This window comes from Mangrovibrevibacter kandeliae, assembly GCF_024519155.1.
GTDB lineage: Bacteria > Pseudomonadota > Alphaproteobacteria > Rhizobiales > Rhizobiaceae > Mangrovibrevibacter > Mangrovibrevibacter kandeliae.
The window spans coordinates 1-52,798 of sequence record NZ_JANIFJ010000011.1; the positions used below are offsets into that span (position 1 = coordinate 1).

Annotated in this window: 49 protein-coding genes, 1 tRNA gene, 1 rRNA gene and 1 pseudogene; 33 read left to right on the forward strand and 19 right to left on the reverse strand. The window is 67.8% G+C overall.

The window, feature by feature from the left end; genetic code table 11:
* Positions 1–967, reverse strand: a 967-nt coding sequence (locus NPA30_RS19045) for a cache domain-containing protein (RefSeq protein ID WP_256804372.1), incomplete at its 3' end; no start/stop codon positions are given.
* 126 nt (positions 968–1,093) lie between these two features.
* Entirely contained in the window at positions 1,094–4,762 is a 3,669-nt protein-coding gene (locus NPA30_RS19050; RefSeq protein WP_256804373.1) for a hydantoinase B/oxoprolinase family protein, read from the reverse strand.
* A 131-nt stretch (positions 4,763–4,893) separates the two neighbouring features.
* On the opposite strand from NPA30_RS19050, the gene NPA30_RS19055 reads away from it, so the two are divergent.
* The 4 genes from NPA30_RS19055 (at position 4,894) to NPA30_RS19070 (ending at position 8,342) form a co-directional block, all read left to right on the forward strand.
* Positions 4,894–5,862: a TRAP transporter substrate-binding protein gene (locus NPA30_RS19055; protein WP_256804374.1), complete on the forward strand. Its 969-nt coding sequence runs from the start codon at positions 4,894–4,896 to the stop codon at positions 5,860–5,862.
* 84 nt (positions 5,863–5,946) lie between these two features.
* On the forward strand, positions 5,947–6,483 hold the full coding sequence (locus tag NPA30_RS19060) for a TRAP transporter small permease (protein WP_256804375.1): 537 nt from the start codon (positions 5,947–5,949) through the stop codon (positions 6,481–6,483).
* On the forward strand, positions 6,483–7,790 hold the full coding sequence (locus NPA30_RS19065; RefSeq protein WP_256804376.1) for a TRAP transporter large permease: 1,308 nt from the start codon (positions 6,483–6,485) through the stop codon (positions 7,788–7,790). Before NPA30_RS19060 ends, NPA30_RS19065 begins: the two co-directional genes overlap by 1 nt.
* A gap of 3 nt (positions 7,791–7,793) precedes the next feature.
* The gene (locus tag NPA30_RS19070) at positions 7,794–8,342 is read left to right on the forward strand and encodes a winged helix DNA-binding protein (protein WP_256804377.1); all 549 of its coding nucleotides are present in this window, start codon (positions 7,794–7,796) and stop codon (positions 8,340–8,342) included.
* A gap of 30 nt (positions 8,343–8,372) precedes the next feature.
* Here the strand turns inward: NPA30_RS19070 and NPA30_RS19075 are convergent, their stop codons facing one another.
* A complete protein-coding gene (locus NPA30_RS19075; RefSeq protein ID WP_256804378.1) occupies positions 8,373–8,768 on the reverse strand; it encodes a type II toxin-antitoxin system death-on-curing family toxin in 396 nt (131 codons plus the stop codon).
* A gap of 3 nt (positions 8,769–8,771) precedes the next feature.
* Positions 8,772–8,942 carry a hypothetical protein gene (locus NPA30_RS19080; protein ID WP_256804379.1) on the reverse strand — a complete coding sequence of 57 codons (171 nt, stop codon included), beginning with the start codon at positions 8,940–8,942 and terminating at the stop codon, positions 8,772–8,774.
* A gap of 204 nt (positions 8,943–9,146) precedes the next feature.
* Between NPA30_RS19080 and folD the strand changes: the two genes are divergently transcribed.
* Positions 9,147–10,049 (forward strand): bifunctional methylenetetrahydrofolate dehydrogenase/methenyltetrahydrofolate cyclohydrolase FolD, encoded by a 903-nt coding sequence (gene folD / locus NPA30_RS19085; protein ID WP_256804380.1) that lies wholly within the window; start codon positions 9,147–9,149, stop codon positions 10,047–10,049.
* Positions 10,050–10,199: 150 nt separating this feature from the next.
* On the opposite strand, the gene NPA30_RS19090 is transcribed toward folD, so the two are convergent.
* Positions 10,200–10,568 (reverse strand): winged helix-turn-helix transcriptional regulator, encoded by a 369-nt coding sequence (locus NPA30_RS19090; protein WP_372338863.1) that lies wholly within the window; start codon positions 10,566–10,568, stop codon positions 10,200–10,202.
* A 97-nt stretch (positions 10,569–10,665) separates the two neighbouring features.
* Between NPA30_RS19090 and NPA30_RS19095 the strand changes: the two genes are divergently transcribed.
* Positions 10,666–11,274, forward strand: a complete 609-nt coding sequence (locus NPA30_RS19095) for an NAD(P)-dependent oxidoreductase (RefSeq protein ID WP_256804421.1) — start codon at positions 10,666–10,668, stop codon at positions 11,272–11,274.
* Between the two features lie 64 nt (positions 11,275–11,338).
* Here NPA30_RS19095 and grpE read toward each other — a convergent pair whose 3' ends face one another.
* Together grpE and hrcA are read right to left on the reverse strand one after the other, a co-directional pair.
* Positions 11,339–12,004: a nucleotide exchange factor GrpE gene (gene grpE, locus NPA30_RS19100; protein WP_256804381.1), complete on the reverse strand. Its 666-nt coding sequence runs from the start codon at positions 12,002–12,004 to the stop codon at positions 11,339–11,341.
* 118 nt (positions 12,005–12,122) lie between these two features.
* A complete protein-coding gene (gene hrcA, locus NPA30_RS19105) occupies positions 12,123–13,220 on the reverse strand; it encodes a heat-inducible transcriptional repressor HrcA (protein ID WP_256804382.1) in 1,098 nt (365 codons plus the stop codon).
* Positions 13,221–13,455: 235 nt separating this feature from the next.
* On the opposite strand from hrcA, the gene rph reads away from it, so the two are divergent.
* The 6 genes from rph (at position 13,456) to NPA30_RS19135 (ending at position 19,560) form a co-directional block, all read left to right on the forward strand.
* The gene (gene rph, locus NPA30_RS19110) at positions 13,456–14,172 is read left to right on the forward strand and encodes a ribonuclease PH (RefSeq protein WP_256804383.1); all 717 of its coding nucleotides are present in this window, start codon (positions 13,456–13,458) and stop codon (positions 14,170–14,172) included.
* Positions 14,173–14,179: 7 nt separating this feature from the next.
* Positions 14,180–14,824, forward strand: coding sequence for an RdgB/HAM1 family non-canonical purine NTP pyrophosphatase (gene rdgB / locus NPA30_RS19115; RefSeq protein WP_256804384.1), 645 nt, complete (start codon positions 14,180–14,182; stop codon positions 14,822–14,824).
* 19 nt (positions 14,825–14,843) lie between these two features.
* Positions 14,844–16,040, forward strand: a complete 1,197-nt coding sequence (hemW, locus tag NPA30_RS19120) for a radical SAM family heme chaperone HemW (protein WP_256804385.1) — start codon at positions 14,844–14,846, stop codon at positions 16,038–16,040.
* A gap of 27 nt (positions 16,041–16,067) precedes the next feature.
* Positions 16,068–16,973, forward strand: coding sequence for a 16S rRNA (cytidine(1402)-2'-O)-methyltransferase (rsmI, locus tag NPA30_RS19125; RefSeq protein ID WP_256804386.1), 906 nt, complete (start codon positions 16,068–16,070; stop codon positions 16,971–16,973).
* Positions 16,970–17,350, forward strand: a complete 381-nt coding sequence (locus tag NPA30_RS19130; RefSeq protein WP_256804387.1) for a YraN family protein — start codon at positions 16,970–16,972, stop codon at positions 17,348–17,350. Before rsmI ends, NPA30_RS19130 begins: the two co-directional genes overlap by 4 nt.
* A 275-nt stretch (positions 17,351–17,625) precedes the next feature.
* The gene (locus NPA30_RS19135) at positions 17,626–19,560 is read left to right on the forward strand and encodes a potassium transporter Kup (RefSeq protein WP_372338864.1); all 1,935 of its coding nucleotides are present in this window, start codon (positions 17,626–17,628) and stop codon (positions 19,558–19,560) included.
* Positions 19,561–19,710: 150 nt separating this feature from the next.
* On the opposite strand, the gene NPA30_RS19140 is transcribed toward NPA30_RS19135, so the two are convergent.
* A complete protein-coding gene (locus NPA30_RS19140) occupies positions 19,711–21,486 on the reverse strand; it encodes an SLC13 family permease (RefSeq protein WP_256804389.1) in 1,776 nt (591 codons plus the stop codon).
* 178 nt (positions 21,487–21,664) lie between these two features.
* Between NPA30_RS19140 and gshB the strand changes: the two genes are divergently transcribed.
* The 3 genes from gshB (at position 21,665) to NPA30_RS19155 (ending at position 25,006) form a co-directional block, all read left to right on the forward strand.
* The gene (gshB, locus tag NPA30_RS19145; protein WP_256804390.1) at positions 21,665–22,618 is read left to right on the forward strand and encodes a glutathione synthase; all 954 of its coding nucleotides are present in this window, start codon (positions 21,665–21,667) and stop codon (positions 22,616–22,618) included.
* Between the two features lie 90 nt (positions 22,619–22,708).
* Positions 22,709–23,197 carry an SH3 domain-containing protein gene (locus NPA30_RS19150; protein ID WP_256804391.1) on the forward strand — a complete coding sequence of 163 codons (489 nt, stop codon included), beginning with the start codon at positions 22,709–22,711 and terminating at the stop codon, positions 23,195–23,197.
* Between the two features lie 276 nt (positions 23,198–23,473).
* Positions 23,474–25,006, forward strand: coding sequence for a YifB family Mg chelatase-like AAA ATPase (locus tag NPA30_RS19155; RefSeq protein WP_256804392.1), 1,533 nt, complete (start codon positions 23,474–23,476; stop codon positions 25,004–25,006).
* A 19-nt stretch (positions 25,007–25,025) separates the two neighbouring features.
* Here NPA30_RS19155 and NPA30_RS19160 read toward each other — a convergent pair whose 3' ends face one another.
* Positions 25,026–26,021: an adenosine kinase gene (locus NPA30_RS19160; RefSeq protein ID WP_256804393.1), complete on the reverse strand. Its 996-nt coding sequence runs from the start codon at positions 26,019–26,021 to the stop codon at positions 25,026–25,028.
* Between the two features lie 127 nt (positions 26,022–26,148).
* Between NPA30_RS19160 and NPA30_RS19165 the strand changes: the two genes are divergently transcribed.
* Positions 26,149–26,961, forward strand: coding sequence for a sulfate transporter family protein (locus tag NPA30_RS19165; protein ID WP_256804394.1), 813 nt, complete (start codon positions 26,149–26,151; stop codon positions 26,959–26,961).
* On the opposite strand, the gene nth is transcribed toward NPA30_RS19165, so the two are convergent.
* Entirely contained in the window at positions 26,867–27,646 is a 780-nt protein-coding gene (gene nth / locus NPA30_RS19170; protein WP_372338865.1) for an endonuclease III, read from the reverse strand. The two genes, NPA30_RS19165 and nth, sit on opposite strands and share 95 nt — an antisense overlap.
* A 70-nt stretch (positions 27,647–27,716) precedes the next feature.
* Between nth and NPA30_RS19175 the strand changes: the two genes are divergently transcribed.
* Both NPA30_RS19175 and NPA30_RS19180 read left to right on the forward strand, forming a co-directional pair.
* Positions 27,717–28,232 (forward strand): DUF2244 domain-containing protein, encoded by a 516-nt coding sequence (locus tag NPA30_RS19175; protein ID WP_256804396.1) that lies wholly within the window; start codon positions 27,717–27,719, stop codon positions 28,230–28,232.
* 153 nt (positions 28,233–28,385) lie between these two features.
* Complete coding sequence (locus NPA30_RS19180; RefSeq protein ID WP_256804397.1) at positions 28,386–29,267, forward strand: bifunctional helix-turn-helix domain-containing protein/methylated-DNA--[protein]-cysteine S-methyltransferase; 882 nt, start codon at positions 28,386–28,388, stop codon at positions 29,265–29,267.
* A 50-nt stretch (positions 29,268–29,317) separates the two neighbouring features.
* Here the strand turns inward: NPA30_RS19180 and NPA30_RS19185 are convergent, their stop codons facing one another.
* From NPA30_RS19185 to NPA30_RS19200, 4 genes are all read right to left on the reverse strand, one after another.
* On the reverse strand, positions 29,318–29,938 hold the full coding sequence (locus tag NPA30_RS19185) for a 2,3-bisphosphoglycerate-dependent phosphoglycerate mutase (RefSeq protein ID WP_256804398.1): 621 nt from the start codon (positions 29,936–29,938) through the stop codon (positions 29,318–29,320).
* Between the two features lie 39 nt (positions 29,939–29,977).
* A complete protein-coding gene (gene dapB, locus NPA30_RS19190; protein ID WP_256804399.1) occupies positions 29,978–30,787 on the reverse strand; it encodes a 4-hydroxy-tetrahydrodipicolinate reductase in 810 nt (269 codons plus the stop codon).
* A gap of 24 nt (positions 30,788–30,811) precedes the next feature.
* Complete coding sequence (locus NPA30_RS19195) at positions 30,812–32,632, reverse strand: ABC transporter ATP-binding protein (protein WP_256804400.1); 1,821 nt, start codon at positions 32,630–32,632, stop codon at positions 30,812–30,814.
* Positions 32,633–32,696: 64 nt separating this feature from the next.
* A complete protein-coding gene (locus NPA30_RS19200; RefSeq protein WP_372338866.1) occupies positions 32,697–33,737 on the reverse strand; it encodes a glucokinase in 1,041 nt (346 codons plus the stop codon).
* A gap of 183 nt (positions 33,738–33,920) precedes the next feature.
* On the opposite strand from NPA30_RS19200, the gene NPA30_RS19205 reads away from it, so the two are divergent.
* The gene (locus tag NPA30_RS19205) at positions 33,921–35,582 is read left to right on the forward strand and encodes an AMP-binding protein (RefSeq protein ID WP_256804402.1); all 1,662 of its coding nucleotides are present in this window, start codon (positions 33,921–33,923) and stop codon (positions 35,580–35,582) included.
* A gap of 167 nt (positions 35,583–35,749) precedes the next feature.
* Positions 35,750–35,826: transfer RNA gene (locus NPA30_RS19210), tRNA-Met, on the forward strand.
* Between the two features lie 160 nt (positions 35,827–35,986).
* Here NPA30_RS19210 and NPA30_RS19215 read toward each other — a convergent pair.
* The 3 genes from NPA30_RS19215 to NPA30_RS19225 form a co-directional block, all read right to left on the reverse strand.
* The gene (locus NPA30_RS19215) at positions 35,987–38,431 is read right to left on the reverse strand and encodes a phospholipase D-like domain-containing protein (RefSeq protein ID WP_256804403.1); all 2,445 of its coding nucleotides are present in this window, start codon (positions 38,429–38,431) and stop codon (positions 35,987–35,989) included.
* The gene (locus NPA30_RS19220) at positions 38,428–40,017 is read right to left on the reverse strand and encodes a hypothetical protein (RefSeq protein WP_256804404.1); all 1,590 of its coding nucleotides are present in this window, start codon (positions 40,015–40,017) and stop codon (positions 38,428–38,430) included. Before NPA30_RS19220 ends, NPA30_RS19215 begins: the two co-directional genes overlap by 4 nt.
* A 90-nt stretch (positions 40,018–40,107) precedes the next feature.
* On the reverse strand, positions 40,108–41,280 hold the full coding sequence (locus tag NPA30_RS19225; RefSeq protein WP_256804405.1) for a Fic family protein: 1,173 nt from the start codon (positions 41,278–41,280) through the stop codon (positions 40,108–40,110).
* 163 nt (positions 41,281–41,443) lie between these two features.
* Here NPA30_RS19225 and NPA30_RS19230 point away from each other — a divergent pair, with 163 nt between their 5' ends.
* From NPA30_RS19230 to NPA30_RS19290, 13 genes and pseudogenes are all read left to right on the forward strand, one after another.
* Positions 41,444–42,229 carry a hypothetical protein gene (locus NPA30_RS19230; RefSeq protein WP_256804406.1) on the forward strand — a complete coding sequence of 262 codons (786 nt, stop codon included), beginning with the start codon at positions 41,444–41,446 and terminating at the stop codon, positions 42,227–42,229.
* 16 nt (positions 42,230–42,245) lie between these two features.
* Positions 42,246–43,253: a 7-cyano-7-deazaguanine synthase gene (locus NPA30_RS19235; protein ID WP_256804407.1), complete on the forward strand. Its 1,008-nt coding sequence runs from the start codon at positions 42,246–42,248 to the stop codon at positions 43,251–43,253.
* A gap of 36 nt (positions 43,254–43,289) precedes the next feature.
* On the forward strand, positions 43,290–44,090 hold the full coding sequence (locus tag NPA30_RS19240) for a hypothetical protein (RefSeq protein WP_256804408.1): 801 nt from the start codon (positions 43,290–43,292) through the stop codon (positions 44,088–44,090).
* A gap of 203 nt (positions 44,091–44,293) precedes the next feature.
* Complete coding sequence (locus NPA30_RS19245; protein ID WP_256804409.1) at positions 44,294–44,446, forward strand: helix-turn-helix transcriptional regulator; 153 nt, start codon at positions 44,294–44,296, stop codon at positions 44,444–44,446.
* Between the two features lie 68 nt (positions 44,447–44,514).
* Positions 44,515–45,000 (forward strand): hypothetical protein, encoded by a 486-nt coding sequence (locus NPA30_RS19250; protein ID WP_256804410.1) that lies wholly within the window; start codon positions 44,515–44,517, stop codon positions 44,998–45,000.
* Positions 45,000–45,745 (forward strand): annotated as a pseudogene (locus NPA30_RS19255) (ATP-binding protein). The gene NPA30_RS19250 and the pseudogene NPA30_RS19255 overlap by 1 nt, the downstream one beginning before the upstream one ends.
* Positions 45,746–45,767: 22 nt before the next feature.
* Positions 45,768–46,274, forward strand: a complete 507-nt coding sequence (locus NPA30_RS19260; RefSeq protein WP_256804411.1) for a DUF669 domain-containing protein — start codon at positions 45,768–45,770, stop codon at positions 46,272–46,274.
* A gap of 68 nt (positions 46,275–46,342) precedes the next feature.
* Complete coding sequence (locus tag NPA30_RS19265) at positions 46,343–46,708, forward strand: hypothetical protein (RefSeq protein ID WP_256804413.1); 366 nt, start codon at positions 46,343–46,345, stop codon at positions 46,706–46,708.
* Positions 46,708–47,649, forward strand: a complete 942-nt coding sequence (locus NPA30_RS19270) for a PD-(D/E)XK nuclease family protein (protein WP_256804414.1) — start codon at positions 46,708–46,710, stop codon at positions 47,647–47,649. The genes NPA30_RS19265 and NPA30_RS19270 overlap by 1 nt, the downstream gene beginning before the upstream one ends.
* Positions 47,643–48,983 carry a DEAD/DEAH box helicase gene (locus NPA30_RS19275; protein ID WP_256804415.1) on the forward strand — a complete coding sequence of 447 codons (1,341 nt, stop codon included), beginning with the start codon at positions 47,643–47,645 and terminating at the stop codon, positions 48,981–48,983. Before NPA30_RS19270 ends, NPA30_RS19275 begins: the two co-directional genes overlap by 7 nt.
* A 393-nt stretch (positions 48,984–49,376) precedes the next feature.
* Positions 49,377–49,601 (forward strand): DUF6511 domain-containing protein, encoded by a 225-nt coding sequence (locus NPA30_RS19280; protein ID WP_256804416.1) that lies wholly within the window; start codon positions 49,377–49,379, stop codon positions 49,599–49,601.
* The gene (locus NPA30_RS19285; RefSeq protein WP_256804417.1) at positions 49,601–49,792 is read left to right on the forward strand and encodes a hypothetical protein; all 192 of its coding nucleotides are present in this window, start codon (positions 49,601–49,603) and stop codon (positions 49,790–49,792) included. The genes NPA30_RS19280 and NPA30_RS19285 overlap by 1 nt, the downstream gene beginning before the upstream one ends.
* Before the next feature lie 12 nt (positions 49,793–49,804).
* Positions 49,805–50,299 (forward strand): bifunctional DNA primase/polymerase, encoded by a 495-nt coding sequence (locus NPA30_RS19290; protein WP_256804418.1) that lies wholly within the window; start codon positions 49,805–49,807, stop codon positions 50,297–50,299.
* Here NPA30_RS19290 and NPA30_RS19295 read toward each other — a convergent pair.
* Together NPA30_RS19295 and rrf are read right to left on the reverse strand one after the other, a co-directional pair.
* Positions 50,289–51,335 carry a dipeptidase gene (locus NPA30_RS19295; protein ID WP_256804419.1) on the reverse strand — a complete coding sequence of 349 codons (1,047 nt, stop codon included), beginning with the start codon at positions 51,333–51,335 and terminating at the stop codon, positions 50,289–50,291. The two genes, NPA30_RS19290 and NPA30_RS19295, sit on opposite strands and share 11 nt — an antisense overlap.
* A 1,377-nt stretch (positions 51,336–52,712) precedes the next feature.
* A 5S ribosomal RNA gene (rrf, locus tag NPA30_RS19300) occupies positions 52,713–52,798 on the reverse strand; the annotation flags it as partial.

Genomic DNA, 52,798 nt, shown 5'->3' on the forward strand with positions numbered 1-52,798 from the left:
ACTCTTCGGCCACCGGCCGCTCCATGCGCACCGTCAGGTCACCCTCCGCCAGCCGCTCGAAGCCGGCCTCGATGTCGTGTACGAACCCCTTCAGCTCCTCGGCCTTGGCCTGCTCGGCCGCCATCTGCCGCTCGCGTTCGGCGACCTGCGCCTCGCGCGCCGCCTTGGCTTCGGCCTCCAGCCGGTCCTGCCGGATCGCCGCCTGCTTGAAGCTCTCCACCGCGCCCGCCATCTCGCCGGTCACGCCGTTCTTGCCGAGATACGGAACGTCGATGCCACGGTCGCCTTCAGCCAGACGGCGCATGCTGTCGGCCAGACGGCGCAGCGGAGTCGTGATGCTGCGCGTCAGCGGCCAGGCGCAGACGCACAGCAGGACCAGCAGCGGAACCGACCAGAGCAGCGAGCGCCACACCTGCGCCCAGAAGATCGCGTCGAGATCGTCGATGTAGACGCCGGTGCCGATCGACCAGCCCCAGTCCGGCACGGCCGCCGAGTAGCTGAGCTTGGGCACCGGGGTCTCGTTGGCATTGCGCGGCCAGAGATAGGACGTGAAGCCACCGCCTTCCTTGGCGCGCGCGATGAGCGCCTGGAACAGCATGAAGCCGTTGGGATCGGCCTTGTTCCAGAGGTTCTGCCCGACCAAGGCCGCCGTCGGATGGACCACCATCGTGCCGGTGAAGTCGGTGACGAAGAAATAGTCCTTGTTGCCGTAACGGATGGAGCGCAGTGCATCGCCGGCACGCTTCTTGGCCTCCGCCTCGGTGACCTCGCCGCTCCTGGCGAGATCGACGAAGCCGTCGACAATGGACACCGCGGCGTCGACCTGCGCCTTGAGGAGGGCTTCGCGCTGCTCGCGCACCAGGCTGCGCTCCGCGAGGAGCTGGACGGCCGACACCGTCATGCAGACGGCGATGGCAAGCGCCACCAAAAGTCCGAGCTTGCCCGAAATCGTCAGTCTTCCCAGCATTGTTTCCTCGTTTCCGCTCTTCGGCGTTTTCGAAGGAAACAAGACCAAAGAAGACTTGCGATTTTCTTTCCGGCCCCTCCCGGCCCGCGTAAGGACTTCGGCAAGCCTAACGATTCGCCAACGCGCTCAGCCGGCGGCGCCGTAGCCGCCTGGCGTCGGCGTGACCACGACCACCGCCTCCCCCGCCTCGAGCACGGTCTGGTCGCAGCCGGCGAGCGTCTCGATCCGCCCGTCCAGCCGGCGGACCTCGGTTCGCCCGAGTTGGCCGTCCGCCCCGCCCGCAACCCCGCGCGGCGGCAGGGTGCGATGGGAGGACAGGATCGCGCAGTCCATCTGCCGCAGGAAGCGGATGGTCCGCCGGGTGCCATCGCCGCCACGCGTTGTGCCTTTGCCGCCCGAGCCGGAGCGGACGTGGAAGTCCTCCAGCATTACCGGATAGCGCATCTCCAGGATCTCCGGGTCGGTGAGCCGGGAGTTGGTCATGTGGACGTGCACGCCGGAGGTGCCGGCGAAGGCGCGCCCGTCGTTCATCCGACCGGCCGGCGACCCCGAGCAGATGGTCTCGTAATACTGGTAGGTCGCGTCGCCGAAGGTGAGGTTGTTCATCGTGCCCTGCGAGTTGGCGAGCGCGCCGAAGGCCCCGAAGAGCGCGTTGGTGACGTGCTGCGAGGTCTCGACATTGCCGGCGACCACCGCTGCCGGGTAGTGCGGCTTCAGCATCGAGCCTTCCGGCACCACGATCCGGACCGGCCGCAGGCACCCGGCATTCATCGGGATCGGCTTCTCGACCATCACCCGGAAGACGTAGAGCACCGCAGCGCGCGTCACCGGCTCGGGCGCGTTGAAGTTGTTCGCCATCATCGCCGAGGTGCCGGTGAAGTCGACGGTCGCTTCCCGCTTGTCGCGATCCACGGTGACCTTCACCCTGATCACCTGGCCGCTGTCGGTCGGATAGTCGTAGGCGCAGTCGTCGAGCCGCCCGATCAGCTCGCGCACCGCCTCCGCGGCGTTGTCCTGCACGAAGCCCATATAGGCTTCGACGGTCGGTAGACCGAAATTCTCCACCATCCGCCGCAGCTCGGCGACACCCTTCTCGTTGGCGGCAATCTGCGCCTTGAGGTCGGCGATGTTCTGCTCCGGGTTGCGCGCGGGATAGGGATGGTCGGTGAGGACGCGGCGCAGTGCCGCCTCCTGGAAGACGCCGCCGTCGACGAGCCGGAGGTTGTCGATGAGGACGCCCTCCTCGTCGACCTTGGTGGCGCGCGGCGTCATCGAGCCCGGCGCAATGCCGCCGACGTCGGCATGGTGCCCGCGCGAGGCGACGAAGAAGAGAAGGCGGGGCGAGGGATCGGTATGCGCGGCGTCCTCGAACACCGGCGTCACCACCGTGATGTCCGGCAGGTGCGTGCCGCCGTTGTAGGGCGCATTCAGCGCGAAGACGTCGCCGGGGCGGATGCGCCCCTCGTTCAGCGCGATCACGGTCTCCACCGACCGGTCCATCGAGCCGAGATGGACGGGCATGTGCGGTGCATTGGCGATCAGCGCGCCGGAGGCGTCGAAGACCGCGCAGGAAAAGTCCAGCCGCTCCTTGATGTTCACCGAGGACGCCGTGTTCTGCAGCGTCACCCCCATCTGCTCGGCGATCGACATGAAGAGGTTGTTGAACACCTCGAGCAGCACCGGATCGGCGCCGCCCGCGCCCTCGCCCTTGCCGGCGGTGCCGAGCGCGGCGTGCCGCTCGAGCTTCTGCGTGCGGCGCAGGAGGATGTCGTCGCCGCCCGTCAGTTCGGCGCCCCAGCCCGGCTCGACCACGATCGTCTGGTTCGGCTCGATGACGAGGGCCGGGCCGGCGATGCGCGCGCCCGGCCGGATGTCCCTCCGGTGGAAGATCCCGGCCTCGCGCCGCGCCCCGCCGGAGAAGAAGGCGCCGCGCTCGCCGGGCGCCGCATCCTGCGAGGCCACGGCAGCACGCGCCGGCCCCTCGTCGATCGACCGGCGCTCGCTCGCCTCGACCGACACCGTCTCGACGACGATCGGGCGGTTCTCGTATGTGAAGCCGAACTGCGCCCTGTGCGCCGCCTCGAAGCGCGTGCGCGCACCGGCGAGATCGCCGTCATGGGCGACGGGAAGCGTCGTGTCCGTGCCGTCGTAGCGCAGCTGCAGGAGGACCGCCGTATCGACGGCCTCGGACGCAAGCCCCTGACCGGCGAGTTCGCTTCGGGCCTGCCCCGAGAGGTCGTCCGCCAGTGCCTCGATCGCGCCGAGCGAGCCAGCCTCGAGCGGGACGACCAGCGCCTGGCTGCGCGCGGCGAAGAGCGAGGACAGGCCGATGCCATAGGCCGACAGCAGGCCGGACATCGGATGGATCAGCACCGTCTCCATGCCGAGCGCGTCGGCGACGAGGCAGGCGTGCTGGCCGCCGGCGCCGCCGAACGAGTTGAGGAGGTAGCGCGTCACGTCGTAGCCGCGCTGGACCGAGATCTTCTTCACCGCATTCGCCATGTTCTCGACGGCGATGGTGAGGAAGCCCTCGGCGGCGGCCTCCGGCGAACGGCCGTCGCCCATCTCGGCGGCCAGCGCTTCAAACTTTTGGCGCACCACCCCAGCGTCGAGCGGCTGGTCCTGGTTCGGGCCGAAGACGGCCGGGAACAGCGCCGGCTGCAACTTGCCGAGCATGACGTTGGCGTCGGTGACGGTGAGCGGGCCGCCCTTGCCGTAGGCGGCCGGACCCGGATGCGCGCCGGCCGAATCCGGACCGACCTGGAAACGGCCCTGGTCCAGGTGGAGGATCGAGCCGCCGCCCGCAGCGACGGTGTGGATGCGCAGCATCGGCGCGCGGATGCGCACGCCCGCGACCTCCGAATCGAGTGCGCGTTCGTAGGCGCCGGCATAGTGCGTGACGTCGGTGGACGTGCCGCCCATGTCGAAGCCGATCACCCTGTCGAAACCGGCGCGCCGCGCCGTCTCGGCCATGCCGACGACGCCGCCGGCCGGACCGGAGAGGATCGCGTCCTTGCCCTGAAAGAGCTCGGCCGCGGTCAGGCCGCCCGACGACATCATGAACTGCAGCGAGGGTGCCGCTTCGTCCTCGGCGCTCGCGCCGAGTGCGGTGGCGACACGGCTGACATAGCGCGACAGGATCGGCGTCAGGTAGGCGTCGACCACCGTCGTGTCGCCGCGCCCGACGAGCTTCACCAGCGGCGAGACCTCGTGGCTGACCGAGATCTGCGAGAAGCCGGCGGCCTCGGCGAGCGCTTTGGCGCGCCGCTCGTGCTCCGGGTAGCGCCAGGCGTGCATGAAGACGATCGCGACGGCATCGATGCCGTCGGCCCGGGCTTCGTCGAGCGCCGCCCGGGCCGCGGCGTCGTCGAAGTCGAGCTCGACCGTGCCGTCGGCGAGCACCCGCTCCGGCACCTCCGCCACGCGCTCGTAGAGCTGCTCGGGCAGGATGATCTCCTTGGCGAAGATGTCCGGCCGCGCCTGGTAGGCGATCCGCAGCGCGTCGCGGAAGCCCCCGGTGATCAGCAGCAGCGTGCGGTCGCCCTTGCGCTCCAGCAGCGCGTTGGTCGCGACCGTGGTGCCCATGCGCACGGTTCCGACGCGTCCCGAGGGAATGGCGGCACTGATGCCGACGCCGAGGAGATCGCGGATGCCCTGCAGGGCCGCGTCGTCATAGACGCCTGGATTTTCCGACAGAAGCTTGCGGGCATGCAGAGCACCCTGCGGATCGCGGCCGATGATGTCGGTGAACGTGCCGCCGCGGTCGATCCAGAAGTCCCAGCGCGCTGCCTGCATTTTCATCTCTCCGCCTACGTCTTGACCAGATCGTCAATGATTTATCGACATCTTATCAGCGTGTTTGACGTATGCAAATTTTCGTGGAAGTCTTTCTTGCGTGATCCCCTTCCGCTCGGAGGCCAACCCGCATGAAGCATCTGTCGACACTTCTCCTCGCCGCCGCCGTCGCACTGCCGACCGCCGCCCTCGCCGAGACCACCTGGGACATGCCGACCCCCTATCCGGAAGGCAATTTCCACACCAAGAACGACATGGCCTTCGTCGACGAAGTGAAGGAGAAGACCGGCGGCGATCTCGTCATCACGCTCCATCCGAACCAGTCGTTGATCAAGCACCCGGACATCAAGAGCTCGGTGCGCGACGGCATCGTGCCGATCGGCGAGCTGCTCGTCTCGCGCCTCGAGAACGAGAACCCGATCTGGGGCGTCGATTCCGTGCCGTTCCTGGCGACGAGCTACGACGCGGCCAAGAAGCTCTACGACGCGCAGAAGCCGGTGATGGAGAAGGTGCTGGCGAAGGAGGGGCTGAAGCTTCTCTACTCCGTGCCGTGGCCACCGCAGGGCCTCTACGCCAAGAAGGACGTCTCGCAGATGTCAGACCTCAAGGGGCTGACCTTCCGTGCCTACAACAAGGGCACCGAAGCGATCGCGTCGAAGGCCGGCATGATCCCCACCCAGATCGAGGCCTCGGACATCCCGACCGCCTTCTCGACCGGCCGCGTCGAGGCGATGATGACCTCGCCCTCCACGGGTGTCGACTCCAAGGCCTGGGACTTCCTGTCGAACTACTACGACCTGCAGGCCTGGCTGCCGCGCAACATGGTGATCGTCAGCCAGGACGCCTTCGACGCGCTGTCCGAGGCCGACCAGAAGGCCGTCATGGACGCCGCAGCCACCGCCGAGACGCGCGGTTGGGAGGCCTCGAAGGAGGAGACCAAGCGCACCACGCAGCTTCTCAAGGACAACGGCATCAAGGTCGAGGAGCCGTCCGACGCGCTGAAGACGGGCTTCACCGACATCGGCGAGGACCTGACCGCCGCCTGGAAGGCCTCCGCCGGCGAAGACGGCGCGGCGATCATCGACGCCTACCAGAAGTAACAGCCCGGCGGCCGGACCCCGCAAGGTCCGGCCGCGCTGCTCTTCTCCACGCCTTCACTCTCACCTCCGCCCGGAGATCTCGGAATGGGCCGTTCGCTCGCGGTGCTCTACAGGCTGACGGCCTGGCTCGCCGCCCTTTGCCTCGTCACGATCCTCGGTCTCGTCGCGCTGCAGATCGGCGCGCGGCTGATCGATTGGGGCCTGCGGTCCGCAGGTCTGCCGGCGACGGGCTTCATCGTGCCTTCGCTCGCCGAGATCTCGGGCTACCTGCTCGCGGCCGCCACCTTTCTCGGCCTCGCCGACACGCTGGCGGCCAACGTCCACATCCGGGTCAACCTCCTCGCCGAACGCCTGCCGATGCGCGCCCGCATGCTGCTCGAGGGCGTGGTCGCGCTCCTCGGCGCCGCGATCGCCGGCTTCGCCGCCTGGGCGCTCGCGGCCTACGGCTGGAAGAGCTTCAGCCACGGCGACGTCTCCTACGGCATGGTGCAGGTGCCGCTCGCTCTGCCGCAGGCCGCCATGGCGGTCGGCCTCCTCGTCTTTGCCATCGCGCTCCTGGAGGAGTCGGTGCTCGGCTTCACCGGGCGGGCGCGCCACCTCGCCGCGGGCAGCACCATCTGATGAGCATCTTCGCCCTCTCGCTCCTCGTCGTCGTCGTCCTGTTCGGCGCCCTCGCCTCCGGCCTCTGGGTGGCGCTCGCCCTCACCGTGACCGCACTTGCCGCCCTCCTCTCGCGCCCGGCGCTGCCCGACGCGCAGATCCTCGCCAACTCCTTCTGGTCGGCCTCCACCTCCTGGGACCTGACGGCGCTGCCGATGTTCATCTGGATGGGCGAGATCCTGTTCCGCTCGCGCCTGTCGGAGGACATGTTCGCCGGCCTCTCGCCGCTGATGCGGCGCCTGCCCGGCCGGCTGGTGCACGTCAACGTCGTCGGCTGCGCGATCTTCGCGGCCGTTTCCGGCTCTTCGGCCGCCACCACGCAGACGATCGGCAAGATCTCGCTGCCCGAGCTGAAGGCCCGCGGCTACGACGAGCGTATCGCCATCGGCTCGCTCGCCGGCTCGGGCACGCTCGGCCTCCTGATCCCGCCCTCGATCATCCTCATCGTCTACGGCGCGGCGGTGGAGGAATCGATCGCCCGGCTGTTCATCGCCGGCATCGTGCCGGGCATCCTGCTGGCCCTCCTGTTCATGGCCTATGTCGCCCTCGCCGCGACGCTGAAGCCCTCGCTGGTGCCGACGGAGGCCGACCGGCTGGACGGCGAAGGCGGGTTCAAGGCGCTGCGCCGGCTGCTGCCGGTGGTGCTCCTCATCGCCGGCGTCATCGGCTCGATCTATGGCGGCCTCGCCTCCCCGACCGAGGCCGCCGTGATCGGCGTCCTGATCAGCCTCGTCATCGCCAAGGCCCAGGGCGGCCTCTCCTTCGCCGAGTTCAAGAGCTCGCTGATCGGCGCCACGCATGCCTCCTGCATGATCGCGCTGATCCTCGCGGGCGCCGCCGTGGTCACCACGGCGATGGGCTTCACCGGCCTGCCGCGGGAGCTCGCCGCCTGGATCGGCTCGCTCGGCCTGTCGCCGCTCGGTCTGCTGGCCGCGCTGACGCTCTTCTTCATGATCCTCGGCTGCTTCCTCGACGGCATCTCGATGGTGGTGCTGACCACCTCCGTCATCATGCCGCTGGTGCAGCAGGCCGGCTTCGACCTCGTCTGGTTCGGCATCTATCTCGTGATCGTCGTGGAGATGGCGCAGATCACGCCGCCCGTTGGGTTCAACCTCTTCGTCATCCAGGGCCTGACCGGCCAGAACATGTTCAGGATCGCGGCCGCCACTGCGCCCTTCTTCCTGATCCTCGTCCTGATGGTGGTGCTGCTCGCGCTCTTCCCGGGCCTCGCGCTCTATCTGCCGCAGACGATGTTCTCGGGCGGCTGAGCCATGGCCCGCAAGCCCGCCGCGCCGACGCAGGTCAGCCGCACCGCGAGCCTCGGCCCGATCGTCTCCTCGGCCCATCTCGCCGATGGCGCCTTTCCGCAGCTTTCCGAGGTCGAGTTCGGGATGATCCTGTCCCAGCACGCCTTCGAGCGCTGGATGGTCCGCTGCATGACGGCCGCCGGCGCGCCCGGCCTGACGCCGACCGAGATCCTCGTCCTCCACAACGTCAACCATCGCGGCCGGGCCAAGCGCCTCGCCGACATCTGCCTCGTCCTCGGCATCGAGGACACCCATCTCGTCTCCTATGCGGTGAAGAAGCTCGAGGCGCGCAAGCTCGTCGCCCGCGAGAAGGCCGGCAAGGAGCGGCTGGTGTCGATCACGTCGGCCGGCGCCACCGCCTGCGGCCGCTACCGCGATCTGCGCGAGGCGGTGCTCGTCGAGGCGGTGCAGGAGCTCGGCCTGTCGCCGGAGGCAATGTCGAACCTCGCCGCGCTGCTGCGCGTCCTCTCCGGCCACTACGACCAGGCGGCGCGCACCGCAGCGAGTTTGTGAGGGGCGTGACGGCCTGCGAGATCGGTCCGTTCAGTCCGCAATCCGCACGATGCGATCGCGCAGCATTGCGGCAAGCTGCCGCTCGCTGATCTGACCTGCCGCCAAGCCCAGCCAGACGGCGACGGCTTCCTCATTGGACAAGTCGAGCTCAAAGCCGTTGATGACGAGGAAGGTTTCGCAGGCCGCGAGTGAGATGCGCTTGTTGCCGTCCATGTAGGCGTGGTTCATCGCGAGCCCGTAGGCGAGTGAAGCGGCAAGGTCGGCGAGATCGCAGCCAGGCGAATACAGTCGCAGATGCTTCGGTCGCGCGAGGGCTGATTGGGCGGCGTTCGTGTCACGCACGCCCGGAGCGCCACCGTGCAATTCGATCAGCGCTCCATGCAAGCGGTCAAGATCCTCGGGTCCGAGCCAGAGCGGTTCGCCCACCGGCTATTTCGCCAGCTCCCGCAGCGCACTCTCACGCTTTCGCATGACGTAGTCGGACGCCCGCGACACATCGAGGGTCTTGGCGCTCGCCGATCCGCCCTTGGGCGGGCCCGACGCGCTGCCGGGCTCCGCCTCATAGGCACCACCGGAGGGCTTCTTTTCGCTTTCTTCCATCGTTCCATCTCCCACTGAGGTCGCGATCGCTGGGCTCTCGTCCGCCGCCCGCCGCGTCGGTCGAGGCGCGGTGTCGCTCTCGTGCAAGCAATCCAGCGCCATCGGCTTTCGCCAGTGCATGACAAAACGCGCTGGCTATCGGTCCCCCGCTGAGGCTAAGGGGCTGAGCAGGCCCATCGGGTCACGTCTGGAGGAGCGCCCATCATGCCCGCCACCCGCATCGACGGCAAGGCCGTCTCGACCGCCGTGTTGGACGAGGTCACGCAGGCGGCCCGCGCGCTGGAGGCCGAGACCGGCGTACGGCCGGGGCTCGCCGTCGTCCTCGTCGGCGAGGATCCGGCGAGCCAGGTCTATGTCGGGAGCAAGGGACGGACGGCCGAGGCCTGCGGCTTCCATTCGGTGACCCACCGCCTGCCGGCCGAAACCCTTGAGGCCGATCTCCTGGCGCTCATCGGCCAGCTCAACGCGGATCCGGCGATCCACGGCATCCTGCAGCAGCTGCCCCTGCCGGGACACCTCGACCCGCAGCGCGTGGTCGCGGCGATCGACCCGGACAAGGACGTCGACGGCCTGACGGTGGTCAATGCCGGGCGACTCGCCTCCGGCGCGCTCGCCGACGCCTTCGTGCCCTGCACGCCGGCCGGCTGCATGGTGCTGCTGCGGCGGGTGATGGGGGACGATCTCTCGGGCAGGACCGCCGTGGTGCTCGGCCGCTCGAACCTCGTCGGCAAGCCGATGGCCCATCTCCTGCTCGCCGCCAACGCGACGGTGACGATGGCCCATTCGCGCACCGCCGACCTTCCGGCGGTCTGCCGCGCGGCGGACATCCTCGTCGCCGCGGTTGGGCGGCCGGAGATGGTTCAAGCTGACTGGATCAAGCCCGGCGCTGTGGTGATCGACGTCGGCATCAACCGGGTCGATGCGCCGGAGCGCGGCAACGGCAAGACGAGGCTCGTCGGCGACGTCGCCTACGCGGCGGCCGCGGAGGTCGCCAGCGCGATCACGCCGGTGCCGGGCGGCGTCGGGCCGATGACCATCGCGATGCTGATGGCAAACACCGTGAAAGCCGCCTGCCGCGCGACCGGACGCCCGGCGCCGCGGTTCTGACGGAACGCCTTGCCAGCAGCGTGCGCTGGCGTCCTCGTCGTCAAGCTGACGGACGGTCTGACCATCGCGCGGCCGGACCGCGAGTGACGCGGCTCGCCTGTGTCGCGCCGCCCGCGGAGCGCGTACCGCGACGGCTACCGGCCCCGGTCATCAAGCCGTCTCGGCCTCGTCATAGGCGGCCTGTGCGGCCCGCACGGCATCGATATGCGTCTCCGCCCAAATGCGAAGCGCGTCCACCGGGTCGATCAGCGTCCGCCCGAGCGGGGTGAGCCGGTACTCCACCGTGACCGGCACCGTCGCCTCGATCCGCCGCGCGACGAGGCCGTCGCGCTGGAGCCCTTTCAGCGTCTGCGACAGCATCTTCTGCGACAGGCCCTCGATCGCACGGCGCAGCTGGTTGAAGCGCAGCGGCCCGCGCGACAGGAGGCCGAGAATCAGCACCGTCCACTTGTCGGCCACGCGATCGAGCACGACCCGCGTCGGACAATCGGAAGCATAGGCGTTCGGAGTGCACAGCATCGGTTCCTCCGCGGTGACCAGGTGGGGTCGTAGTGCCTTCTTTACACCAGGACTGCAAGACGACATCTGGTACCCATCAGAAACCAGGGGTATGAAGATGAAGATCGCTCTCGTCGGTGCCAGCGGCAATGTCGGCAGCCGCATCCTGAAGGAACTGTCCGATCGCCACCACGCGGTCACGGCGATCGCCCGCCGCGTCGAGGCCATCCCCTCCCTGCCGGGCGTGACGGCGGTCGCCGGCGATGCCGCCGATCCTGCGCATCTGGCGGGCCTCATCGCCGGGCACGATGCCGTCGTATCCGCCTTGCGGTTCCTTGACCAGGAACCACAGTCCCTCATCCGGGCCGTGCGCATCTCGGGGGTGCGCCGCTACCTCGTGGTCGGCGGCGCCGGCAGCCTCGAGGTCGCACCGGGCGTGAAGCTGATCGACACGCCCGACTTTCCCGAGGCGTACAAGTCCGAGGCGGCAGCCGGATCGCGCGTCCTCGACGCGCTCCGTCAGCAGGCCGACGTCGAATGGACGTTCCTGTCGCCTTCCGCGGTGCTCTCGGCGGGCGAGCGGACGGGTCGGTTCCGCTTGGGCGGCGACCAGCTTCTGACGCACGCGGGCGGCAGTTCGATTTCCTATGAAGACTATGCGGTGGCGCTGGCGGACGAGATCGAGAGTCCGGCGCACGTGCGCGAGCGCTTCACCGTCGGCTACTGACGACGGCGCAAACGAAAATGGCGGGCACTGCCCGCCATTTGGGTCCGTCGGCAATGCCGCCCGCTCAGCCGGCGTCGCCCGCGGCCTCCGCCGGCTTCGGCTCTGCGGCCTGCTTCGGGCCGCCCTTCGACACGCCCACCAGCGCCGGCCGCAGCACGCGGTCGCCGATGGCATAGCCGGCCTGCACGACCTGGACGACGGTGCCGTTCGGCACGTCCGGGTTCGGCACCTCGAACATCGCCTGGTGGAAGTTCGCGTCAAAGCGCTGGCCTTCCGGCTCGAGCCGCTTCACGCCGAACTTCTCGAGCGAGGCGAGCATGCCGCGCTCGGTCACCTCGACGCCCTCGATCAGCGCCGTCAGGCCGTTCTCGCCGCTCGCCCGGGCCTCGTCCGGCACCGCATCGATCGCCCGGCGCAGGTTGTCGGTCACCGACAGCATCTCGCGCGCGAAACTCGTCACGGCATAGGTGCGCGCGTCCTTGATCTCGCGCTCGGTCCGCCGGCGCAGGTTCTCCATTTCGGCGGCAAGCCTCAGCATGCGGTCCTTGACGTCGGCATTCTCGGCTTCGAGAGCCGCCATCCGCTCGGCATCGGCCGCCGACTGCAAGTCCTCATTGGCCGCGAAGCCGCTCGCGCCCTCCGCCGCGCCATCGGCGTCCGTGAAGGCCTGCTCGGCGTCGAGCGCCTCGTCCGCCTCGGGCTCGATGTGCTTCTCGGTCTCGCTCGTCATCGGTCGGGGAACTCCGTCGCTGCCGGTTCGGGCGGCAACGACCGGCACGCGCCAGCCGCCATCCGCCTCGGGGAAGGAATGATTTCGCAGCGGCATATCGATTGCCGACGCGCAGAAATCAAGCCCGGACGGCCGCCCCGCCGGACCGCAGCAGCCGCGACACCAGCCGGGCGGTGTAGTCCACCATCGGCACGATCCGCCGGTAGTTCAGCCGTGTCGGCCCGATGACGCCGACCGCGCCGATCACCCGCTCCTCGCCGTCCCGATAGGGCGCAATGACGAGCGACGAGCCGGAGAGACTGAACAGCTTGTTCTCCGAGCCGATGAAGATCCGCACGCCCGAGCCGCTCTCCGCGAGATCGAGGAGCTCGATGATGCCGCGCTTCGATTCGAGATCGTCGAAGAGGTGGCGGAGCCGCTCGACGTCGTCGCTGGCGCTGAGGTTCTCGATCAGGTTCGCCCGGCCGCGCACGATCAGGCGCGACGGCTGGTCCTCGCTCGCGCCGGACCAGACGGCAAGCCCCTGCTCGACGAGCTCGCGCGACAGCTGGTCGAGCGCCAGCGTCGTCTCCGCCTGCAGCGCCCGCATGTGCTCGCGCGCCTCGCCGAGCGTGCGGCCGACGACATGGGCGTTGAGGAAGTTGCCTGCTTCGACGAGCTGCGAGGCGGTGACGCCCGCCGGCAGATCGACGACGCGGTTCTCGACGTCGCCGTTCGCGCCGACGAGAATCGCCAGCGCCTTCTGCGGCTCGAGGCGGATGAACTCGATGTGCTTCAGGCGAAGGTCGGACTTCGAGGTCAGCACGAGACCGGCACCCCGAGACAGGCCGGAGAGCATCTGGCTCGCCTCGGTCAGCAGCGAATCGTAGGACCGGTGGTCGCCGAGCGAGCGCACCGTCTCCTCGATCTCCTCGCGCTCCTTCTGCGCGATGTCCCCGACCTCGAGAAAGGCATCGACGAAGAAGCGCAGGCCGAGCTCGGTCGGCACCCGGCCGGCACTGACGTGCGGCGCGTAGATCAGGCCGAGCGCCTCGAGGTCGCTCATCACGTTGCGCACCGAGGCCGGCGACAGCGCCGTCGACAGCATGCGCGAGAGCGAGCGCGAGCCGACCGGCTCGCCGATCTCCAGATAGCTCTCGACGATCAGCCGGAATATCTCCCGCGACCGCTCGTGCAGCGGCCCCGGAAACTCGACCGGCAGCCTGAAGTCGTACATGCCCACGGCGTCCTCGCTTGCCGCTGAAATATATTGAGGATCGCCCGCCGCGCCAAGGTGCCGACGGCGGTTCGGCCGCATTCGGGTGCGCTGGACAGCTTCGGTCAAGTTCGCGAACCGATGCTGGAGCGCGTGGGGTGCAACGCGTTAACGCGTGTTAAGGAAATCCTTTGCGCCGCTTCGCCACGGCGTCTAGAACCGGCCAATCACCGGTCTCGACGAACACAGGATTTTCATGCGCCCCTCCAAACGCGCCAGCGACGAACTTCGCACCGTCAGCCTCGAACGCGGCGTGTCACGCCATGCCGAGGGCTCCTGCCTGGTGAAGTTCGGCGACACGCACGTCCTGTGCACGGCGAGCCTGGAGGAGAAGGTGCCGGGCTGGCTGAAGAACACCGGCCGCGGCTGGGTGACCGCTGAATACGGCATGCTGCCGCGCGCCACCGGCGACCGGATGCGCCGCGAGGCGGCGACCGGCAAGCAGTCGGGTCGCACGCAGGAGATCCAGCGCCTGATCGGCCGCTCGCTGCGCGCGGTCGTCGACCTTCAGACGCTCGGCGAGCGCCAGATCACCCTCGACTGCGACGTCGTGCAGGCCGACGGCGGCACCCGCACCGCCTCGATCACCGGCGCCTGGGTGGCGCTCCATGACTGCCTCGGCTGGATGGCGGAGCGCGGCATGGTCAAGCGCGAGGCGGTGCTGAAGGATCACGTCGCGGCGATCTCCTGCGGCATCGCCAGGGGCGAGCCGGTGCTCGACCTCGACTACATCGAGGACAGTGCGGCGGAGACCGACGCCAATTTCGTGATGACCGGCAGCGGCGCGATCGTCGAGGTGCAGGGCACCGCCGAGGGTGCGCCGTTCAGCGAGGCCGAGTTCCTGGCGCTGATGCAGCTCGCACGGACCGGGATCGCCCGGCTCGTCGAGATGCAGAAGAGCGCGATCGGCTGACATCGCGATGCCCAACCTCCTCGACCCGAAGGACGGCCCGCTCCTCGTCGCCAGCCACAACCGCGGCAAGATCTGGGAGATTCGCGAGCTTCTCGGCCCCTTCGGCTTCGAGGTGACGTCGGCGGACGCGCTGGGCCTGCCCGAGCCGGAGGAAACCGGGTCGAGCTTCGAGGAGAACGCCCGGCTGAAGGCGCTCGCCTCGGCGACGGCGGCGAACCTCGTGGCGCTGTCGGACGATTCGGGTCTGTGCGTCGACGCGCTCGGCGGCGATCCCGGCATCTACTCGGCGCGCTGGGCCGGTCCGAAGAAGGACTTCGCGATGGCCATGCGCAACATCGAGGAGAAGCTGCAGGCGAAGGGCGCCACCCAGCCGGAGGACCGCCGCGGCCGCTTCGTCGCCGTGCTCTGCCTTGCCTGGCCGGACGGGCGCACGCGCGAGTTCCGCGGCGAGGTCGAGGGCGGGATCGTCTGGCCGCCGCGCGGCACGCTCGGCTTCGGCTACGACCCGATCTTCCTGCCGGACGGCATGGAGAAGACCTTCGGCGAGATGATGTCGGCGGACAAGCATGGCTGGACGCCCGGGCAGCCGACCGCGCTGTCGCATCGGGCGCGGGCCTTCAAGCTCTTCGCCGAGGAAGCGCTCGGGGTCTGATGAAGATGAAGGGGCTCGCATGAACATGTACCAGCCGGCGCCCTCGCTGCTCCTGCCCTTCCCGCCGGTCGCACGCGAGCCGGGCTTCGGCGTCTATGTCCACTGGCCGTTCTGCGCGGCCAAGTGCCCCTATTGCGACTTCAACAGCCACGTCCGGCACGAGCCGGTGGACCAGGAGCGCTACGTCGCGGCCTTCCGGCGCGAGCTTGCGGTGATGGCCGCGCGCTCGCGCGGCGAGCGGGTGACCTCGATCTTCCTCGGCGGCGGCACGCCGTCGCTGATGCGGCCGGAGACCGTTGCGGCGATCCTGGAGGCCATCGCGGCCAACTGGACGGTCGCGCCCGACGCCGAAATCACCATGGAGGCCAACCCCTCCAGCGTCGAGGCCGAGCGCTTCCGCGGCTATCGCGCCGCCGGCGTCAACCGGGTCTCGCTCGGCGTGCAGGCACTGGACGACGCGGACCTGAAGCGGCTCGGCCGGCTGCACGACGTCGCCCAGGCGCTCGAGGCCGTCGAGCTCGCTCGCGCCACCTTCCCGCGCCTCTCCTTCGACCTGATCTATGCCCGGCCGGGGCAGACGGTCGAGGCCTGGGAAGACGAGCTGAACCGGGCGATCGATCTCGCCGCGGACCATCTGTCGCTCTACCAGCTGACCATCGAGGAGGGCACGCCCTTCTTTGCGCTCCACAAGGCGGGCAAGCTGCCGGTTCCGGACGGCGAGACCTCGGCCGCGCTCTACGAGGCAACGCAGGCGCTGACCGCCGCCCGCGGCCTGCCGGCCTACGAGATATCCAACCACGCGGTGCCCGGCGCCGAGTCGCGCCACAACCTCACCTACTGGCGCTACGGCCTCTATGCCGGCGTCGGCCCCGGCGCGCACGGCCGGCTGCAGGGCCGCACGGGTCGCCACGCGATCGCCACCGAGCGGCATCCCGAGACCTGGCTGAAGATGGTCGAGGACTGGGACAGCGGCATCGTCGCCGACGAACCGCTGACGGCCGTCGAGGAGGCCGACGAGCTCCTGCTGATGGGCCTGCGCCTTGCCGAGGGCATCGACCTCAAGCGCTGGCGCGAACTGACCGGGCGCGACATCGACGCGCGCAGCGAAGCCGATCTGTGCGCCCACGGCATGGTCGAGCGGCTGGGACCGGACCGGCTCCGCGCCACGCCCGCCGGCATGCTGGTGCTCGATGCGGTGGTCGCCGATCTTGCCTGATCGGCACCGCGGGCCGATCCTTGCCGCATGAGCGACGACGACGCGAATGCCTCAAGTCACTACCGGATCGCGCAGGCGAGCTTCACCGCCCCTCGTCCGGAGCCGGCGCTTTATCTCGTCGCGACCCCGATCGGCAATCTTGGCGACATCACCCTGCGGGCACTCGAGTTGATCGCCGGGGCTGACCGGCTCGCCTGCGAGGACACCCGCGTCACCGCCAAGCTCCTGCAGCGCTTCGGCATCGAGCGGCGGGCGACCGCCTACCACGAGCACAACGCCGAGGAGGCGGGCGACGCGCTGCTTGCCGACCTTGAGGCTGGCCGCAGCGTCGCACTGGTCTCCGATGCCGGCACGCCGCTGGTCTCGGACCCCGGGTTCCGCCTGGTCGGTGCCGCGATCGAGCGCGGCATCCCCGTCGTGCCGGTACCCGGCGCCTCGGCCCTCCTGTCGGCGCTGCAGGTCTCGGGCCTGCCCTCCGACGCCTTCTTCTTCGCCGGCTTCCTGCCGCAGAAGCAGGGCGCGCGGCGCGCGCGCCTGGAGGAGCTGGCGCGCATCCCCGGAACGCTGATCCTCTACGAGGCGCCGCACCGGATTGCCGAGAGTCTCGCCGACATGGCGGCCGTGGTCGGCGGGGATCGAAAGGCGGCGGTGTCGCGGGAACTCACCAAGGCCTACGAGACCACCTACCGGGGCACCCTCGCCGTGCTCGCCACGGAGTTCGCCGAGGCGGAACGGGTGCGCGGCGAGATCGTCGTCTGTGTCGCACCGGCGCCGGCCGCCGAAGCGAGTGCGCCGGCTGATGCGGACGCCATCCTGCGCGGCCTCCTCGCCGAGATGAAGCCGGCGCAGGCCGCCCAGGAGGCGGCCCGTCTCACCGGCCTGCCCCGCCGCGACCTCTATCGCCGCGCCCTCGACTTCAAGTCCGCCGGATGACGCCGCGCGCGTCAGGCGTCGAGGAGCGTCGCCACCGCTTCCGCAAGGGACATCGGGGCGAGCGGCTCGCGGCCCTCGCGCTGCGCCTCAAGCTCTACCGCATCGTCGCACGGCGCTTCCGCACCAGGCTCGGCGAGATCGACCTCATCGCGCGTCGCGGAGACCTTGTCGCCATCGTCGAGGTGAAGGCTCGCCCGACGCTGATGGAGGCGATGGACGCCGTCGGCCCGCTGGCGCAGCGGCGCATCGAGGCGGCCGCCGACCTCTGGCTTGCACGCCAGCCCGACCATGCCCATCTGTCGATCCGCTTCGACCTGATGGCCATCCTTCCCGGCCGTTGGCCGGTGCATGTGAAGGACGCGTGGCAGGCCCGCTGACCGCCCGCGCCGGTTGAATGCGCCGAAACGCCGCATCGTCAGCGCAAAACTTGGACGCTGCTGCAACCCTTGCGCCGCGACCCGGATTACCCTGTGCCGGTTCTCTGCAATGCTTACCAAACCGTGAAGTCCTCCGGCGGAAGCATTGCATGTCACGAGTGGCTGGCGCATAGGAGCGCGCCCTTGGTGCGGCGCGGCAGTGATGGGCCGTCGTCGTCCGGCACCGGATCGAGCGCTATCACAGCGCCGGGACGGGACGCAGCGTATGTAGGATCATGGCGCCCTCGCGTGCGGCGCTCCCGGAGGTGACTTTGGCTGTTCTGGCAGCATCCTCGCAGGCCGAAGCTGGCCACGAGAAAACCTCGACCGGCTTTTGGCCGCTCGTGATCGGCTCCATCGGCGTCGTCTACGGCGACATCGGAACCAGCCCCCTCTATGCCCTTCGCGAAGCGCTGATGCATGCTGCCGGCGACGGGCTGTCGGAATCCGAGATCATCGGCGTCGTGTCCCTGCTCCTGTGGACGCTGACGCTGATCGTCACCCTGAAGTACGTCGTCCTGATCCTGCGTGCCGACAACAACGGCGAAGGCGGCACGCTGTCGCTGCTGGCCTTGGCGCAGAAGGCGCTCGGCCGACGGACGTTCCTGCTCGTCATCGGCGTCGTCGGAGCTTCGCTCTTCTACGGGGACGCGGTGATCACGCCGGCCATCTCGGTGCTTTCGGCCGTCGAGGGTCTAAAGCTCGTCACGCCCGGCCTCGATGCCTGGGTGCTGCCGATCACCACCGTCATCCTGGTCTCGCTGTTCCTCGTCCAGTCGCGCGGCACCGGGCACATCGCCCGCTTCTTCGGGCCGATCACGCTCGTCTGGTTCCTGGTGATGGCGGTGCTCGGCATTTCCCACATCGGCGACCGTCCGGACATCCTGTACGCCTTCAATCCCTGGTCGGCGATCGGCTTCATCTATCGGCACGGGTTCATAGCGCTGATCATCCTCGGCTCGGTCTTCCTGGCCGTCACGGGGGCGGAGGCGCTGTATGCCGACATGGGCCACTTCGGGCGTCTGCCGATCCGCTTCGCCTGGAGCCTCGTCGTCTTTCCCGCGCTGGCGCTGAACTACCTCGGCCAGGGCGCCTTTCTGCTGTCGCGCCCTTCGGCGCTCGAGAACCCGTTCTTCCTGATGGCCCCGACCTGGGCGCTGCTGCCCCTCGTGATCCTGGCCACCGTCGCCACCATCATCGCGAGCCAAGCGGTCATCACCGGCGCCTTCTCCGTCACCCAACAGGCGATCCAGCTCGGTCTGATCCCGCGGCTCGAGATCCGCCACACCTCGGAAGAGCAGTTCGGCCAGATCTTCATTCCGCGCGCCAACCTGATGCTCTTCGTCGGCGTGATGGTGCTGGTCTGGACGTTCGAAAGCTCCGGTCGTCTCGCCAACGCCTACGGCATCGCGGTGACCGGCGACATGGTGGTGACCTCCACCCTCGCCTTCCTCGTCTTCTGGCGGGTCTGGAAGTGGCCGGTGGCCCTCGTCGCTGCGATCATCACCCCGCTGATCGCGCTCGAACTGGTGTTCCTGGCCTCCAACCTCCTGAAGGTGCTGGACGGCGGCTTCGTGCCGCTCGGCATCGCCGCGCTCCTGTCGCTCCTGATGTGGACGTGGATCCAGGGCACGGCCATCGTCTACGGCAAATCCAAGCGCGAGAGCATCGAGCTCGACGCCCTTGCGGCCATGCTCTGCAAGTCGAAGCCGCTGCGCGCCAAGGGCACCGCCGTCTTTCTCACCTCCGACGCGACCATCGCGCCGAGTTCGCTGCTCCACAACCTCAAGCACAACGGCGTTCTGCACGAGCAGAACGTCATCCTGACGATCAGCGTCGCCGACGTGCCACGGGTACCGGACGACGACCGGATCATGATCGAGCAGCTGCCGGACTCCTTCGTGCGGGTGCTGTTGACCTTCGGCTACATGGAAGAGCCGAACGTGCCGAAGGCGCTGGCGCTCGCCAAGAAGAAGGGGCTGAAGTTCGAGATCATGTCGACCTCGTTCTTCCTCAGCCGCCGCTCCTTCCGCGCCTCGAAGCATGCGGGCATGCCGCTCTGGCAGGACTACCTGTACATCGGCATGGCGAAGTCGGCGGCCGATGCCTCGAACTTCTACAGCCTGCCGACCAATCGCGTCGTCGAGTTGGGGCAGCAGTTCACGGTCTGATCCGGCAGATCGGATGTGCCGTTCTGGACAGGGTGAAGCTCCCAGGCCCGAAGTTGCGTCGGGCCGATCCGGTCCGACGCTTGATGCCGGGGCGCCCCCGCTGCGGCGGAAAAGGGCGGCCTGCCGAGGCGGCCCGAAGCAGGCAGCCGGTCAGTGCAACGGCCAGACCAGCATCAGCATCGGCACGCTGACGAGGATCACCAGGATCGACAGCGGCAGTCCGAGCTTCCAGTAGTCGCCGAACCTGTACCCGCCCGGCCCCATCACCAGCGTGTTGCACTGATGGCCAATGGGGGTCAGGAAGTCGCTTCCGGCCCCGATCGCGACCGCCATCAGGAACGCCTCCGGCCGGTAGCCGAGACCACCGGCGAAGCTCGCGGCGATCGGCGCCATCACCAGCACCGTGGCGGCGTTGTTGAGAAACGGCGTCACGGCCATCGCGACGACCAGGATCAGCCCGAGCGCGGCATAGGACGGCAGCACCTGCGCCAGGCCCTCGAGGCCACTGGCGATCAGCTCGGTGCCGCCGGTCGTGCGCAGCGAATCCGACACCGGGATCAGCGCGGCGAGCATCACCAGGATCGGCCCGTCCAGCGCATCGTAGACTTCCCGCAGCGGGATGATCTTGAACAGCACCATCGCGACGGCCGCGGCGAAGAAGGCGATCTGCACCGGCATGAGCCCGAAGGCGGTGGTGCCCATCGCGAGCGCCAGCACCGCGATCGGGATCAGCCCGCGCCGCACGCTGCCGAGGCGCAGCGAGCGCTCGGCGAGCGGCAGGGCGCCGAGCTGGCGCAGGATATCCGGCAGGCGCTTGAGGTCGCCCTGCAGCACGATCACGTCGCCGGGCTGGATCGTCACGTCGCCGAGTCGTTCGGTGAAGCGCTGGCCGCGGCGGCTGATGGCGAGAAGGTTGACGCCCCAGCGGTGGTAGAGGCCGAGCCGCTGCGCCGACAACCCGGTGAGGCTGGAACTCTGCGCGACGACGGCCTCGATGGCTCCGATCTCGGCCGAGGTGTCCTGGCTCGACGGCCGCCGGTCCTTGGAGAGCTGCAGCCCGCCCTGCGCCACCAGCCGGTCGAGGGCCTCCGGATTGCCTTCGATCAAGAGCACGTCACCGGCCTTGATGGTGACGTCGGGGAGCGGGGTCACCCGCCGTGTCTCGCCGCGGATGATGCCGGTCACCATCGCTTCGCCGCTTGCCGTCTTGGCAAGCTCGCGCACGGTCATGTCGGCGGCCTCCGAATCCTCGACCACGCGCGCCTCGGTGAGGTAGTTCTTGATGTCGATCGCCTCGTTCATCGAGGCCGTCTGGCGGTTGCGCTCGGGCAGCAGGCGATAGGCGACGACGAGGAACAGGATCCCGAACAGCGAGAGCGCCGCGCCGACCGGGGTGAAGTCGAACATCGTGAACGGCGTGCCGGTCAGCTCGCCGCGCAGCCGCGAGACGATGATGTTCGGCGAGGTGCCGATCTGCGTCATCAGGCCGCCGAGCAGCGAGCCGAAGGACATCGGCATCAGGAAGCGGGAGGGTGAGACACCCGAGCGGCGGGCGAACTGGAACGCGATGGGCATCATGATCGCCAACGCGCCGATGTTCTTCACGAAGGCCGACAGAACCGTCACGGTGATCACCAGAAGCGCCAGCTGCCCGCGCACCGACGAGACGTTCGGCGCATAGCGCTGGATCGCCACCTCCATGATTCCCGACCGGGCGACGGCGGCGCTGACGAGCAGGGCGCTCCCGACGATGATGACGATGTCGTCGCTGAAGCCCTCGAAGGCGTGGTCGAAGGGCACGATTCCGACCGCGACGGCGGCCAGCAGCGCCACCACGGCGACGACGTCGTAGCGGAAGCGCTCCCAGATGAAGGCGACCATCATCAGGCCGATCACGGAGAAGGCGGCAATCTGTTCGGATGTCACAGGTGAGGACCCTCTCGGACGCGACGCTGACGAACGCTCTTGCGCAGCTTACGTTCTCTCGCGCCAGCGAAATTATCGTCGGCCGGCCGGAGCGGCGCGCGGACGGCGTCGTGAATTGCCTTCCGCGAGGCGAGCCGCTACCGCCTCAGGAGACGAGCCTTCACCACAGGAGTGACGCATGGGCCTCAATGTCGCGATCCAGATGGATCACGTGTCCTCGATCACCATCAAGGGCGACACCACCTTCGCGCTCGGGCTGGAGGCGCAACGGCGCGGGCACGCGCTGTTCCACTACACGCCCGACCGGCTGTCGCTGCGCGACGGGCGCGCCACCGCACGGATCGAACCGCTGGAACTGCGCGACGAGGCAGGCAAGCACTTCACCCTCGGCGCGCCCGAGCGAACCGACCTCGCCTCGATGGGCGTCATCCTGCTCCGCCAGGACCCGCCCTTCGACATGGCCTACATCACCGCCACCCACATCCTCGACCGGGTTCATCCGAAGACCTTGGTCGTCAACGATCCGGCCTCCGTGCGCAACGCGCCGGAGAAGATCTTCGTCACCGAGTTTCCGGATCTGATGCCCGAGACGCTGATCACCAAGGACCCGCAGGAGGTGGCGGCCTTCCGCGCCGAGTTCGGCGAGATCGTCCTGAAGCCGCTCTACGGCAACGGCGGCGCCGGCGTCTTCCACCTCACGCGCGAGGACCGCAACCTCACGTCGTTCCTCGAGGTGTTCGAGCGGCTCTCGCGCGAACCCTTCATCGTCCAGCGCTATCTCTCCGACGTGCGCAAGGGCGACAAGCGGATCATCCTGATCGACGGCGCCTTTGCCGGCGCAATCAACCGCGTGCCCGCCGAGACCGACGCGCGGTCGAACATGCATGTCGGTGGGCGCGCCGAGCCGACGGAGCTGACCGAGCGCGAGCGGGAAATCTGCGAGCGCATCGGGCCGGAGCTCAAGCGGCAGGGGCTGATCCTCGTCGGCATCGACGTCATCGGCGGCTACCTCACCGAGATCAACGTGACCTCGCCGACCGGCATCCGGGAGGTCGCCCGCTTCGGCGGCACCGACATCGCGGCCCTGTTCTGGGACAGCGTCGAGGACAAGGTCGCAGCCGGGCGCGGCTGAACCAGCGATGAACGTCCCGTTCCGGAACCATTCGGGAGAGACCTGCTTTAACGGGCGGCATCGGGCTCATACGAAGCCAAGGAGCTGAACATGTACAAGACCTTACTGGGTGCGGCGTTGATGATCGGCACCCTCGGCCTCGCCGGCACCGCCTCGGCCCAGGCCGTGGCCATCGCCACCACGGACGTCAACCTGCGCGCCGGCCCCTCGACGGGATACCCCGCGGTCGACGTCGTCCCCTCGGGCGACAATGTGCGCGTCTATGGCTGCCTCGAGCAGCGCAGCTGGTGCGACGTGTCCTATGGCGGCATCCGCGGCTGGATGTCTTCGGACTATCTCGCCTACTTCGATCGTGGCCGTCGCTACACCGGTCCGCGCGTCGTCGCGTCCGCACCGATCGTCACCTTCTCGGTCGGCAACTACTGGGGCCGGTACTATCGCGGCCGCAGCTTCTACCGCGATCGCGACCGCTGGGATCGCTGGGGCCATGATCGTGGCGGTTACGGCGACGGACATCGCGGGCCCGATCCGCGTTGGCGCCGGCATCATGGCGACGACTACCGGGGTCCGCGCTACTGATCGAGCGAGGGCGCGACATCCGAAAAAGAGAGAGGGCGCGCCAGCCGGCGCGCCTTTTTGCATCGCGCGGCCTCGGGCATGCAAGCGAGCGTCCTCTGCGGAGGCCAGACTAGCTAGTCTCACCTATTTACACAGAAGCAGAAGCGAGTCCGCTGCTGCGAATCGCGAAAGCGCGCGTTTGTTCGTTCATTGTTCTTGATTTGATCCGAACAGCGCGATAGCCTTACGAACGTTCCGGTTGTGGTCGCCGAGAGGCTCGCTCGTCGTGAGGCTGGCATGGTTGCACGTGTTCGTACGGTCGCGTTCCAGGGGGTCGAGGCGATCCCGGTCGACGTGCAGGTGATGGTCGCGCCCGGCAAGGTCGGCATGCACATCGTCGGGCTGCCGGACAAGGCGGTGGCGGAGAGCCGGGAGCGGGTGCAGGCGGCGCTGCATGCCTCCGGCCTGTCGATGCCGCCGAAGAAGGTGACGGTCAACCTCGCGCCGGCCGACCTGCCGAAGGAGGGCAGTCACTACGACCTGCCGATCGCGCTTGGCCTGATGGCGGCGCTCGGCGCCGTGCCAGGCGACGCTCTCGCAGACTACATGGTGCTCGGCGAGCTGTCGCTGGACGGGACGATCACTGCGGTTGCAGGCGCCCTGCCCGCAGCGATGGGCGCCAACGCGCAGGAGCTCGGGCTGATCTGCCCCGCCGATTGTGGCTCGGAGGCTGCCTGGGCCAGCGGGGACATGCCCATCCTCGCGCCGCGCAGCCTGATCCAGATCGCCAACCACTTTCGCGGCACGCAGGTGATGTCGCGCCCGGAGCCGGCGGTGCGTGCGGCGCCCGACCAGTTGCCGGACCTCGCGGAGATCAAGGGGCAGATCGTCGCCAAGCGCGCACTCGAAATCGCGGCAGCCGGCGGCCACAATCTCCTGATGGTGGGGCCCCCTGGCTCCGGCAAGTCGATGCTCGCCCAGCGCCTGCCCTCGATCCTGCCGGCGCTCGGTGCGCGCGAGCTCCTGGAGGTCTCGATGGTCGCCTCGATCGCCGGCGAGCTGGCGGGCGGCAGGCTTTCGGACCGCCGGCCGTTCCGTGCGCCGCATCACTCTGCCTCGATGGCCGCGATGGTGGGTGGCGGGCTGCGGGCACGGCCCGGCGAGGTCTCGCTCGCCCACCGCGGCATCCTGTTTCTCGACGAGTTTCCGGAGTTCTCGCCGGTGGTCCTCGATTCGCTGCGCCAGCCGCTGGAGAGCGGGGAAAGCGTGATCGCGCGGGCCAATCACCGGGTGACCTATCCCGCCAAGTTCCAGCTGATCGCGGCCATGAACCCCTGCCGCTGCGGCATGGCGGGGGAGCCCGGTCACAGCTGCGCCCGCGGGCCGCGCTGTGCCGGCGAGTATCAGAGCCGGATCTCGGCTCCCCTGATGGACCGGATCGACATCCGGGTCGACGTGCCGGCAGTGTCGGCCGCCGACATGATCCGCCCCAACCCGGCGGAACCGTCGGCGGTGGTGAAACAGCGCGTCGAGCGGGCGCGCGGCCTGCAGGCAGAGCGGTTCCAGGCGATGGGCCTGCCGGCGGCGACGGTGAACGCGCAGGCTTCGGCCGCCCTGATCGAAACCATCGCCGCGCCCGACGAGGCCGGTGCTCGATTGCTGCGGGACGCCGCCGAACAGATGCGGTTCTCGGCGCGGGCCTATCACCGCATCCTGAAGGTCGCGCGAACGCTGGCCGATCTGGAGGGCGAGGAGACGGTCCGGCGCATCCACCTCGCCGAGGCGATCTCCTATCGCATCGTCGGCGAGCGGCTGCAGGCGGCCGCCTGAGACATCCGGCTCGCTTGCGTCAGAGGATCGAGCGCACCTCCGGCAGATCCGCCAGAGGCCGCTGCGGCCGCGGTCCGATCTGGGCGATGATGTGGCCGGCGGCGATGACGCCGAGGCGCGCGCTCGCCTCGCGGTCGAGCCCGCCGGTGTACCCGCGCAGGAACCCGGCTGCGAAGAGATCGCCGGCGCCGGTGGTGTCGACGACTGCCGCCACATCAATCGCGGGAACGTCGACGCGGCCCGACTTGTCGACGATCACGCAGCCCTTCTCGCTGCGCGTCACCGCGGCGAGGCCACGGGTGTCGGCGGCGAGGCTGGCGACGGCGGTCTCGAAATCGTCGGTCTCATAGAGCGCCATCGCCTCGGCCTCGTTGGCAAAGACGATGTCGACCGTGCCCGAGCGCATGAGCTCGAGGAACTCGGCACGCCAGCGGTGGACGCAGAAGCTGTCGGACAGCGTCATCGCCACCTCGCGACCGCTCGCATGAGCGATCTCGGCCGCCTTGCGGATCGCCTCCTTGGCGCGCGGCGGGTCCCAGAGGTAGCCCTCGAAATAGGTGACCTTCGCGGCGGCCACGACGGCCGCGTCGATATCCTCCGGACCGAGCTCGACGCAGGCGCCGAGATAGGTGGACATGGAGCGCTCGCCGTCCGGCGTGACCAGGATCATGCAGCGGGCCGTCGGTGGAACGCCATCGAGGGGCGTGGTCTCGTAATGAACGCCGAGCGCACGGATGTCATGGCGGAAGACGACGCCGAGCTGGTCGTCGGCCACCTTGCCGAAATAGGCGCAACGGCCGCCGAGGCTGGCGAAGCCGGCGGCGGTGTTGCCCGCGCTGCCGCCGGAGGTCTCGATGGCGGGGCCCATCGCGCCGTAGAGGTGTTCGGCGCGCTCGGCGTCGATCAGCGTCATGCCGCCCTTTTGCACCGCCTCCCGGGCGAGGAAGGCGTCGTCGGTCTGGGCGATGATGTCGACGATCGCGTTTCCGATCGTCAGGAGGTCGAAGTCGGTCATGGAGCATCCCGGTTGCCGCACTGGTCCGGGTTTAGATCGCATGGCCGGCAAAGGCCAGCGGCGAGGCATTTGGCCATTGCCGCGATCGCGCGGTCTCCCCATCTCGATGTCGTAGGAGGGAGCTGCCATGATCCTGAGCGCCGCGTTCCGCGCCTTGTCCGACGTCCTCTCGCCGCCGTTCCGCGCGGTCCTGTGGAAGACGCTCGGACTGACGGTGCTGGTGCTGATCGGCGGCTGGTTCGCCGTCCAAGCGCTGTTTGAACACGTCGCGATCCCCTTCTTCGCGCAGTTCTCGCCGGACATGCCGGCGTGGCTCGACGAGGCCGGCCTCTTCGCGGGCTGGGCGGCCGGTCTGCTGCTGGCGCTGCTGCTTACCTTCCTGATCGCGCCGATCAGCGCGGTGATCGCCGGCCTCTTCCTCGACGACGTCGCAGAGGTGGTCGAGCGCGGGACCTATCCGGCGCAGCCGCCGGGGCGTCCGCTGCCGTTCTTCGTCGGCGTCTGGAGCTCGATCAAGTTCTTCGGCATCGTCATCCTCGGCAATCTCCTCGCCTTCGCGCTGCTGCTCGTCCCCGGGGTCAACCTCGTCGCCTTCTTTCTCGTCAACGGCTACCTGCTGGGACGGGAGTATTTCGAGTTTGCGGCGATGCGCTATCGACCGGAGGCGGACGCCAGGGCGATGCGCCGGCGCCATGCCGCAACCGTGTTCGGCGGTGGGCTCGCCATCGGCGCCGTGCTCGCCGTGCCGGTGTTGAACCTTCTGACGCCGCTGTTCGCTGCCGCCATGATGGTCCACCTGCATCAGCGACTGTCGCTGCGGGAGGGCTCGCTGGGCGTTGCGGGCGTCAGCCCGGCGACAGATGTGCCGCCGACCCCTCGCCCTGTCCGCCGTCCGGCGGAGCCAGCGGAACGAGAGGCGCCGGCAGGGCGGTCGTCTTGACCGGCGCCTTGCAGAGATCGGCGATGATGCAGATGTCGCATTCCGGCCGCCGGGCCTTGCAGACGTAGCGCCCGTGCAGGATGAGCCAGTGATGGGCATGCCGCAGATAGGGCTTGGGGATGATCCGCATCAGCCCCGCTTCCACGGCCTCGGGCGTCTTGCCCGGTGCGAGCCTGAGGCGATTGCCGAGGCGGAAGATATGGGTGTCGACGGCGAGCGTGGGTTCGCCGAAGGCGGTGTTGAGCACGACGTTCGCGGTCTTGCGGCCGACGCCCGGAAGCGCCTCCAGCGCCGCCCGGTCGGGCGGCACGGCACCGCCATGATGCTCGACGAGGGCGCGCGAGAGCGCGATGACGTTCCTGGCCTTGTTGCGGAAGAGGCCGATGGTCTTGATGAAGTCGCGCACCCGCTCCTCGCCGAGCGCGAGCATGGCTTCAGGCGTGGCAGCGGCAGTGAACAGCGCCTTCGTCGCCTTGTTGACCCCGGCGTCGGTCGCCTGGGCCGACAGCGCGACCGCGACGAGCAGCGTGAACGGGTTGGTGTAGGCGAGTTCGGTCTGCGGCTCGGGTCGCTGCACGGCGAAGCGCCTGAAGATCTCCTCGATCTCGGCGCGGCTGTACGGGATGCGCGGCCGACGCATCGGCGCCTTCGCGGCCGAGGTCGCCGCGCCGGCACGGCCTCGCATCGACGTGACGGGACGGGGTTTGGCGGTCGGATCGTTTTCTGCCATCCTCGTCCTATAGCGACAGGCCGCCATGAGTGACAACGCGCCCTTGCGGGACGAACCCTCCGCAGTCAACGCCTCCGACGAGCCGCTCTTCCGGGCGCTGCTCGTGCCCTATCGCTCGCTCGGCCGGCGCGGCTTCTCGATCCTGATGCTCGGGTTTGGCGCCGTCAGCCTGATCAGCGGCATCGCCTTCCTGATGCGAGGCGCCTGGCCGGTGTTCGGCTTCTTCGGGCTCGACGTCCTCTTGGTCTGGCTCGCCTTTCGGGCCAGCTACCGCTCGGCACGGGCGCGCGAGGAGGTGGCGGTGTCGCGCACCGATCTCTCGATTCGCAAGATCTCGGCCAAAGGCGTCGTGCGGGAGGCCCATTACAATCCCTTCTGGACCCGGTTCCTCGTGCGGCGTCACGACGAATACGGCATCACCCACATGGCCGTCCGTGGCGAGGGCCGGTCGACCGAGATCGGCGCCTTCCTCAATCCGGAGGACCGGGAAAGCTTCGCCGGCGAGTTCAACCGCGCGCTGCATACGGCCAAGCGTGGCTGAAGCAGACGTCCGGCCGCAGCGGCGGCTGGACTGCGCGGGTGCGGATGCAGGAAATCGGGTGGTCTACGGCCAGCCGGCCTGATTGGGTGCATCCGTCATCGAAAGGATCGGGTCATGTTGCAGAGAGCGGCAGATGTGTTTGAGAGCGGGCCGATGGTTCGCGCCGCCGTCCCGCATGCCGAGGGCGAGGATGCGTCCGACTACGCCATCGTGCGCCGGGCCATCGAGTTCATCTCGACCGAGTATCGGGGCCAGCCCTCGCTTGCGGCCGTCGCTGCGGCGGTCGGCTTTTCGCCGGAGGAGCTGCAGACGGCGTTCAAGCGCTGGTCGGGCCTCACGCCGAAGGCCTTCCTGCAGGCGGTGACGATCGACAGGGCGCGCGGCCTCCTCGGCGAGGGCGCTTCGCTCCTCGATGCCGCGCTCGAGGTCGGCTTGTCCGGCCCTTCGCGCCTTCACGATCTCTTCGTCAAGCACGAGGCGATGTCGCCGGGCAGCTACAAGGACAAGGGCCGCGGCTTGGCGCTGTCCTACGGCTATCATTCCTCGCCCTTCGGGCGTGCCCTGGTGGTCGCCTCGGAGCGGGGCTTGGCGGGCGTCGCCTTCGCGGACGCGTCCGATGGCGGTGATGCGGCGGCGCTCGAAGACATGGTGCGGCGCTGGCCGCAGGCCGGGTTTCAGCGCGACGACGCCTTCACCCGTGCCTACGCCGACCGCGCATTCCGTCCGTCGGAGTGGCAGTGCGAGCGCCCGCTGCGCGTCGTGATGATCGGCACCGACTTCGAGATCCGTGTCTGGCAGGCGCTGCTCGAGATCCCGGTCGGGGAGACGACGACTTATTCGACGATCGCCGAGCGTGTGGGCGCACCCAAGGCCGCCCGCGCGGTCGGTGCGGCCGTCGGGCGAAACCCGATCTCCTTCGTCGTCCCCTGCCATCGCGTCGTCGGCAAGTCCGGGGCCCTCACCGGCTATCACTGGGGCTTGTCGCGCAAGCGCGCGATGCTCGGCTGGGAGGCCTGCCTGCTGGCGCGCCGATAGCCGCACCGGCGCGGGCCCGAGAAGCCCGCTGCCGCGCCCTGTGCCGGGCGTCAGCCCTCCAGCACGGTCTTCTCGGCGACCGAGGTGTCGGCGTTCAGCCGGTAGACGATCGGCACGCCGGTCGCGATCTCGCGGCTGACGATCTCCTCGCCGCTGAGGCCGTCGAGCGCCATCACCATGGCGCGCAGCGAGTTGCCGTGCGCCGCGACGACCACGCCGCCGCCCTGCATCACCCGCGGCAGGACGCGGTGGATGTAGTAGGGCCAGACGCGCGCGCCGGTGTCCTTGAGGCTTTCGCCGCCCGGCGGCGGCACGTCGTAGGAGCGGCGCCAGACATGCACCTGCTCCTCGCCCCACTTGGCGCGGGCGTCGTCCTTGTTGAGGCCGGAGAGATCGCCGTAGTCGCGCTCGTTCAGCGCCGCGTCGCGGATCGTCTCCAGCCCGGTCTGGCCCTGCTCCTCCAGGAGCAGCGAGAGCGTGCGCTGGGCACGCGAGAGGGCGCTGGTGAAGGCGATATCGAAGGCGAGGCCCGCAGCCTTCAGCCGCCGGCCGGCATCGCGCGCCTCCTCCACGCCCTTCTCGGTCAGGTCCGGGTCGCGCCAGCCGGTGAAGAGGTTCTTCAGGTTCCACTCGCTCTGGCCGTGCCGCACGAGGACGAGAACGCGTTCCATGGTGTTCCTCCGTGGTGATGCCTGCGGGCGCCGGGCCGATCAGAGGCCGAGGACGTCGCGCATGGAATAGAGACCGGGCGGCCGACCTTTCGCCCAGGCGACGGCTCGAATTGCGCCGCGCGCGAACAGCGACCGGTCTTCAGCCCGGTGCGTCAGCTCGATCCGCTCGCCGTCGCCGGCAAGGATGACGTGATGCTCACCGACCACCGAGCCGCCGCGCAGCGTCGCAAAGCCGATCGACCCCTCCGGCCGCGGCCCGGTGTGGCCGTCGCGCACCCGCACGCTCGCCTCGTCGAGCGCCACACGGCGCCCGCGGGCTGCGGCTTCGCCGAGCAGCAGCGCGGTGCCCGACGGCGCATCCACCTTGTGGCGGTGGTGCATCTCGAGCACCTCGATGTCGAAAAGGTCCGGACCGAGGGACGCGGCCGCGCGCTCCACGAGCACCGCGAGAAGATTCACGCCGAGGCTCATGTTGCCGGACTTGACGATCGCCGTTTGGCCGGCGGACCTGACGATCGACGCCTCGTCCTCGGCCGAGAAGCCGGTCGTGCCGATCACGTGCGCGACCCCATGATCTGCGGCCGTCGCCGCAAGAGCGACACTCGCGGCGGGCGCGGTGAAGTCGACGACGACGTCCGCCCCCGCGAGCGCTGCGCCGATGTCGGCGACGAGCGTCACGCCGAGCGGCCCGAGCCCGGCGAGCTCGCCCGCGTCCGCGCCGAGCGTCGCGGCGCCCTCGCGTTCCGTCGCGCCGACGAGGTCGATGCCCTCCGTCGCGTGCGCCGCGCGCACGAGCGCTCGGCCCATGCGGCCGGAAGCACCCGCAACGACCAGCCTTGTCGTGTTCATCGCCTTATCCTTGTTCGGGTGTGCTCATCGCCGCACCGTTTCGGCGATCAGTTCGGAACGCGAGCGCCCGTCCTGCCCCTGCAGCGCGTAGAAGCGGGCGTAAAGCCCCTGCGGGCGTTCCAGCAGCTCGCCGTGGGTGCCCGTCTCGGCGATCGTGCCGCGGTCGACGACGAGGATCCGGTCGGCGTTGACGATGGTCGACAGCCGATGGGCGACGACGATCACGGTGCGATCCTTCATCGCCTGATCGAGCGCGGCCTGAACGAGCGTCTCGGAGCGGGTGTCGAGCGCCGAGGTCGCCTCGTCCAGGAGCAGGATGGGCGCATCGCGCACGAGCGCGCGGGCGATCGACAGACGCTGGCGCTGGCCGCCGGACAAGGTCACGCCGTTCTCGCCGAGCGGCGTGTCGTAGCCCTGCGGCTGCGTGACGATGAACTCTTCGGCCTGTGCGAGCCGCGCCGCCTCCTCCACCTCGGCATCGGTGGCGTCCGGGCGGCCGAAGCGGATGTTGTCGCGGATCGTGCCTTCGAACAGGTACGGATGCTGCGGCACATAGGCGATCTGCGAGCGCAGCGAGCGCTTGGTCACGCCGGCGATGTCGTGTCCATCGACCGTGATGCGCCCGGTCTCCAGGTCGTAGAAGCGCTGCACGAGCGCGACGACGGTCGACTTGCCGCCGCCCGATGCGCCGATCAGCGCCGTCGTCTTGCCGGCGGGTGCGGTGAAGCTGAGCCCGCGCAGCACCGGTTCGCCTGGATAATAGGAAAAGGTAACGTTCTCGAAGCGGATCTCGCCGCTTTCGACCGTGAGCATGCGCGCACCCGGCGCATCCGGCTGGCGCGGCTTGGTGTCGAGGACCTCGTAGATCATCGTGGCGTTCACCAGCGCGCGCTCGAGCTGCACCTGCAGCTTGGCAAGACGGCGAGCCGGATCGTAGGCGAGCAGGAGCGCCGTGATGAATGCGAACATCGAGCCGGGCGTATAGCCGTACTCGATTGCCCGGTAGCCGGAATAGGCGATGACCGCCGCCACGGCGAGCCCGGCGACCATCTCGGTCACCGGTGCCGACTGCTCGGTGATGCGCGCGATCTTGTTCGAGCGCTCCTCGGCCGCCGCGATCAGCCGCTCGATGCGCTGGCGCAGCGGCTCCTCCAGCGTGAAGGCCTTGACCACCGCAATGCCCTGCGCCGCCTCCTGCATCGAGGCCAGCACACGGGCATTGAGGTCGATCGACTGGCGCGTCGCAACGCGCAGCTTGCGGGCGAGGCGCGAAATCATCAACACGATGAAGGGTCCGGCCAACAGCGCGATGGACGACAGCACGGGGTCCTGCCAGATCATCACGCCGATGAGGAAGATCAGGCTGAGAAGGTCCCTTGCGATCGAGGTGACCGTCAGGTTGAGGGTGTCGCGGATGCCCGAGACGTTCTGGTTGATCCGCGCGGCGAGATGGGCCGAGCGATTCTCCGAGAAGAAGTCGATCGACAGTTCGGTCAGATGGGCGAACAGCCGGCGCTGGTAGCGCGCCACGACGTTGTTGCCGATCCTCGACAGGATGACGCCCTGGCCGTAGCTGGCAAAGCCGCGGATCATGAAGGACACGAACACCGCGAGGGGCAGGGACACGAGCACCGTGCGGTCCTGCTCGACGAAGATGTCGTCGATCACGTCGCGCATGATCCAGGCCATGAAGGCGGTCGTCAGCGAGACGGCGACGAGGCAGCCGATCGCGATCGCATACTGGCCGACATAGTCCCGCCCGTTCTCGGCGATGACCCGCCTCAACAGACGCAGCACGAGGCCACGCTGGTTCGGATCGGTGAGGGAGATCGTCGGCTTCTTCACGCGTCGGACCCGTGATCGCGGTTCTTCACTCGGTCTCCATAGATCATGCGGGACGGCGAACCCATCACGGCGCGGCCGGCGCGGCGGCAGCCGTCCATCGGCGACCGGCGAGCTCGACCCCGAACCGGCCGGGGGTGCGGGCGAAGGCGGCGATGCCGACGAGCGCCGCCAGCGGCTCGGTCACCACGAAAAGCGGCATGTCCTGCAGGAGATGGCGATGCGGCGCCTTGTCCTCGAAGCTCTCGCGCATCGCCTGTGGATCGACAAGGGCGAGCAGGCGCTGGAAGATGCCGCCGCCGATATAGACCCCGCCCCGTGCCATGAAGATCAGCGCGAGATCGCCGGCGAGACGGCCGAGATAGGACGCAAAGAGGTGGACCGCTTCGAGCGCCTGCCGATCGTCGCCTGTAAGCGCGGCTTCGGTGACGGCGGCCGGCGCGAGGGCGTCCGGCTTGCGGCCGTCCGCCTGGCAGATCGCCTGGTAGAGGTTGACGAGGCCGCGCCCGCACAGGATCTGCTCGGCGGAGATGCGGCCCTCGATCGGCTGGAGATACGGCCAGATGGCCTCATCGCGCGGCGTGCGCGGTCCGAAGTCGACATGACCGCCCTCTCCGGCGACCGGGATCCACAGGCCGCGGGCCTGGACGAGGCCGGCGACGCCGAGGCCCGTGCCGGGACCGAGCACGACGCGGCTGGCGGAGGGTTGCACCGCGCCGGGGCCGAGCTGCTGCAAGGACTGCGCCGGCAGGGCGGCCACCGCCAGCGCCTGCGCCTCGAAATCGTTGAGGACCACGATCTCCTCGAGGCCGAGCGCCGTCAGCATCTGGAGTGGGCGGATCACCCATGCGGCATTGGTGAGGTCGATTTCGTCGCCATCCACCGGGCCGGCGACCGCCAGCACGGCGCTCTTCGGCCGCAGGGGGCTTGCGGCATAGACCGCGTCGAGGATCGCAGCGTCGATGCTCGGATGGTCGGCGGTGCGCACCACGGCGTGGAATGCGGCTTCGCTCTCGGTATCGGTCAACAGGGCGAAGCGCGCATTGGTCCCGCCGATGTCCCCGATCAGCACCGGGAAGGTCAGGGTGGCCTGGTCGCCTGGGGTCAATGGCATGCCGCGTCCGCAGTTCCGCTTGTTGCTACAGGCTCTAGTCGATCGACCGGGCGAAAGCAAAGCCGCGCCGCGCCGCGCTGCGCCTGGACCCGAGGCCCGGCAGGCCGCCTATCTCTGTGCTCGACCGCTGTTGGGTCTTGCCTCGGTTTGCGCTAGAGCGGTGATGGGAGGACCCGCGTGCAGAAGCCCTGGATCGCACATTATCCGCCCGGCGTGCCGGCCGAGATCGACATCCGCTATGCCTCCCTCTGCGCGCTGATGGAGGATGCGTTCGCCAAGCACCGGACCGCCACGGCGCTGCGGTTCATGGGCGCACGGCTGTCCTACGGCGAACTCGACGAGGCTTCGCAACGCTTCGCGGCCCACCTGCAGGGTCTCGGCCTGCAGCGCGGCGACCGGGTCGCCCTGATGATGCCGAACGTGCTGCAGTATCCCGTGGCGATCGCGGGCGTGCTGCGCGCCGGGCTCGTCATCGTCAACGTCAACCCGCTCTATACGCCGCACGAACTCCGCCAGCAGCTTGTCGACTGCGGCGCCCGCGCCATCGTCCTCCTGGAGAACATGGCCCACACCTTCGAGGCCGTGCGGGGCGAGGTGCCCGTCGAGCACGTGATCCTCACCGCGGTCGGCGACATGCTGCCGGCGCCCAAGCGCTGGGCGGTCAATGCCGTGGTGCGCCATGTCCGCAAGCTGGTGCCGGCCTATTCTCTGCCGGGTGCGAAGCGCTGGCGCACAGCGCTCGCCGAAGCCGGGGCGTACGCTCCGGTTACGCTGGGACCGGATGACGTCGCCTCGCTTCAGTACACCGGCGGCACCACGGGAACGCCGAAGGGCGCGACGCTCACCCACGCCAATCTCGTCGCCAACGTCCTCCAGTCGGTCACCTGGTTCGGTCCGGCGCTCGACTCGATCCCGAAGGACGAGGAGCCGCTTCTCGTCTGCGCGCTGCCGCTCTACCACATCTTCGGCTTCACGGTGAACCTGATGCTCGGCCTCACCGCCGGGGCCACCAACCTCCTGATCCTCAACCCGCGCGACATCCCGGCGCTCCTGAAGGAGCTGAAGCGGCACCGCTTCCACTTCCTGCCGGCGGTCAACACCCTGTTTGGGGCGATCGCCCGCCATCCCGCGGCGAAGGAGGTCGACTGGTCGTCGCTGAAGCTCTCGGTCGGCGGCGGCATGGCCGTTCAGCCGGCGACGGCCAAGCTCTGGCGGGACGTCACCGGCTGCGGCATCTGCGAGGGCTACGGCCTGTCGGAAAGCGCGCCGGTCGCGGCCTGCAACCCGACCGACCGCAGCGACTATACCGGCACCATCGGCCTGCCCCTGCCCTCGACCACGATCGCCATTCTCGACGACGCCGGCGCACCGGTTCCGCCCGGCACGCCCGGCGAGCTCGCCATCCTCGGTCCGCAGGTGATGGCCGGCTACTGGAAGCGGCCGGACGAGACGTCTGCGGTGATGACACAGGACGGTTTCCTGCGCACCGGCGACATCGCCGTCATGGACGAGGCCGGCTGGTTCCGCATCGTCGACCGCAAGAAGGACATGATCAACGTCTCCGGCTTCAACGTCTATCCCGGCGAGATCGAGGATGCGGTCACGCGCATGCCGGGCGTCGTCGAGGCGGCGGCGATCGCCGTGCCCGACGACACCTCCGGCGAGGCCGTCAAGCTCTTCGTGGTGCGCAGCGATCCGTCGCTGACGGCCGAGAGTGTCAAGGCGTTCTGCCGGCAGACGCTGACCGGCTACAAGCGGCCGCGTCATGTCGAGTTCCGCGACGACCTGCCGAAGAGCGGCGTCGGCAAGATCCTGCGACGGGCCCTGCGCGAGGGCTGACTTGCGCTTGGCGGTGGGGCATCGGGACCGCCACGCCCGGTGCGGCGCCGCTCCGCCGGCCCTCGCTCAAGCGTCGGCGAGAAGGCCGGACGATTTGCGTCACACCCCCTTCACATTGCGAACCGGCTCGATTATATCACGCCCATCGGACGCGACGGTCCGTTTGGCGCGGGGTGGAGCAGCCCGGTAGCTCGTCAGGCTCATAACCTGAAGGTCGCAAGTTCAAATCTTGCCCCCGCAACCAAATCTACAGGCGTTTCCAAACGCTTACGCGCCGACCTCCGGGGCGGCGTTTGCGTTTGGGCGGCACGTGGAAGCACTGTGGAAGCAAGAGGGGCCGAAGTCCTTCATATCGCTTCGTAAATCAGCACGGGCCGAAATGAGTGCAGTATGAGCGGCGCCCCTCAAGGGAAGATCCTCTCGCAGGCTGACCGATGTGCCCGCGACAGCGCCTCTGCATCGATGCCAAGCCGATCAGCGTACTGGATGCTCATTCCGTCCATCACATCGGTGATCGACGCCGCAAGCAGTTCGTCCTTCAAGAGGTGCGTCCTGCGATAGACCTGCTCCATCAAGGGAAGGATGTGGCGCTGTATCTTGGTGCGTTCGCCTGGTGAGAGCCGTGCGCACAGGCAAGCATGCATGCACCAGAAGCAGGTGGCCCAGCATTCGAGCAAGTCGGCAGGAAGTTGGTCGTGGACGCTGTCGAGCTTCAAGCATCGTATCGCGGGCTTTGACCCGCCGAAGACTTTGAAGATCAGCCGTCCGAGGACGTAGGGCCAACTGTTGGGATCGCCCTCCACGGGAAGAACCTGCAAGCTTGTCCGATCTTTCGGCTTTTCGCCTGCCTTGTCCGTGCCTCTCCACGAGGCGGCACAGATGATCATCAGTAGAGCGCGAAGCCGCAGAAAATCGCGGGACGAAAGGCTGCCACTCTCCTGCTTGAGCTCGATGCGCTTGGCGAAGTCCGCGGCCGCCTTCACAAGCTGATCCTTCGTCGCCTTCGCCCGACGAGCGTTGCGACGCTGCTCTTCCTCGCCTTCGTCCTGAACTGGCCGCGAAGTCGGTTTGGCCGCGAACTCCTCCCCTGCCGCCATCGCGGCTTCGGCATTCTGGGTCTCGTCCCCGAGATCGAAGGCAGCCTTCAGAGCGTCCTCGTCGTTCTCATCGACCGGCGTTACGAGCGAGTTCAACCCGACGATCCGGTTCAGAAAGCCGCGGACGATTGAGACGTCGCTGCCGCCGAGGCTGTTGTGCTGAACATGCCCCGATTGGTGTGGCCGACGACCAGCGATGAAGTCGTCGTAGCTCAGTTGGCGATGCTTCTGGCCGCCTTCATCCGTTTCCTTTCGAGCCTTCGGGATGGAGACGCCTTCGCCATGCCCGTCGGCATCGCGATGTTCGATCTTCTCGAGCAAGTCCTGCACTTCGAGCAAAGCGAGGGTGGCTTCTGTTTCGCCGTCCAGCTGAGCGAGCGCATTCTCCGTTTGTCGTGAGTGTGTTTCGCGAATTGCGATCTGCAGCGCATCGACGTGCGTGATGATCCCTAGCGTGAACTCCTGCGGCCCGATCAGTCGTGCGAAGGCCGGAAGGTCATCGGTTGCCTCAACCTGGAAGCGGATTCTCCGATGATCAGTACCTTCGAGTCGTGTCGGGTTGCTGACCAGCGGCGCGCCGGAAGCAGCCAGCAATTCGACTTCATATGCCTCGGGTGCGCCGACATGCGCAGCTGGTCGCCAGCTGAGTGTGTCGCCGTGAACCGCGAAAATGCCCGGGTGACTCTGCGAGAGGGCGTCGAACGGGATGTCGTCTTCGACGTGCAGCGGCGGCAGTTCCTCAACCTCAATTCGCCTCTCGGGCGTGAGCACCTTTTCCAGCCCCAATTCCGAAACAGCCCGACCGGGCGGCAGCTGCCGATATAGGCTTGCCTCGCTGTTGGAGCCTGATGTGTTCCCGGTGCCAAGAGCTGCAACCGTGCAGTTCGCGCTGCCGATCAAGAGGTGGTCCGCCGTATCGGTTTGCGCGATCAGAGCTTTGGCATGGATGAAGCGACTGCCTCCAAATCCGTCCCGGCGATAGAGCGTGATGCCGGAGATGCTCCCTGTCGCATCCCGCGGGAACAACCCGGTGTCTGTATCGATGAGCGCAGCGATTACCCGTGGGCGAAGCCGCTCAGCAAGAGCCGACAAGGCTGCGAGCCGCTCATCCCAATAGGGGCTGATCACGATCAAGCGTTTCACTTCGCCGTCGATCTCGCGGGCGAAGCGGGCGCCTATGCCCTCGGCTGAGTTTGACAGTAGGAGCGCTGCCCGTGTTCCATCGCCAAGCTCGACAGGTCCCTCGGCAGGTGCTGCAGAACGCAACCAAGCAGCGCGGGCGAGCATCCACTCGAACTGCGTCGGAAGCATCGGGTCAGCCGGATCGATAAGGCTGGAGAGGTAGCGATAGGCTTGGGCGATCAGACGCTGCGCGCCGTTATCTTCAACTCCAGAGGTGAGAAGCGTGACGAGTTCCAGATTTCCAGCGAGGCCTGCTGCCGTCAGGTTGGCAGACCCGATAATCAGGCGACCACCCTGACGTCCGATCTGCAAGAACAGCTTTGGGTGAAACAGGCCCGCAACTTGCGCTCCAGAGGCGGTGTAGAGTCTTCCCGCTTGCCTTGGCAGCGGCGAGGCTCCGCCAAGTGCGTGAGTCAGCATGCGTGCGTCAGCGAGGACCATGTTGTTGCGGCAACCGGCCCCCCGGATGCGTGGCAGTACGATGTTCTCGTAGGCATCGAAATCGATATCGAAGGTCGTGGCGATGCTGCTGTGATAGCCCTTGTCGGCGAAGCGTTCGTACAGCCTCATGAATAGATGGCCTCTCGCCCCGCCTCGGTAAGGCCGCCGTTGCACAGCAGCCCAATATCTTTGAGGAAGGTAATGGCGGGGCCAAGCCGCGGATTGGTGAAAACCGGACCGTCCTTCTCGCGGAGCCGCAGCTTGCCGTCATCGGACTCGATCAGGAACGTATAGTCTCCTTGGTGGCGCAGCTTTCGCAAGGCAACCCATAGATGCCGACGGATCACCCGTTCTTCGAGGACACGCTCTATCGTCTGCCCGAATGGGGCATCGCGATGCCGATCGAGGACTCGCGTTTCAGTTAGCAGCGACCGGAAAGCGTCTGGATTGAAGCCGCCGAATGGCTCCTTCAGGTCCGTCCCCGCCAGGTCAATCCGTCGATGCAGTATGGCAAGCAGGCGAATGGCCTTTGCTGCCGTGTCAGGCGTGCATATCCGCGCGTCGTCACGGCCGGCCCGAATGATCTCGTTGGTCAGCGAAACCTCGGAGTCGGGATCGCTTTCATTGAAGGCGTTCGAAGCAGGCTCCAACCCCTCAAGCAGGGCCGACCAAGTTTCCGGCACAGGTGAAAGTTCTGATAGAATGTGTTGCGCACAGCGCCCGATCAGTCGCTCCATTCCCAGACCAGAGGGATAATCACCCAACGTATCGAGCGTGAACTTTAGCAGCACCTCATGAGCGATGTGGCACAGATCATTTGCGTGATAGACCCACCATCGCGACCGCTGCACTTCGAGCGATGGATCGTCGAGGCTCAGGATGTTTCCTTGCTGATCGTGACCCGCGTAGAGCACCCATCGAACTTCATCGGCTCGGGGCTCCCGCTCCAGGAAGTCCGCCACCTTGAGGATCAGCAGGATGCTCAGCTTGCGCGCCAGCGCCCCGCTCGACGGAGCGCTGGCGCGTGAGAGGAGAATTGCTTCGTAGAATTTCTGCTCCGAGCTCTCTCTAGCAATCCCTGAAGGCAGCAAGGGAGCGAGTTCATCGAGCTCGTCGTGAGTGACCGATCCAAGCTTGATCAGCCTGAAATAGAGCTCAGCCCGTGAACCGAGCGAGTGCTCGAAGGCCTGAGCAAGTCCCTCACCAAGGTCCTTGCTGGGCAGCGGAATCTCATGGTCGTCGGAGCGGTCGAAGATGCCGATGTCAAAGAGCTGACTGCGATAGGCTGCGCCGAAAGCGCCCCAGGCCTGTTTCAGGTAGTAGGCCTCGCTGCCAGGCTCGGCAGCCTCCTTGAAATCGATGGTGTCGTTTGGCGCCTCTTCGAGCGCTCTCGTGGCCCAGTCCGTTCCGGCGACGCCGGGCTCACCTCCATGGTGCGTTGCGACGAGCGCATAAAGCGCTTCAGCACGCCTTACGTGCCGCTTCCAGTTGTTCGGGTCGGTATCGCCGATCTCCTTGGCATAACGCTGCGCCAGCCAAGCATAGAGCCCGTAGTAGCGCATCCGCAGCGTCACGTTCGATATGCCGGGCAGAAGCGACTGGTAGAGATTTACGCTGCTATTTTGCATCCCGAGCGGGTCGAGACCGTTCTTCTTGCGGTACTCGGTCCACTCGGGAAAGGCGATGAGATCCTGGTTTTCGGCCGGCTCGTTCAACGTTCTCAGTTCCTGTTCCGAAATTCGCTCGTTCCCGATGCCTTTCCCCGTCTGCCTTCTCCGCAGGACCGGTTTCGGCAGATCTCTGAATCACAGGGGCTCTGTTCCCCGGCTGAGTATGCTCAAGTAGTCGCTGTAGACATACATCCGGCCACGCTGCTTGCCCGTCACCTCCCGCACGATGCCGAGATCCTCCAGATGCTGGATCGACTTCGCAATTGTCGGGGGCGAGATGCTCAGCCGCTGCGCCGCCGCGGGAATGCCGATGATCGGCTTCTGCTGAAGCAGCTGGTGGACCCGGAGAGCGGATGCGGCCGGGCGCCCGAGATCCTCAATCCTGTGACGATCGGCTTCGAAAAGCGCGAGGATCTCGCGCGCTGCCTCTGATGCCTGCAGAGAGGTCTCGGCGATGCCGTCGAGGAAGAACTCCAGCCATGTCTCCCAGTCGCCGTTCTCCCGGACCTGCTGCAGCAAGTCGTAGTACTGGCGGCGATGCGTCTTGAAGTAGAGGCTGAGATAGAGGATCGGCTCCTTAAGGATGCCCTGCGTGCAGAGCAGGAAGGTGATCAGCAGACGGCCGAGACGGCCGTTCCCATCGAGAAACGGATGAATGGTCTCGAACTGCACATGGACCAGCCCGGCCTTGATGAGGGTCGGCATCTCCGGAGCGTCGGTATGGATGAACGCTTCCAGGTCCGACATCAGGTCGAGAACGTGCTCGGGCGGTGGCGGGACAAAGAGCGCATTGCCCGGTCGCGTTCCGCCGATCCAGTTCTGGGAACGCCGGAATTCCCCCGGCTGCTTCGTGCTCCCGCGTCCTTTTTCAAGAAGGATGGCGTGGATCTCCCGGATCAGGCGCAGGGAAAGGGGAAAGCCTTCGCGGATCCTGTCGAGGCCATGGTTCATGGCGGCGACGTAGTTGGAGACCTCCTGCACGTCGTCGAGCGGGACGCCCGGCGCTTCCTCGCTCTCGAACAGCAGCAGGTCGGAGAGCGACGACTGCGTGCCCTCGATCTGCGACGACGACAGCGCCTCCTTGCGAACGTACATATAGAGGAAGAGCGGGGTGTCGAGCAGGATGAAGGTCACGCCATCGAGCCGGCCGATCGCGCGGTTCGCGCGCTCGAGCTGACGGTAGAGCCGATCCATCCTCACCGGCGGGGCCGGCGGCAAGGGTGGCGGCACGTACGCCTCTGCGCGTTCGCCTGCGGTCGAGATGGCCACGCGCTGACCCAACCGTGATGGCTCCGGTGATAACGCCATGGTTGAAAAAGGATCCTTTCCTTGGCGGGCTACCTGAGAAAGGATATCGCATATTACTTTCTTTGTCGTGGTTCTAACGGAAGGTTCCTTTTCTTGTCGAGTGCTCATTCCCTCTGTCCGCGCCAGATCCGGTCCGGGCCGTACCCTCTGAACCGGTGGCGCGATGGGACATCAGCGCCTCGGAAAACTCCCCACCCACCGATACCTGCCGGACATCGTCAGGTATCTGGTGACCGGTGGCACGCCCACCGCGCACTTGGTGGAACAGATCACCGAAGTGGGGCGGAATGCACTGAAGCGTGCCCTTAAGGATCCTGTCTTCGTGGAAGCGTTGTGGCTGCTCATCAGGTTGGCGCAGGCGGCCGCGTCGAGGGACTTCGGGGCGGCTCTCGCCGAGATCGGCATGGGCGCACAGCGGCCGACGTCAGTCGCGGAACTGATGGTTGCCTTCGACAATGCGCTGGAGCGCGTGCAGCGGCGCGAACATCGGGATGCCACGGACCTTGGCGAGATCGCCCGTCAGGCAGCACTCACCGCGCTCGGCGATGCTGTGCGAGCCGGGATGCCAATGTGGTCCCCCACGGCGGACGATGTGCAGGCTTCGGTGGCTGCACTGAGGTCACCCGAGAAGTTCGGTGCTCTGGCCCACCACTTCCACGCAAATACCGTGGAGCGCGTCATCCACTACTATGTCGATCGAAACCTGCATGAACTCGTCGGCGCCGATCGCGTTGTGTCCTCAGTCCATGATCTCGCCACATACGATTCAGCGATACGCCGCCATTGCATGGAAGCGGCGCTGATCATGCGCGCCTTCGCCAGGGACTGGCTCGGCAAGAACCAGTATCGGGACGGCAAGGACATATCGAAGAACGACGCTCGAAAATTCTCGGCCTATGCCGTCGAAAAGATCAGTATCGAGCTCAAGAACAGGAAGGGGCCAAAGTGAAACGGTGCCTGATTGAATGCGGCGTGCGGCAGGCATCCGAAGATGGCGCTCTCGCGATGAACGTGAGCGACCCCGGCAAGAACGTCAATCTGAGGATCGACTCCATCAGCCGCTCGATGGTCGGGAACATCCCGACCTTCTGATCGATCTTCTGGAGATCGCGGCATACGTCTACTGCGTCGATCAGCGCATCAAGCGCGGGACCGAGATGCTCATGGATTACGGGAAGGATTCGCGCCGCAGTCTGACCTTCTCGATTCCTGTGCGCCATCCCGAGATCTGGAATGGGGAAGAGGTGCAGGAACTGCTGGTCGAAACCCTCGGCTTCCTCTCCGACGACAGCTATGCATTCCGGTTCCGCAAGGCCGAAGCGCCGGTTCAGCCGCGCGATCCCTACTTCCACGAACTCCTTGATGCTTTCCAGGAGAACGACGAGGTGGCGCTGTTCTCGGGCGGCGTCGATTCCTTCGCCGGCGCGGTCAACGACATCGTCACGCTGGGCAAGTCTGTCACCTTGGTTGGCCACTGGTCGGTGCCGAAAGTCCAGAATGTCCAGGCGACCCTGGTCGACGCGTTGAAGCAGCGCGGCTACGGGCGGCGGCTGTCTTACGTCCCGGTGTGGGTTTCGAACACGGACATCAAGCCGGCCGAGTACACCCAGAGAACCCGATCATTTCTCTTCGCGTGCATCGGGCTGGTCGTGGCGCGGATGTCCGGGAAGGATGGTTTCAGTTTCTACGAGAACGGGGTTGTCAGCATCAACCCGCCGCTGGCGGGGGACATGGTCGGCGGCCGAGCCACGCGCACCACGCACCCCAAGGTACTCCGTGGTCTCGAGGACTTGTTCTCGACCCTCCTCGACCGCCAGATCGAGATCCGGACCCCGCTCCAGTGGCTCACCAAGAAGGAGGTCACCGAGACGATAGCAGCCGCGGGCATGGCTGACATGATCGGGTCCACGGTGAGTTGTACCCGCACGCACAGTCGGACGAGAAGGCACACGCACTGCGGAGTATGTTCGTAATGCATCGATCGAAGGTTCGCTGTCTTGGCTGCGGGAATGGCTGATCATGATCCCGCCGACCAATACAAGAAGGATTTACTCCTGAGCGATCGAAGCGTTGATGACAGCCTTCGAATGGCGATGCACTATGTGTCCTTCTTCAGGAAGATCGGCTCGATGACAAAGGACCGGTTCCTTGTCGACCTTCCGGAGATTGTTTCGGCCCTTGACCACTTCCCGGATCTGACAGCCGATGAGGCCAGCGCACATCTGTTCGATCTGTTCCAGCGGCACGCGCGATCCGTGGAAGACGTCATCGCTCGGGGCGCGAGCGAACATGCTGGCCCGCTTTTCAGGGGCGAGGTTCCGGCTGGTTCGCTCCTGGCGACCTGTTTCGCGCGTGGCGACCGTGTCGAGATCGCCCCAAGCTCAAACTATGATCAGCATGTAACGGCTTTCGTCGACCGGCTCAGTGCTCCCATTCTTGAGTTCGCGATGGATCATGGCGCTGGGCAGGTGCTTTTTCATGGCGGGTATTGTCTTGAAGGTGCGAACTACCGCTTCGTGAACGCGCTGATCGAGAGTTTCCGCAGCGCCAAACGCACACGCTCGGAAATCCCGTTCATGACGCCTCACAATGTGGCGGCGACAATGGAAGTGTCTGAGCAGTCGATGCGCCAACAACTTCGCAGGTTGCGCGACGCGCTCGACCCGCTGGCGGTGATGCTCGGGATCCCGCTCGATCAAGACAGTTTCATCGAGACCAAGGAACGCGCCGGATACCGCCTCAACCCGGCGTGGCATGAGATCGCCCTCGGCGACATTCAGCCCCCGAATCCGGCTGCGTCACAGGAATAAGCCGCCGAAGTCACAGGCCACCGCGCACAACGTCACAATCTGCCCAGCAGAGCCCCGTTTTTCGGGGCTTTTTTCTTGTCCAGACGTCACAAGAAAATCCGGGCGTGATCATATACGCAAGGCCGCAAAGCATTGAAATTGTTCGTGTATCCGGGCGCACCAACGTGCCGGGGTGAACAACGGACAACTCAATGAGGTTTCGGATGTCTGTCACGCATCTCAACCAAGCCGAGCTGGCAGCTCGATGGAAGATCAGCCCGCGCACGCTGGAGCGCTGGCGTTGGACCGGTGAGGGCCCCGCCTTCATCAAGATCGGCGGCCGGGTCGTGTACCGGCTCGAGGATGTCGAGGCCTAGCGAGGCCAACCGGCACTGCTCGAGCACGGCCGACAAGCCCGCCGTGAAGCTGGTGTGAGGGGGCGGCCATGACGATCCCCAACCGCATCTCCCTCGACGACATTCCCACCATGCCGGTCGGCGAGATCGCCGCTCTGCCGGGCGACCAGCTGGCCCTCCTGAAGCAGGACGCAGACGAGCGGCTGCGCGCTGCCAAGAGCCTCAGCGACTGGCTCGATGGCGCCATCGCGCAGAAGTACGGCGATCAGGCGCAGGACGCCCGCCGCGCGGAGGGCAAGGACACCGGCACCGTCCGGCTGCAGGACGGCCCGGTCACCGTGGTCGCGGAGCTCGCCAAGCGGGTCGATTGGGACCAGGCGACCCTCGCCAACCTAGTCGAGCGCATCCGGGCCGACGGCGCCGATCCCGCAGAGTACGTCGACATCGCGTTCAGCGTGCCCGAGCGCAAGTACACGGCCTGGCCCAAGGACATCCGCCGGGAGTTCGAGCCCGCGCGCACGGTCCGGACGGCCAAGCCGAAGTTCCGGTTGCTGTTCGACGAGGAGGCGCGCTGATGGCCATCTCGCTCGCATCCCTGGAAACCTCGACAGCTCTGCGCCCGCCGCGCGTGCTGATCCACGGCGTCGCCGGCATCGGCAAGTCCACCTTCGCCGCGTCCGCCGACGCGCCGGTGTTCGTCCTCACCGAGGACGGTCTCGGCAAGCTGCAGGTGCCGCATTTCCCGCTGGCGACGAGCTACGCGGAGGTCGCGGAGGCGCTCGACGCCCTGCTCGAAGAGAACCACGCCTATTCCACGGTCGTCGTGGACAGCGTGGACTGGCTGGAGCCGCTGATCTGGGCCGAGGCCTGCCGGCGCAACGGCTGGCAGTCGATCGAAAGCCCCGGCTTCGGCAAGGGCTACGCCGAGGCGCTGACCATCTGGCGCGAATACATCGACAAGCTGAACGGGCTCCGCGACCGGAAGGGCATGGCGGTCATCCAGATCGCCCACACCGACATCAAGCGCTTCGACAGCCCCGAGCACGACCCTACGACCGGTACGTGATCAAGCTGCAGGCTCGCGCCTCCGCGCTGCTGCAGGAGCACTCGGACGTCGTGCTCTTCGCCAACTACCGGATCTCGGTCAGCAAGTCCGACGTCGGCTTCAACAAGAAGGTGACCCGGGCGCTCGGGTCGGGTGCGCGTGTGATGCATACCGAAGAGCGCCCCGCCTTCCTCGCCAAGAACCGCTACGGCCTGCCGGAAACTCTCCCGCTCGAGTGGTCCGAGTTCCTGGCCGCCATGCCCCAATCTGCCTGATTACGACTGAAAGGACAACACGATGGCACGTTTCGACACCGCCTTTGACGCCGCTGGCATCGAGCCCACCACCGCCTACGAGATCCTGCCCACGGGCAAGTATCGCGCCTGGATCGTCGAGAGCGAGATGCGCGTCACGAAGAACGGGATGGGGAAGTATCTCTGGCTGATGCTGGACATCCTCGAGGGGCCGCAGCAGGGGCGCAAGGTCTTCGACCAGCTGAACCTGGTGAACGCCAACCCGACCACGGTCGAGATCGCGCAGCGCACGCTGTCGGCGATCTGCCACGCCACGGGCAAGCTGCAGGTGAACGACAGCGAGGAACTGCACCTGATCCCGATGACGATCCAGGTCGGCGTGAAGCCCCCGAAGGACGGCTACGGCGAGCGCAACACGATCCGCTACCTGGTGCCGGAGGCCCCGGCGCAGGCGACCTCGCCCAAGCCCGCCGCCACGCAGCCGGCCAGCGCGCCCGCGCAGTCGGCGCCCGCCCGCCCGGCCACCGCGCCCTGGAACCGAAAGAGCTGACGCCCTCGGCCGTCGCGGGCTGAGACTCGGCTCGCGGCCCGAACATCGCCAGACCCGAGAGACCGACCATGACCAACACCACCGACGCGGCCTGCGCGGCCGCGAACGCCCCCGGCTTGCCTGACGACACCCGGCGCCTGATCGAGATCGAGGACGCCATCGCGAAGATCCGCACGCAGATCGCGACCGCCGATCTGGCGCGGCAGCGGACGGCGAAGCCGATCGACCCCGACTGGTTTCACCGCGCGCGCACGGCGCTGCGCCACCTGAACCGCGAGCGCGCGGAGCTTATCGCCCGTCAGGGTGGCCGCCGCCGGCGCGAACGGCTGAAGGACATGATCATCGCCGTCCTGCGCGAGCGCCATGACAGCACCGCCTGGACCGCGGTGCTGGCGGAGGCGCGGGCGCGGCTCGAGCGGAAGGAGGCGTGCTGATGGCCGAGCTTCCCGAACCCCCGACGCCGACCCTCTCCGCGATCTACGCCTCCTACGAGGCCCGGCAGGGCGACGGCTTCCGCGACCATCTTGGTGCCTCGCTCATCGGCAAGTCCTGCGCCCGGGCGCTCTGGTACGACTTCCGCTGGGCGCCCGCGCGGCATACCGGCCGCATCCTGCGGCTGTTCGAGACCGGGCAGCTGGAGGAGGCCCGGCTCGTCCGCGACCTGCGCGCCACCGGCGCGACGGTGCTGGAGGTCGATCCCGAGACCGGGCGGCAGTTCCGCGTCGAGGCCCATGGCGGGCAATTCGGCGGCTCGCTCGACGCCGTCGCCCTCGGCCTGCTCGAAGCGCCGAAGACCTGGCACGTCGTCGAGTTCAAGACGCATTCCGCGAAGAGCTTTGCCGAGCTGATCGCCAAGGGTGTCGCGCTCGCCAAGCCCCAGCACGCCGCGCAGATGCAGGTCTACATGCACCTGACCGGCGTCACGCGGGCGCTCTACGTCGCGGTCTGCAAGGACACGGACGCCCTGCACATCGAGCGCGTCCCGGCCGATCCCGAGATGGGCGAACGCCTGCTGGAAAAGGCGCGGCGGATCATCTTCGCCCAGCACCCTCCCGAGCAGATCAGCGCGGATCCCGCCTGGTTCGAGTGCCGGTTCTGCGACCACCACGGGCTCTGCCACGGTGAGGACGCCGCGGCGGTTACCTGCCGGTCCTGCCTGCATTCGACGCCTGTCGAAGGTGGCTGGCACTGTGCGCGCCACGACCGGCTGCTCGACCCGGCCGACCAGCGCCGCGCCTGCCCTCGGCACCTGTTCATCCCCGATCTCGTGCCCGGCGAGGTGACCGACGCAGGCGAGGACTTCGTCTCCTACCGCATGCGCGGCGGCTCGGTCTGGACCAACGATGCCCGCGAAGAGGAGGCCGCCGCATGCTGACCTTGCGCCCCTACCAGCAGGCCGCGATCGCCTCGATCTACGGCTATTTCGAGAAGGAGAGCGGCAACCCGCTCGTCGTGATCCCCACGGCCGGCGGCAAGAGCCTCGTCATGGCCGCCTTCATCGACGGCGTGCTCAAGGCCTGGCCCGAACAGCGTGCGCTCGTCGTCACCCATGTCCGCGAGCTGATCTCGCAGAACCATGCCGAGATGCTGGGACTCTGGCCAGAGGCGCCGGCGGGCATCTACTCGGCCGGTCTCGGCCGCCGCGACGCGCGGGCCCGGATCCTCTTCGCCGGCATCCAGTCGATCCACGACAAGACGACGCGCATCGGCCATGCCGATCTGGTGCTGATCGACGAGGCCCATCTGATCCCCGGCCGGTCGAACACCATGTATCGCCGCTTCCTCAATGACCTGCAGGCGATCAACCCGGTGCTGAAGGTGATCGGGCTGACGGCGACGCCCTTCCGGCTCGACAGCGGCATGCTGCACGAGGGCGAGAACGCGCTCTTCACCGACATCGCCTACGAGGTGTCGGTCCGCGACCTGATCGATCAGGGCTATCTCTCCCCGCTCATCTCCAAGCAGACGAAGACCCGCCTCGACGTGACCGGTGTGGGATCGCGCGGCGGCGAGTTCATCGCGCGCGACCTCGAGGACGCGGTCGACCAGGACGCCATCACACGCGCGGCCGTGGCCGAGGTGATCGCCCATGGCGAGACGCGCCGGTCCTGGCTCGCCTTCTGCTCGGGCGTGCGCCACGCCACCCATGTCGCCGAGGAGTTCCGCTGCCGCGGGGTCAGCTGCGCCACCATCTTCGGCAAGACGCCGAAGGACGAGCGTGACGCAATCATCGCCGCCTTCAAGCGCGGCGAGATCAAGGCTCTGGCCTCAATGGGCGTACTGACGACGGGCTTCAACGCGCCGGCCGTGGACCTGATCGCCATGCGGCGGCCCACCAAGTCGGCCGGTCTCTATGTCCAGATGGCCGGTCGCGGCACGCGGCTCGCCGAGGGCAAGGAGAACTGCCTCGTTCTCAGTTTCGCAGGGAATGTCCGCCGGCATGGCCCCATAGATCTGGTGCGGCCGAAGCGGCCGGGCGGTCCGGGCGACGGGCCGCCGCCCACGAAGATCTGCCCCGAATGCGGGACCATCGTTGCCATCGCGGCGCTGGAATGTCCCGGCTGCGGCTTCGAGTTCCCCGGCCGCGAGGTGAAGCTCGAGCCGACCGCCTCGACGTTGGAGGTGCTGTCGACCGGCGAGCCGCATGGGTCGGCGTCACCGACGTCACCTACAGCCGCCACTAGAAGCGCGGCGGGCGGGTCTCGCTGAAGGTCACCTACCGCTGCGGGTTCGCCTTCCACACGGAATGGGTCTGCTTCGAGCACGAGGGCTATCCGCGCCGGAAGGCCGCGAGCTGGTGGCGCGAGCGGGCGCCCTATCTGGATGTGCCCGAGTCCGTCGACGAAGCGCTCATCCTGGCGGACGAGCTGCGTCGCCCCACCGAGATCGCCGTCCGCCCCGCGGGCCGCTTTACCGAAATCACGCCTACAGGTTCGCCCCATGCCTTATCGCCGTGCCAGGCTCTGCGCCGTCTGCCATCGAGAATCCCGCTGCTGGGGCTGGTTCGACGCGCGCTTCCGCGTCTCCGACCCGCGGCGCGACACGAGCCGCCGAGACCTCTGCAGCCGGGCTTGCCAGGACATCTGCCACCGGAGGTCGGGCATGATCGATCCGACCCCCAATGAGACGGCGGCCATGGTCGAGGGCGGCAAGGCCGGCGGCGCCTATCTCGACAGCCTCGGCCGGACCGATCTTGCCCAACTCACCGAGGAGGAGTGGGACACCTTCGTCGAGGTGATCGTCACCGGCTACTGCGACCACCTGCGCGACCTGGCAGCCAAGGATCGCGCGCGGCTCGACGGCATGATCCCGGAGGTGCCCTTCTGATGGCGGACACCTCATGGATGGCGCGCGTCGGCGCGCGCCTCGTGACCAACGGCTACGCGATCCTGCCGATCGCGCCTGGCACCAAGAAGCCGGGCCAGTTCGCCCGCGCGGCCTGGCACGACTACCCGCAGTGGAACCGGCATGCGAGCCGCGCCACGACCGAGATTGAGGTCGCGACCTGGTCGACCTAGCCCGACTGCGGCGTGGGTATCGTGGGCGGTGCGGTCGCCGCGCTCGACATCGACATCGCCGAGGATGGCAAGCTGGCGCTGCACATCGAACGCTTGGCCCGCGAACGGCTGGGCGACACGCCGGCGCTCAGGATCGGCAAGCCGCCAAAGCGGCTCCTGGTCTATCGCGCGACCGAGCCCTTCGCCGGGATCCGGCGCGCGCCCCTGGAAATGCTCTGCCTCGGACAGCAGTTCGTGGCCTCTGCCGAGCATCCCGACACCGGCCAGCCCTATGCGTGGCCGGACGCAGCTGCGCGAAGCCATCGCGCCGGCCGGCAGCCGCGAGGGCGGCAACATCCGACCTCGTGCACCGCCAAGCGTTGCCCAAAGCCCTCCGGACGCACTGCGCCGCAGCGCCGCCAGGACGAGCACGGTGTGAGCAGCAGGCACCCGACCGCGGTGGGCCGCGTCTCCCGCACGCCACGCCTCGGTCCCCGCCGCGCAAGCAGCTCCCGCTTCAGCCGATGACGCGCTCGATCAGGCCGAGCCAGTTCTCGTGGGCGACGCGCCGCAGCATCGCCTCGTCCCAGCCGTGCTGCCGCAGGGCGTCGAACAGGGCGGGCAGCCCAGCCGCATCACCGATCGCATCGGGAATGTGCGCGCCGTCGAAGTCGGAGCCGAGCCCCACGCCGGCTTCGCCGAGACGCGCCACCAGGTGATCGAGATGGCGCACCATGACCTCGAGCTCGGTGTCGCCGCGCGTGCGCCCGTCCGGCCGCAGGAACGCAGTGGCAAAGTTCAGGCCGACCATGCCGCCGCTGTCGCGGATCGCGTCGAGCTGGCGATCGGTCAGGTTGCGGGCCGAGGGCGAGAGGGCGTGGACGTTGGAATGGGTTGCAACCAGCGGGGCGTGGCTGATCCGGGCGACATCCCAGAAGCCGGCTTCGTTGAGATGGGAGAGATCGATGAGGATGTGCAGCGCGTTGCACGCCCTCACCAGGCGCTCGCCGGCCTCCGTCAGCCCGGGGCCGGTGTCCGGCGACCCCGGAAAGCGGAACGGCACGCCATGACCGAAGATCGTCGGGCGGCTCCACACCGGGCCGAGCGAGCGCAGCCCCGCGGCATGCAGCACGTGCAGCATGTCGAGATCCGCATCGATCGCCTCCGCGCCCTCCATGTGCAGGATCGCCGCGATCTGCCCCTCCCCCATCGCCCCCCTGATCGCGGCGGCGCTCCGGCAGACGGCAAGGGCGCGCGTCTCGCGCTCCAGCTGCAGCAGGAGTGCGATCATCCGCAGGGCGGTGGTCCGAGCCGTGTCGAGCGCCAGCGGCGCCGGCAGGGGCGGATCGTAGGGTGGCTCGCCGCGCTCGTCCGGCAGGACCGCGTCGGGCGACGGCACGTAGACGGCGAAGAAGCCACCCGCCAATCCGCCCGCACGAGCCCGAGGCATGTCGATGTGACCGTCGGGACGGCCTTGGAGGAAGGATGTCACCGGGTCGTCGCTGTCCAGTAGCCGGAGCAGGAGGTCGTTGTGACCGTCAAAGACGGGAAGAGTCGGTTTCATCGGCGAAGCTTAGCAGTCCGCAGGCAGGATGCCATCCTCGACAGCGCCGTCCGCGCGCGGTGACACCTCGTCCCGAACATCACCGGCCGAGCGCGGTCTGGATAGTGCATCGGAGGCCTCGCGGTCACGACCGGCGGGCCAACCGGGTTCAGCGCCGAGCCCCGCGGCCATTCAGGACACCCGCAGCGCACCCTCCAGAGGATCCGCAAGCAGCGACCGACCGCCATTCCCGCTCCAACCTCCTCCTCCGCCCCATCTGCGGCCCCGTCGGCGACGAGTGCCGCGCGGTGCGGCGGGATCCGCCGACCCTTCTTCAACCTCTCCCCCATCGGTGCGATGAGGCTCCAGTCGGCGTATGCCGCCTGCAGTTTTCGCACGCGGGCGCAACACCATCGAGGAGGGATGACGATGTCGACATCGCCTCGTGGGGACGGCGCCGTCACCGGCGACGAGCGCGGCGACGCGCCGATATTCGAGCGCTTCGAGCAGCTGCGTCGTCTCGTTGCGATCGCTCATGCCATCCCCTTATGGCCTGCAGCCGGTCCGTCCTGTGGCACGCATGGGATGACGCGCAGGAAGGCGGGAGGATAGAAGGCTGCCGCGCATGTCTGGCATGTGCCCTTCGGCAACCGTGTCGGAGCTTTGCAACGCGACGCCGCTTGCAGTCGGTTCGGAGCCACGCTCGGCGTCGCCGCCTTGTCGAACGGACGGGGCGCCTTCACGCAAGCCTGCGGCCCGCGGTCCGGCGCAGTCCTGGGGACCCGGCGCCGAACCCGGCGGGTTCAACATGCGCCGATCGACAGGCGGCCATTGCGCCTCGGCCGAGCGCCCGTCCTCCCGCTGCGGGACCGGGCGCGACGCACGCCTTTGCGTGGAGCGCGGCGCTGCAAGCGGCGTGCTGCGCGGCGCGGGGAGGCCCGCATCTGGGCGCGCGGCGTGGGCGCACGTCCGCGGAGATGGCTGGCCTGCCCTTGCGGCCTGCAGCCGGTCCGTCCTGTGGCACGCATGGGATGACGCGCAGGAAGGCGGGAGGATAGAGGCTGCCGTGCATGTCTGGCATGTGCCCTTCGGCAACCGTGTCGGGGCTATGCGACGCGACGCGGGGGACGCCCGCCCATGGCCGCGCGGCGTCAGGGCGCTCGCGTTGGGGTGTCTGCCTGCCATTGCGGCGGGCGGGCCTGTCATTGCGGCGGGCTGGCCCGCTGCGGCAGTCGGGCACGCGTGCGGCATGCATCGGCGCGGCCGGCGTGCGTGCGGATGGGCGCGTTGACGCTGCCTCGTGCGCTCTGCTGCGTGAAGACAACACGGCATCGCGCGGTGTTCTGTGTTGGGTGTTTGGGGTGTTGGTTTGGAGAGAAGCGGGCTTGCGATTGGCAGACCTGGCAGCGACCGACTTTCCCGCGTCTTGAGACGAAGTATCATGGGCGCTGGGGCGTTTCACGGCCGAGTTCGGAATGGGATCG

Excerpts from the sequence above, each read along its gene's own strand:
- NPA30_RS19235 (WP_256804407.1), top strand. The coding sequence starts at position 42,246 with ATGCGGCGTGCGGCAGGCATCCGAAGATGGCGCTCTCGCGATGAACGT.
- grpE (WP_256804381.1), bottom strand. The coding sequence starts at position 12,004 with ATGACGAGCGAGACCGAGAAGCACATCGAGCCCGAGGCGGACGAGGCG.
- NPA30_RS19080 (WP_256804379.1), bottom strand. The coding sequence starts at position 8,942 with ATGGAAGAAAGCGAAAAGAAGCCCTCCGGTGGTGCCTATGAGGCGGAG.
- NPA30_RS19240 (WP_256804408.1), top strand. The coding sequence starts at position 43,290 with ATGGCTGATCATGATCCCGCCGACCAATACAAGAAGGATTTACTCCTG.
- rdgB (WP_256804384.1), top strand. The coding sequence starts at position 14,180 with ATGCCCAACCTCCTCGACCCGAAGGACGGCCCGCTCCTCGTCGCCAGC.
- NPA30_RS19215 (WP_256804403.1), bottom strand. The coding sequence starts at position 38,431 with ATGAGGCTGTACGAACGCTTCGCCGACAAGGGCTATCACAGCAGCATC.
- NPA30_RS19150 (WP_256804391.1), top strand. The coding sequence starts at position 22,709 with ATGTACAAGACCTTACTGGGTGCGGCGTTGATGATCGGCACCCTCGGC.
- NPA30_RS19225 (WP_256804405.1), bottom strand. The coding sequence starts at position 41,280 with ATGGCGTTATCACCGGAGCCATCACGGTTGGGTCAGCGCGTGGCCATC.
- NPA30_RS19130 (WP_256804387.1), top strand. The coding sequence starts at position 16,970 with ATGACGCCGCGCGCGTCAGGCGTCGAGGAGCGTCGCCACCGCTTCCGC.
- NPA30_RS19060 (WP_256804375.1), top strand. The coding sequence starts at position 5,947 with ATGGGCCGTTCGCTCGCGGTGCTCTACAGGCTGACGGCCTGGCTCGCC.
- NPA30_RS19175 (WP_256804396.1), top strand. The coding sequence starts at position 27,717 with ATGAGTGACAACGCGCCCTTGCGGGACGAACCCTCCGCAGTCAACGCC.
- NPA30_RS19180 (WP_256804397.1), top strand. The coding sequence starts at position 28,386 with ATGGTTCGCGCCGCCGTCCCGCATGCCGAGGGCGAGGATGCGTCCGAC.
- NPA30_RS19185 (WP_256804398.1), bottom strand. The coding sequence starts at position 29,938 with ATGGAACGCGTTCTCGTCCTCGTGCGGCACGGCCAGAGCGAGTGGAAC.
- NPA30_RS19160 (WP_256804393.1), bottom strand. The coding sequence starts at position 26,021 with ATGACCGACTTCGACCTCCTGACGATCGGAAACGCGATCGTCGACATC.
- NPA30_RS19090 (WP_372338863.1), bottom strand. The coding sequence starts at position 10,568 with ATGCTGTGCACTCCGAACGCCTATGCTTCCGATTGTCCGACGCGGGTC.
- hrcA (WP_256804382.1), bottom strand. The coding sequence starts at position 13,220 with ATGTACGACTTCAGGCTGCCGGTCGAGTTTCCGGGGCCGCTGCACGAG.
- NPA30_RS19265 (WP_256804413.1), top strand. The coding sequence starts at position 46,343 with ATGACCAACACCACCGACGCGGCCTGCGCGGCCGCGAACGCCCCCGGC.
- NPA30_RS19275 (WP_256804415.1), top strand. The coding sequence starts at position 47,643 with ATGCTGACCTTGCGCCCCTACCAGCAGGCCGCGATCGCCTCGATCTAC.
- NPA30_RS19065 (WP_256804376.1), top strand. The coding sequence starts at position 6,483 with ATGAGCATCTTCGCCCTCTCGCTCCTCGTCGTCGTCGTCCTGTTCGGC.
- folD (WP_256804380.1), top strand. The coding sequence starts at position 9,147 with ATGCCCGCCACCCGCATCGACGGCAAGGCCGTCTCGACCGCCGTGTTG.
- NPA30_RS19245 (WP_256804409.1), top strand. The coding sequence starts at position 44,294 with ATGTCTGTCACGCATCTCAACCAAGCCGAGCTGGCAGCTCGATGGAAG.
- nth (WP_372338865.1), bottom strand. The coding sequence starts at position 27,646 with ATGCGAGGCCGTGCCGGCGCGGCGACCTCGGCCGCGAAGGCGCCGATG.
- NPA30_RS19055 (WP_256804374.1), top strand. The coding sequence starts at position 4,894 with ATGAAGCATCTGTCGACACTTCTCCTCGCCGCCGCCGTCGCACTGCCG.
- NPA30_RS19155 (WP_256804392.1), top strand. The coding sequence starts at position 23,474 with ATGGTTGCACGTGTTCGTACGGTCGCGTTCCAGGGGGTCGAGGCGATC.
- NPA30_RS19260 (WP_256804411.1), top strand. The coding sequence starts at position 45,768 with ATGGCACGTTTCGACACCGCCTTTGACGCCGCTGGCATCGAGCCCACC.
- NPA30_RS19050 (WP_256804373.1), bottom strand. The coding sequence starts at position 4,762 with ATGCAGGCAGCGCGCTGGGACTTCTGGATCGACCGCGGCGGCACGTTC.
- NPA30_RS19165 (WP_256804394.1), top strand. The coding sequence starts at position 26,149 with ATGATCCTGAGCGCCGCGTTCCGCGCCTTGTCCGACGTCCTCTCGCCG.
- dapB (WP_256804399.1), bottom strand. The coding sequence starts at position 30,787 with ATGAACACGACAAGGCTGGTCGTTGCGGGTGCTTCCGGCCGCATGGGC.
- NPA30_RS19250 (WP_256804410.1), top strand. The coding sequence starts at position 44,515 with ATGACGATCCCCAACCGCATCTCCCTCGACGACATTCCCACCATGCCG.
- NPA30_RS19095 (WP_256804421.1), top strand. The coding sequence starts at position 10,666 with ATGAAGATCGCTCTCGTCGGTGCCAGCGGCAATGTCGGCAGCCGCATC.
- NPA30_RS19270 (WP_256804414.1), top strand. The coding sequence starts at position 46,708 with ATGGCCGAGCTTCCCGAACCCCCGACGCCGACCCTCTCCGCGATCTAC.
- NPA30_RS19230 (WP_256804406.1), top strand. The coding sequence starts at position 41,444 with ATGGGACATCAGCGCCTCGGAAAACTCCCCACCCACCGATACCTGCCG.
- hemW (WP_256804385.1), top strand. The coding sequence starts at position 14,844 with ATGAACATGTACCAGCCGGCGCCCTCGCTGCTCCTGCCCTTCCCGCCG.
- NPA30_RS19280 (WP_256804416.1), top strand. The coding sequence starts at position 49,377 with ATGATCGATCCGACCCCCAATGAGACGGCGGCCATGGTCGAGGGCGGC.
- NPA30_RS19295 (WP_256804419.1), bottom strand. The coding sequence starts at position 51,335 with ATGAAACCGACTCTTCCCGTCTTTGACGGTCACAACGACCTCCTGCTC.
- NPA30_RS19285 (WP_256804417.1), top strand. The coding sequence starts at position 49,601 with ATGGCGGACACCTCATGGATGGCGCGCGTCGGCGCGCGCCTCGTGACC.
- rph (WP_256804383.1), top strand. The coding sequence starts at position 13,456 with ATGCGCCCCTCCAAACGCGCCAGCGACGAACTTCGCACCGTCAGCCTC.
- rsmI (WP_256804386.1), top strand. The coding sequence starts at position 16,068 with ATGAGCGACGACGACGCGAATGCCTCAAGTCACTACCGGATCGCGCAG.
- gshB (WP_256804390.1), top strand. The coding sequence starts at position 21,665 with ATGGGCCTCAATGTCGCGATCCAGATGGATCACGTGTCCTCGATCACC.
- NPA30_RS19135 (WP_372338864.1), top strand. The coding sequence starts at position 17,626 with ATGGCGCCCTCGCGTGCGGCGCTCCCGGAGGTGACTTTGGCTGTTCTG.
- NPA30_RS19070 (WP_256804377.1), top strand. The coding sequence starts at position 7,794 with ATGGCCCGCAAGCCCGCCGCGCCGACGCAGGTCAGCCGCACCGCGAGC.